The sequence below is a fragment of the Pseudomonas sp. 22082 genome (genome assembly GCF_052046055.1).
In the GTDB taxonomy this organism is placed as follows: domain Bacteria; phylum Pseudomonadota; class Gammaproteobacteria; order Pseudomonadales; family Pseudomonadaceae; genus Aquipseudomonas; species Aquipseudomonas pharyngis.
Window position 1 is genome coordinate 203,408 of the sequence record NZ_JBQEQB010000001.1, and the last position, 53,938, is coordinate 257,345.

A 53,938-nucleotide genomic window follows, 5' to 3' on the forward strand; every position below is an offset into this window, starting at 1 on the left:
CCCGCTCCCACAGGATTTTTTACGACTATGGACGAACGGCGCAGTGCACAACAGATTCACCTGAACGCATAAAAACCGTATCAGGGCGCGGCAGATGGCCGCAGGCAGCGCCTGGATCTGATCCGCATAAATGATCAATTCCTGAGCCTGTTTTGTTTCCGGTGGGGTTTCTACAGTGCAGCTCGTGCCAGACCGGGTGGCCTGGCAAGACTTTGCAACCGTGGATGAACTGACCATGAGCACAGCAACAATCGGACAGGCTTATAACTACAAGGTCGTCCGCCAATTCGTCATCGCGACTGTTTTCTGGGGTGTCGTGGGCATGGCGATGGGGGTATGGATCGCCTCGCAACTGGTATGGCCGGACATGAATCTGGACCTGCCGTGGACCACCTTCGGCCGCTTGCGACCGTTGCACACCAGCCTGGTGATTTTCGGTTTCGCCGGCAGCGCGCAATTCGCCGCCAGTTACTACGCCGTGCAGCGGACCTGCCAGGTGCGGCTGTACTCGGACAAACTCGCAGCCTTCACCTTTTGGGGCTGGCAATCGGTGATCGTGATCATGCTGGTCACCCTGCCGCTGGGCTACACCACCACCAAGGAATACGCCGAGATCGAATTCTCCGGCGCGGTGTGGATGGCGGTGGTCTGGGTCGCGTACGCCGTGGTGTTTTTCACCACCGTGGTGCAGCGCAAGACCAAGCACATCTATGTCGGCAACTGGTTCTTCGGCGCGTTCATCCTGGTGATCGCCATGTTGCACGTGGTCAATCACCTGTCGATTCCGGTGGACTGGTTCAAGTCCTATCCCGTGTACTCCGGCGCCACCGACGCCATGGTGCAGTGGTGGTACGGCCACAACGCGGTGGGCTTCTTTTTGACCACCGGCTTCCTCGGGATGATGTATTACTTTGTGCCCAAGCAAGTGAATCGGCCGGTGTATTCGTACCGGTTGTCGATCGTGCACTTCTGGGCGCTGATCACCCTGTACATCTGGGCCGGCCCGCACCATTTGCATTACACCGCGCTGCCGGACTGGGCGCAGTCGCTGGGCATGGCGATGTCGCTGATCCTGTTGGCGCCGAGCTGGGGCGGGATGATCAACGGGATGATGACCCTCTCCGGCGCGTGGCATAAATTGCGCACCGACCCGATCCTGCGCTTCCTGGTTTTGTCGCTGGCGTTCTACGGCATGTCGACCTTCGAAGGCCCGATGATGGCGATCAAGACCGTCAATGCCCTCTCCCACTACACCGACTGGACCATCGGCCACGTCCACGCCGGGGCGCTGGGCTGGGTGGCGATGATCACCTTCGGCGCAACCTATCACATGGTGCCCAAGGTGTTTGGCCGCGAGCGCATGCACAGTACGCCGCTGATCAACCTGCACTTCTGGCTGGCGACCATTGGCACGGTGTTGTACATCGCGTCGATGTGGGTCAACGGCATTACTCAGGGCCTGATGTGGCGGGCGATCAACGAGGACGGCACGCTGACCTATTCGTTCGTCGAAGCGCTGCAGGCCAGTCATCCGGGGTTCATCGTGCGCTTTGCCGGCGGGGTGTTCTTCCTCAGCGGCATGTTGCTGATGGCCTATAACGTGTGGCGCACGGTGCGGATTGCCGACGTTGCACTCGCCCATCGTGAAGCGCAGATCGCCTGATCAAGGGAGCTGGTCATGTTCGATGTTTTATTGAATGTGTTGGGCGTGGTGTTTCTGTGGCTGGCGGTTGAGTACTGCCTGCGGCACGAGACGGCCGAAAGTCTGGATGAGGCGAGTCTGACGCCGTTTGCGGATGATCCGGAGGTGGCTCGGCGGGTTGAGTTGGCTACCGGTAAAACCGTGAAAGCGGTGGCGCCGGAGATAGCCAAACCGGGCTGGATCAACCTCGAAATGTGAGCCCCCCCCTAGCTGATCGTTCCCACGTCGAACCGTCTGCGTGGGAATGCCTCAAGGGACGCTCCGCGTTCCAGCTCTGGAAGGGACGCGGAGCGTCCCGGGCTGCATTCCCACGCAGAGCGTGGGAACGATCAAGTGTGTCAACCTCGATCGCGAGGGATGAGGCTCTGCAATTGCTGCGCGAGGAAATTCGCGTCGAAGGCAAAGGTATCCGGATCCTTCAACCCATTGGTCTTGCGCCACTGCCACTCCCCGCCCGGCAGTCCCACCAACGAAACACTCCCATACCGCGCCGCCGTCAGCCCCATCACCGCCAGCGAAATCTGCCCGCCACTGCCCATCACATCCGGCACGAACTCCACCGGTTTGCCGGCAATCACGATGCTCAGTTTTTCAGTCTTGAAGGTTGAGGTCTCAACCGGAGTGCTCGGCCCAAACGCCACATAAGCCTCCCGACTCACCTCCAGAAACCCCGGTGCCTGCACCGGTTCCAGCCATTGCTGAATCTGCCCGAACAACTCGGTAATCCGTGTGGCCCAGGCCGCCGATTGCGTCTCGAACAGTTGCTTCTTGTGCGCTTCGCTGTCGGCATAGTGGCGAAGCATTTCGCCCAGTTGCTGTACGTCGTCCATTGCGGTGTTCCTTTGAGGAAGCAGTGCTGCGGACTCCGAGCATGGCAGATGCCGATGACGGCCGTGCAAGTCATTTGCCTGCACGGTCGCCTCGTCGGCCATTGACGGACAGAAGGTCAGCGTTTGCGCAGACGCGCCATGCTCAGGGTGTCGACCCATTGCCCGTCACGCACGGCGTAATCGCGGAACAGGCCCTCATTTTCGAAGCCGAACTTGCGGTAGAGGCCGATGGCTGCCTCGTTGTCGGCGTACACCGAAAGCTCGACCCGGTGCAGGTTCATCCAGTTGTCGGCGATGTCCAGCGCTGCCGACAACAGCTTCGAGCCCACACCCTTGCCCTGCCACGCCACCGCGACGCTCATGCCGAGACTGCCGGCGTGGCTGCGGCGAATTCGCGAAAAAGCCTCCAGCCCGAGATGCCCGATCACCGCACCTTGATGCAGCGCCACCAGTTTCACCATCCGTTCGTTTTCCGGCATCAGCCGCTGGCGCCAGATTTCGGCAGACTGAAACGGCATCTGCAGCACCTGCCGGGTCACGGCAGGGTCGTTGTAAAGCGCGGTGACGCCTTCGACGTGGGACTCGCTGAAGCGTTCGAGGTGAATGGCGGGGTTGTGCTCAGGCATGAAAGATCCCTCCTGGATCAGTGCGTGGCCGGTCACTTTAAACCGCTTCGTCGCGGTTTCGCCATGACCGTTTAAAACCGTTAACCGAAACGTCCGGCAAGCCACAACGCCTTGCGCCATTACCTACGCATCCGCCAGAATCCGCTGGCTTGTGCGCCTTGAGGGTGGGCTCTATCGTTTCCGGGTCGCTTATGAATAAGCGATCGGGTCTCGCAGCCCGCGATCTCTAGACGCACAACATCCTCCAGTTTATGGCGGCTGTACGTGGGAGACCCTCGAGTCTGCCGGTTCTAGAGTCCCGGTCTGCGACCCGCGTATAGCTGCCACCTCTTCGTATCGCAGCGAATCGTGGCGGCTCCATGACTCTGGAGATTCAATCATGATCAAACCAACGCCAAACCCACCCGACACCACCTCGCCCTACGAATCCCTCGACTCAAAGACCTTCCACGAAGCCGCCGAACGCGCCCTCGATCATTACTTCAATCCCCTGCTCCCCAGAAAACCGCTGCTCAAACCCAACACCCGCTACCTCATCGCTCCCGGCATCGACAGCGAAGAGCTGCTGGCCGACGCCTGCGAAACCCTGACCTCGGCCAAAACCATGGCCACCGACTTCGCCGGGCTGGTAGACGGCTCGCATCGGCATGTGCTGCTGGGCATTGCGCAACTGATCATGCTGGGTGAGCTGGCGGTGAATCGGGCGCTGGATAATCTGGAGTTGAAGGCCGAGGCGCCGCTGTAACCTGATCGTTCCCACGTCGAGGCGTCGAACCGTCCGCGTGGGAATGCAGTCCGGGACGCTCCGCGTCCCTTCCGGAGCTGGAACGCGGAGCGTCCCTTGAGGCGTTCCCACGCGGAGCGTGGGAACGATCTAAGAAAAATTACTCGAACCACTCCTGTCGCTCATTGAACGTGCGCTGAATCAACTCCACCAAGGTCTGCACCTCCCCGACCTCCTGCGATTCACTGTTCACCGCCAACCACGCCTGCAACCGCATCGCCTCGTCAAACAACCCCGGCAACGCCACCAATCCGCGATCGAACCGGCTCATGTACATCGGCAGCAAACCAATGCACGCGCTGCAACGAATCATCTCCAGCATCAGCTCATAGGACTGCATCTGCACCACGCCCGCCAACCGCTGTTCAACCAGTTCATTCCACGGCCGGAAGCTGTCGATCTGCCGGTCATGCTGCCATTGCACCAGCATGAAATCGGCGAGGTCGTCCGGGCTTTCAGGGCGCGCGGTCACGCGGGAGTAGCGTTTGGCGATGTGCGGCTGGTATTCCAGCTGCGCGAGGCGTTGCGGTTCGCTGGTGGCGAAGGTCGGGCCGGGGTGCGGGGTTTCGCCGTGGGCGAGCCACAGCACAATGTCGGCACTGACCGCGCGCAGGGCCAGTTCGCTGTCGAGGGCGATGATCTCGAGGCGCACGCTGGCGTTGCGGCGCAGCAGCGCGATGAGGTCGCGGCCAAGGATGTCATGCAGGATCGATTCGGCGACGGCCAGCCTTATCAGCGGTTGCTCGATCACCGGCAGTTTGCGTTCGTGCGCCAGGGCGATCAGTTGCGCCTGCAATTGCTGGCCTTCGCGGGTCAGGCTGAGCGCGCTGCCCTGAAAGCTGAACAGTGCGCATTGCAGTTGCTGTTCGAGCTGCGCCAGTTGTTTGCGCAGCAGGGTCGAGCGCACGTTGAGGCTGCGGGCGGCCTGCATGAAGCAGCCGCAACGGGCGCTGACCAGAAAATATTGCGCGACGTCGCCGTCGAGGGTCGCCGCTTGCGCCAGCCAGGGTTCGTCCTTGTCCCGGGGCCAGCGGAAATCGGCGCTGCTCTGTCGTGCTGCGGGTTCGGTGAATGACATCGATGACTCCCTGTCGATCTTTGTTTTGGTGTGCCGCGCTTAGGGTTTGGTCTCCAGCACCTTATTGAGCTCAGCCCCGTCGATACTCAGCGTCGCGGTGTTGAGCATACCGTCCAGATAGGCCTGGGCGATCTGTTCCTGACGCTGTGCCCGCAAGGCCTGGGTCAGTTGGTCGCGCAGCTCGTCGAGGGTCGCGGTGCGGGCCGGTTGTTGTTCGGTGAGTTTGATCACGTGGAAACCGGCGCTGCTTTGAACGGGATCGGAGACCGCGCCGACCTTGAGCCGCGCCACGGCACCACGTACCTCTGGCACCAGTTGCTGCAAGGGTTGCAGGCCGGTATCTCCACCACGTTCAGCGGTGAGGCGATCCTGAGAAAACTCCTTCGCCAGTGCTGCAAAGTCCGCCGAAGTTGCCTGGGCTTTCTTGCTCAACTCCGCCGCCTGCTTGCGCACGGCCTCAAGATTCTGCGGCTCATTCACCCCAAGGAAAATCTGGCTGACCCGATACAGCGCCGGCGTCTGCCAATTGGCCTTGCCCGCGTCATACGCCTGCTGCAACTCGGCAGCACTCGGATAATCCGCCGGCACTTTACTCACCGACTGCAAATAGTCGCGGAACACGATCTGCTCGCTGGCGGCGCGGGTTTGCCGAACCACCTCCGGCCGCTGCGCCCAGCCTTGGGCGTCGGCCTGTTCGAGCACGGCTTTCTCGGCCAGGCGTGAACGAATCCAGCGCTCCAGCGCCTCACGATTGCCACGCAGTTGCTCACGAGTCTGCGGCGGAACGGCCGCCAGCAGCGCCTGCAATTCCTCCAGCGAAACCTGCTGATTACCCAACCGTGCCACCGCAGGCCCACTGTTCGCCGCAATCACCGGCGCCGGTTGCTGGGCGGCGACCGGGTCGTTGCCCGGCCGCACCACCAGCGCCACGGCCACCACCAACAGCGCCACCGCAGCGGCGCTGATTACCATGGCAGGTTTTGTCACAGCGCGACTTCCTCTTGCTCAACTTTTGGTGCCTGGGCGGCAGCAGCGTTCTGGGTGAAATCACGCAGATACACGATGAACTCCTGCAACAGGCGATCCCACAATTCCAGGTTGCCGCGCAGGTAATCGCCGCTGACGCCAGCGGCCACCACCACGTCCATTTCCATCACCAGAAACTCGCCCTGCAGCGACAAACGGGCAAACCGGCGAGTCGCGTTCCACTGCTCGGCCACACCCGCCGGCAATTCACCCTGCACGCGCAAGGCGCAGCTGAAGGTGAAGTCGACGTAGCTGCCCTGCTCCGCCACCGCCGGGTTGCCGAAACGCACGGCATAACCGATGCCCTGGCTGGCGCTGAGCAACTGAACGATGCCGTTCTGTTCGGTCTGGTTGACGCGGTAACCGGCGGCTTGCAGCACGTCGGTCAGGGATTGCGGGGATACGTGGGAGATCAATTGAGTCATTACTTCTTCCTTGTCCATGAGTCTTTTAATCAGTGCGCGATCGCGGCTTGCGGCGCATCGAATTGAGTCTTGTACAGTTCATCGCCAAAGCCCTGAGCCAGTTCATCGAACTTGACCCGGGCGCTGCCGGCGAAGGGCTGGCGGATCTTCATCACCTCGGCCACATCGATGTTTTCGTAGGCGGTGAGAATCTGCTTGGCCACGCCATACATCTGCTGATTCTTGACCGAACATTGCTGCACTTGTGTGTCACGTTCAGTCAATTGCGCTTGAAGCTTAGACCGTTCTGCCTCTTTGGCACGGGCCATGACCAACAACTCGTCATAGGCTTTCTTGAACTTGCCGGTCTGTTCGTTGCTGGCCGCGACCTGCGCCTGGGCCTGGCTGTGCAAGGCTTGCTGCTGCCCGGCCAGTTGCTCGGCGAGGCCTTTGGCCTTGGCCAGTTCGGCGGTCAATTGCTTGATTTGCGCCTGCGCAGCCTTGGCTTCGTTCTGCGCCGCCAGTTGCGCGGCGCTGGCCTGGGCCTGCTGGCTTTGCAGGGTTTGCAACTGCTGAGTGGTGCTGCGCAACTGGGTGCGCAGGCGTTCCTCCATGCCTTCGGCGCTCGCCCCGGTGGCGATCAACATCCCGAGCCCAAGCCATAAACAGCGGTTTTTCATAACCCTCTCCCGGCGCTTAGAAGCGCGTGTTGATCTCGAGCTGCATGACGTCGATGTCGAACGGCGCGCCATACACCGCCTCCGAACTCAGCCAGCGGCCGGTGGCGTAGACGTTCTTCGCCAGACCGTAATTGCCGCCCAGGAAGTAGCCCTTGGCGTTGGTGCCGCCGAGGTGGAACGACGAATCGTTGAAGCCGTCCGGCAAGGCGTCCGGCTGGATGTACTTGTAGCCGGCGAACAGGTTCCAGTCGCCCTGCTTCTTCAGCTCCAGTGCGTTGCCGAGGGTGAACTGGACCATCCACGCATTGGCGCCGCTTTCGATGTTGCCGTTGCTGTCGAGGTTGTTGACCAGTTGCCCGGCCGAACGTTTGCGCATGTCGCCTTCGTCGTAGCCGAGGTTGTGGATGTAGTTGCCCTGGCTGCGCAGTTTGAAGTCTTCCGGCAGGTCGGCGTCCCACACCACGTTGAGGTCCAGCAGGTTGAACTCGGACGCCAGGCCAACGAACTGCGGTTGCGGCGTGGTGGTCGGGTTGAGCGGGTTCGGCGTGATGTCACGCAGCAGGAACACGCTGTTGCCCTTCTGCATGAATGCTGCGCGGGTGCCGTCGCTGTCGCAGCCCGGTGCGCCGGCCCAGGGTTCGCAAGGACTGGAGCGCTGGCCTTCGATGTCGTCGAAGCGGTAGTAGGCCAGCGCGCCTTTCAAGCGGTTGTTGCTGTTGATCGCCCATTTGGCGCCGATCTGCGCGCCGTACAGCCATTTGTTGTCGCTTTCTTCCTTGTCGAAGCCGTTGCTGGTGGTGGTGTCGTTGGTGTAGTCCACCGGGAACGCGCCGACGGTGCCGAACACGCCCCAGTCGCGGCTGAGCTTGTGGTCGAAAATCGCCGCCACACCGTCGAAGTTCAGGTCGTTGGAATACAGCATGTCGGTGGACATGAACGGGTTGGCGAAACGGCCACCGGTCAGAGTCAGCTCATCCGACGGCTTCCAGGTCAGGTAACCCTGATCGAGCCAGATGTCCTTTTTCGAGAAGCCGCCGCCGAGGTTCTGGGTGGTCGACACCGGGTTGTTGTCCGAGCCGGTGCCGATGCGGATGCCGGCGGTCCATTCCGGCGAGATCACCGCTTTCATGCCCAGCCGGGCGCGCAGGCGGAACAGGTTTTCGCGGTCTTCGCGAGTGTTGAGCAACGGTGGCAGCGCGGTGCTGCTGTTGGGGTTCACGTCGTACGGGCCATTGTTGTTGAGCTTGGCGAAGTCGACGATTTCGTTGCTGTTGCTGCCCGAGTAATAGCGCGATTCGTCACGCAGGCGAATGTCGCCGTCGAAGCTGATGCGCGACGCCCAGTCCGGGAACGTATTGGGCGCGGCCCAGTTTTCCTGCTTGGCGGTGGCCATGACTTCAGCCTTGACCTGATCGCGGATCTGGTCGCGCACCGCAGCCGGTACGTATTGCACCCGCACATCGCCCGGTGCGGCGACCGGCCCGGCTGCCACGGCGGTGGATGCGGCAGCCTGTTTGGCCTGGGCCGCCTCGTTCTGGGCCTGGGCGATCAGCGCGTCGGCCTTGTCCTGTTTCAGAATGCCCTGCTCGACCAGCAAGCGGATCAGATTGATCGTGGCGTTCTCCGAGGGCGCAGGCGCTGCCGCGGCCTGACCGACCAGGGTCGCGATGACCATGCCGACCGCCAGGGACAATCGATTCACGTTGGAAATCATCTGCACACAACTCCTTTTCATACAGCTTTATGAATTCGGTTAACCCGGACGTCGCCCTTGCAGGGACATGCGCACAGGCAAGGTGATGGAGGCCGGTGGCCGTTCGCTCAGGTGGGGCGCGTTACGCAAGGCGGCCAGCACCTGACTGTCAATCTCGGGGTTCCCGCTGGACTTGATCAGCTCGACCCGGATGATCTCGCCGACGCTGCTCAGCCACACATCGGCCTGCAGCGAAAACGCGAGGTTGCGCAGGTCGGGGTTCTCGCGCAGCAGCTTCTGGAAAGTGAACGCCAGGAACTGGCTGTAGGTGCCATTACCCAGTCGCCCGCCGCCGGAACCGGCCATGCCGCCGCCCTTGCCCGCGCCGATGTTGAAGGCGTCGCTGCCGCTCTGGGCGTCGCCGTCCATTTGCATCGGGTTGGCCAGGTCGTCCGCCGGCGATGGCGGCGCCTCTTCCTCGGGCTTGACCTCTTGCGGTTCGGGCGTTGGCTCGGGCTCGACGATTTTTTCTTCCACCGGGGTTTCCGGCTCCGGCGGTTTTTCCGGCGGCGGTGGTGGCGGTGGCGGCAACGGAATGATCGTCGGCACCTTCGGCGCTTCCCGGCGGATGCCGCTCATGTCGTTGGCCCACTGCCACAACAGAAACGCCGCAATGGCGCTCAGCAGCAGCCCGGCGCCCCACTTCGCGTAGCGCAGTGGCGACTTCTTCACCGGCAAAGGCTCGATTGGCAGTTGTGCAGTCATCACTCAGCCCTGCGTCGGTTTGCCGGTAACGAGACCGACCTGGGACAGTTCGAGCCGGCGCAGCAGGTCCAGCACTTCGATGACTTTCTGGTACTGCACCGTAGCGTCGCCGCGCACGATCACCGGGAAGTCCGGGTTCTGTGCTTTTTCGATGCGCAGGCGCTCTTCCAGCTCCGGCAAGGTCACCGGGTAGGCGTCGAGGAACACCTGGCCGCCGTCGTTGACCGAAATCGCCTTGGTCTTGGCCTCGGACAGCGACACGGCGGCGCTGGCCTTGGGCAGGTTGATCTGGATCCCGGAGACCTGCGCGGTGGCGGTGAGGATGAACATCACCAGCACCACCATCAGCACGTCCACCAGAGGCGTGATGTTGATGCTGTCCACTGCGGCATCTTCGTCATCGTCGTGGGAGGCATTTACGGACGCCATGTCTTTGCTCCTCAGGCCGGTACGGAGTGGTTGGCGTGATGACCGCGCTGATGCGCCGCTTCACTGGACTGGCCTTCGCCGTGCATCTCCGCCAGCCGGGTAATGAACTCGTCGACGAACACGCGCATGTCGGCGCTGACTTCCTTGTTGCGGGTGATCAGGCGGTTGTAGCCAAACAGCGCCGGGATCGCGACGAACAGGCCCATGGCGGTCGCCAGCAAGGCGGCGGCCATACCCGGCGCGATGGCGTTGATGTTGACGTCGCCGGCCATGGCCGTGCCGAGGAACACCACCATGATCCCCAGCACGGTGCCGAGCAGGCCGATGTACGGGCCACCGGCGATGGCGTTGGACAGGGTCGACAGTTTCGAGCTGAGCTGCTGGTTTTCCCGGGTGCGCACGCCGTCCATCGAGCAGCGGATGGCTTCGATGGTTGCAGCGGAAACCGACGAGGTATCGGCGCCCTGCTCGCGGCGGGTGCGGATCTCTTTTACCGCTACTTGATACAGACGCCACAGCGGCGAGTGCTGCAGGCGCTGGGCGAGTTGAGTGTCGTCGGCGAACATTTCCAGGCGGGTGCCGACCTTGGCGAATTGCACGCGGAAGTCTTCGTTGGCAGCAGTGACGCGGCTCAGGGTGCGGTTCTTGCGCAGCATGATGATCCACGACTGGAACATCATCAGCACCAGCACCGCGATGATCACCCAGGCATCCACCGGCACCGCGTTGAGCAGGAAGCCGAGGCTGCCGAAACCGAAACCGGACTGTTCTTCATCGACGCCGTAAGCCACCAGTTTCGACTCGGCGCCCTGGGAAGTGGCGTCGGCCAGCAGCAACGGCGCCGGGCGGGCGACTTTCGACAGGCGCAGTTCATCGATGGCGCCCACGAACGGCTGGAAAGGACCTTCGTGCAGGTCGGCACCGATGGCCATGACCGAGTTGAACGCCGGCATCGCCTGAGCCAGTGCCGCCCCCTCGCGACCGTTGATGTACAGCGTCACTTTCGCCCCTTCGGCGGTCAGCGCGACGTGCTGCCATTGGCCCGGATTCAGCGGTTGCGTGGCCACGGTGCGCTGGCCATCGATTTCCACGAACGGCACGCCCTGATTCACACCGACCAGCAGGCTGTTGGCACCTTCGCGGCGGGCCAGGATCAGTTGCTCGCCATTGGCCTGATCCAGTCGCAGCCAGGCACTGAAGGTGAACGCGCTGCCGGCGTTGTGCTGCAACGACGGACTGGCTGGCAACAGCAACGGCTGGCCGCTGAACTGCAAGGCCCGCCCGACTACGCCGTCAATGCTTGCGCCGGTCGCGCTCTGCGCGGTGTTGCCGTAAGCAGTGGTGTCTTTCGCCGGAGTGCCGGTGGCGCCGTCGAAGTGATAGAGCGCGGTGTAATTCGGATCGAACGTCAGTTGGCCGTTGCCGGTCGCCGGGGCTTTCTGATTGCCGTAATACATCCAGATGTCCTGACGCTGACCGCCCTCGACATTCGGCACATCGACCCAGATCAGCGCCATGCCCATCAGCGCGTCGAAACTTTCGATCTGGTGGTTGAGCACGGTCTTGTCATCGGCGGCAACGAAGCGCAGGTCCGAGCCGTCCTCTTTCACGCCGTCGAAGGTGAAATTGCCGGTGTGCAGGCGCACCAGCAGCGCGGTGCGGCCCAGGGCCTGATTGATCGCGGCACCTTGCGGCGTGGTGTCGACGGCGATCTGTTTGCGGTAATGCCAGTCGTCCTGCCACCAGGCCTGAGCCGTGGCCGGGAGCACGAAGCCCAGGCAGATCAACAACGAAAGGAAAAGGCGCTGCATGGAGGTGCTCCTTGTTAGAAAGTGGCCTGAAGGTTGAAGTGCAGGCGCGATTCCTGTTTCGAGGTGTTCGGCCCTTCGAGTAGCGGGTAGCCCCAGTCGAGGCTGCCGGACAGCCATTTGCTCAGGCTGGCACGGGTGCCGAGGCCGACGCTGGCCAGGGCGTAATTGGCGTCCTGATCCGGCAGTTCGTCGCGCAGGTAGAGTTGCGCGCCCTCGGCGAAGGCGTAGAAGCGCCAGTCCTGCATCCAGCCGCCGACGTACTTGGCCAGCGACGGCGTGCGCAGCTCTTCGCTGAGCAGGAAGCCGTCATCGGCGGTGCGTTCGGCGGCCAGATAACCGCGCACCGAAGTCGCGCCGCCGGCGGAGAATTGCTCGTTGGAAACCAGCGGCCCCGACGCCAATTGGAACGCGGCTTTACTCGCGCTCTGCCAGTCGCTGTCAAAGGTCCAGGTGAAGTTGGTATCGCCCTTGAGCACGGCGAAACTCGGGTTGGCGCGGTAGCGTTTGTAGTCGAAGTCTTCGTCGGAGCTGCCGTAGCCGAAGAGGCTGCGGGTGGCGGCGACCAGGCTCAGACCCAGGCCGAGCTGGCTCTTTTCGCTGTAGCGATAGCCGTTGTAGGCGAAAGTGAACGGTGCGTATTTGAGCGGCACCTTGTCGCTCTCGCCGGACAGGGTCAGGCGTTCGTCGAAGTCCTTGAAGTCGATGCCGGCCGACAGCGAGTTCGACCAGTTGCCGCTGGACGGGATCGTGTAGATCGCCGCTACGCCGTAGGAATGGCCCTTGCCGAGCACGTTGCTGCCGCCGATGGTGGCGACGTTGCTGTCGGACTGGTAACCGGAGAACTGCACGCTCCAGCGCTCGGTCAGCGGCGCGGTGTAGGAGCCCGACCAGACCTTGGCGTTGTCAGTCTCCTGCGGCGCGGTGAAGAACGTCAGGTTGACGCTGTGCCCCAACTGCCAAAGGTTGTTGTAACCGAGACTGGTGACGGTGCGCAGTTTTTCGGTGTCGGCGCTGTAGTCGTTGTTCAGCCCCACGCTGGCGGTCCACGGGTTCTGGTCTTCGACCTGCAAGTCCACGTCCATGGTGCCGGGGCGCTGGCCTTCGCGCACCAGCGGCATCACCTGCCGACCCGGGGTCTTGTTGAGCTGCGCCAGTTCACCCTGAACCTTGGCGAAGTCCGGCACCTCGCCTTCCTTCAGCGCCGGGACATTGTCGCGAATATCCAGCGGCGAATAGTGTTTGGCGCCGACCACCCGCACCCGGCCGACCTTGGTTTCGCTGACTTGCAGGTAGACGATGCCGTCGGCCACCGCCTGCTCCGGCAGTTCGACGAACACCGATTGATAACCGCGCTCCTGATAGGCCTTTTGCAGGGCATCCCGCGCGCCTTCGATGTCGCTCAAGGCTTTTTGCGGGCCGAGGAACGGGTACACCGCTTCTTCGATCGCCCGCGCATCGAGCACGGTGTTGCCGCGCACGAAGTATTCGTTGACGTCCACCAGACGCTGCGCCGCTGCGTTCTCGGCCTCTTCGGCGAACGCCGGCTGCGCGCCGGCCGTCACCAGCAGCCAGCCCCACAGCGCCAGCCGTGACGTGAAAATCTGCTCCACACTACCCCCTGAAATTCGCGATGACCTGTTGGCGCTTTTGCGCCTTGCGTGTGCGTCAATGACTGGCGTTGTTAATTGCTGACGTGCGGGACCGCGGCGTGCTTGCCCAGCCAGGTGTGCAGCAGCGCGAAGTTCAGCGAGAACTCGGGCATTTGCAGCAGCGCGCCGCAGAACACTTCACCGATGATTTTCTGGATGAGCTGCACCGCACGCGGCTCGTTGAGCAGCGTGGCGATGTCGCGACTGAGGACGTTGAAGCTCCAGACTTTCTGGTTCAGGCCCAGGCCGACGAACCAGCGGAACAGCAGGTTGTAATTGAGCTGTTCGTAGAGCTGCTGCTCGCTGGGCACCGAATACAGCAGTTGCAGGAGCAGGATGTGCATGACCGTCTGCGGGGCGATCAGCATGCCGGGCTGGGCATTGAGGTCGTGCAGGAGGTCGCGGTGAGCGTCGAGCAAATCGTCGATCTGCGGGCGCAGCAGCACCAGCGAATGACCCGGCGGAATGTAGCTGGAAACCTCTTTCAAGGCGCCCTGCCAGTCATCCTGCGACACGATCCAGACCCACGGCGCGCCGTAGCGATACACCGAAACCGGCTTCTTGCGCGCGGCCTCGACGATCTTCGACAGGCGTTGATCGAGTTCCTGCATGCCCACTTTCGAGTAGCGTTCCATAGTCCCCATTGCCTCACTCCCGGCGTCCCGCCTCGGCTTGTGAAAAGCGCCCCTCAGGGCCCCTCAAGCGCGTTACATAGGCATGACCGGACTGGCGATGTGCTACCGAACTTTTGTCATAAAAGCTTCATTACGAAAATCGAGTGGGTCTTCGGATCATGGCCGCAACACTCCGAAACAGGAAATTTCCGCGCATCTTTTAGGAAAGGTCCTAACGCCAGGTAGGGGGCGTCCCAGTTAGGTTGCGGGCTTCTTCCGTTACTGACAGATAAACAACCATGGCGCGGGACAAGGACATTCCCCAGGTCTGGGAATACCGGGGCGGCAATGGCGGCGCCGGACACGGCAGGCTTGTCCCACGGGACATGACATCGACCGAGTTCGCCGAATTCAAAGCCCGCGAAGCGACCTACGAGGCAATCATCGCTCGCCAGCAGGCACATGAAGAGCGGTGCTTGCGCCAGATCGAGCAGCGTCCGCAAGCGCCCGGTCGGGGTTGTGTGTTCGCCAAAAGCTGCAACCTTTCGGACGGCGTGATCGATCACAACAATCCGGCCGGTTTCATCCCGACCGAACGGTTGGCCGAGTATGGTCAGTGGGCCGTCCTCGGCAGCCAGGTGCCAATCAGCGCTGAAGGCGTTCCGTTGAAGTGGGTGGCGGGCTCCGGCACCGGTCGGGCGCTGGGGCAAAGGCTCGGTGGTTCGCTCGGGCTCAGCCTGCTGAGCGGCGCCAGTGCCGCCGGCACCCTGGCATTGTTGATCCCCAACACCGATATCTCGTCCGACAGCGCTTTCTACACCAACGAACAATACGCGCAGCTCACCAGCGGCCGTACCCGCGTGCGCTTTAATGCCAAGACACTGCCCGACGGCTCCATCAGTGCCTACGGCTTCTACACGGGTGGCAAGAAGGACTGGGAGTTCGTCCCGGTCATCAAAGCCCGGCAAGAAGGCAAACACTTCGTCGCCGACCTCGGCCACGGCATCGGGCTGACCTGGACACCCGCCGCCAACCCCGATGACGCCCCCTCCATCCCGGCCCTCGAAGGCGCCCCGCCGCTGCCGACGATCTGGGTGTATCCGCCGGGCGAGAAGACTGACCGCATCCTCGTTAATCCGCAGCATCCGCCGGATTATCACGACGCAATCGTCTGGTTTCCGGCGAATGCGGGGCTGGCACCGATTTATGTGGTGCTCAGCACGCGGTATGAGCCGGGGGTTGTGACGGGGGTGGGTGAGGATGTGGAGGGACGATGGCTCGACACTGCCCGTTCCGGACTCGGAGCGCCAATTCCAACCAATATGGCCAGTCAATTAAGAGGACGTCGTTTCTCCAGCTTCGATACATTCCGACGAGCGTTCTGGACCGCCGTATCGAAAAGGCCGGAATTGAGTTCCCAGTTTTCGCGCAGGGATCTGGATCGTATGCGAGCAGGAAAAGCCCCGCGTGTCGATATTTCGGATGTGGCAGGCTCAAGGATCTCGCATGAGATACATCACGTGGAGCTGATTTCAGAGGGTGGTCCGGTTTACGACGTCGATAACATGCGAGTTAACACACCTCGAAACCACATTGACGTACATCAGAATTAAGGAAAGAAAATGAAGGATCCCTTTATCAAAAACAACATTTCTGAATACACGGAGCGCGAGTTCGTTAGTTTTCTGGAAGAAATATTCAAAGAGGACCAGGCGCCTTCTGATACCCGCGCCGACTTGCTGGTTCGCCACTTCAACAAGATCGTCGGGCATCCGGAGAAGATGAACCTGATCTATCGTCCGCTGCCCGAGGCCGATGACTCAGCGGAAGGAATAACCCGAACCATAAAAGAATGGCGTTCATCGCAAGGCTTGCCAGGGTTCAAACCCGAATAACCTTCAGGTATACACAGGCCAGGTATCGACAATCTTGCCGCCGCGCACCGCCAGTAAATCACCAAACAGCAGCAACACTGCCTCAGTCTGAGTCGGCCGCAGAAAAACCTGATCCTCCACCGTCAGCCCCACGGTATTCGAACCATTGACCATCTCCTGATTCGAGCTACGGCCGTAAACACCATTGCTCTGCAATCCGGGCGGTGATTCGAACTCGGCCATCCAGTTGCCGCCGTAGATGAAAAAGGTCTGCCGCTGGTTGGTGTCCCACCACGAAAACAGTTTCGACTTGTCATCCAGCGCCGGAATATTCACCGCCCCCGTGCTTTTCAGCACCGGCGTGGCGATGTACGCGGCAGGTTCATGTTCAACCAGCGACGGCAGATCGTAATGCGTCGGCTTGAGCATCGCCGTCCCCACCGACACTTCACTGCTCAGGTGTTCGTTTTCATGCATGCGATAACTCGGGCTGCCGGCGGTGTTCAGGCACAAGCCGTCATGCCACAGCGCCGGATATTGCTGCCGGGTGAAGTCGACGCAGCGCTGATAAATCACCATCACCTTGGCAAACAGTTCCTCGGGCGAACCGAGAATCCCCGGCACGCCCATGCCCACGAACGGGTCGTAGCCCATGAACCCGGCGAACTCCAGGTGCTGCGGGTTGGCGGCGATCAGCGTGAGCATCTGCCCGAGCACGTTCACGTCACTGACGCCGCCCCGGTGCAGGCCGACGTCGAGCTCGATATTGATCCGCATCCGCGTGCCCAATCCCTGGGCCAGCGCGAGGTATTGCTGCAAGCGTTCGGGGTTGTCGATCAGCCATTGCAGTTGCTTCGTCGGGTCGAACGGACCTTTGTGGGTTTGATAGAACAGCTCAGCCGAGCGTACCGGTAAGGGCTTGCCGAGCAGGATGTCCGACTGCGGGAACGTCACCGCATCGTGATTGAGAAATGGCTGATGAAACGACATCAGCCGTTGCGTCCCCGCCCGTTGGCCGATGTAGCTGAGCAGTCCCGGCGACGGCAGCGACTTCTCCACCAGCCGCAACTGCTTGCCCGTGCGTTTGACCGAGCGCATCACCACGTCGATGTTGTGATCGAGGCGATCCAGATCGATCAGCAACACCGGGCGCATCGGGCCGTTGGCCTTGAGTTCGTTGTTCAGCGCTCGGAAATAGTCGCTGTAAGGCCCGCCGCGATCCCCCGGCCGCAGCCACGCACCCACGCCCACCAGCAAGGCACCGACACCCAACGTACCCAGCACGAAATCACGTCGATTGACCGCCATCAGCTCACCCCCAGAATCGACGAAAGATGCCCGTTGAGAAACTTGCCGTTCGGGTCCAGCGCCTGGCGTACCTGAATGAATTCCTGCCAGCGCGGATAGAGCGTTTGCAGTGTGCGGGCATTGAGCGTGTGCAACTTGCCCCAGTGCGGGCGGCCGTTGTACTTCCAGAAGATCGGCTCGACGGCGGCGAAAAAGTTGTGATGGTCCATCTGGTAATGCTGGTGGACCGAGATCGAACAGCTGTCGCGGCCTTCGAACATGCTCAGTGGAATGTCGTCAGCCTTCACGTAGCGGTACTCGATGGGAAACCAGGTGCGCAGGTCTTTGTCGCGGATCAATTTGAGAATCTCGCGCAGGCAGGCCGGGCCGTGTTCGGCGGGCACCGAATATTCCATCTCGTTGAAACGCACGGTGCGCACGTTGGCGTAGATGTCGAACGAGTCGCCGACCCGGTCGTCGAAACTCGCCAGATGCCGCAGGCTGTTGAGCAGCGAACTGCGCAGGCCCGGGAAATCGCTGCCGTACTTGTCGATCTTCTCGATCAACGTCACGAACTCGTTGCCGCCCTCCTCTTCGGGCGGAATCGGCGGCGTGGGCGGGTCAGTGCTTTCGTTGAGGGCGATCGACAAGGCGTAATCGGAATGGGTGACGACGAGCATTTCCCAGTGCTGGTTTTCGCGGGTGTTCTTGTCCAGGTCTTCGAGCAGTTCTTCGGTCTTGGCGATCCACTGGGTTTCCCGCAGGCGATAGGCCGGGCGGTTTTGCAGGCGGACTTTGGTGGCCACGCCCAACGCGCCGAGGGATACCCGGGCGGCGTTGAACACTTCGGGATGACGCTGGCTGTCGCAATCCAGCACCTCGCCACTGGCGGTCACCAGTTGCAGTCCGCAGACGTGGGCCGAGTAGGACTGGAAGGTTTTGCCGGTGCCGTGGGTCGAGGTGGAAATCGCCCCGGCGAGGGTCTGGTAATCGATGTCGGCCATGTTTTGCAGGGCCTGGCCGATGTCCTTGAGCGGCACGCCCATGCGCGACATCGGAGTGCCCGCGGCGAATTCGGCTTGCAGGGTTTTCGGGTCGTGATCGAGCAGACCATTGAAATAGCTCAACGACAGCAACGTGCCATCGGTGGGCACCAGCGCACTGAAGGAATGCGCCGAACCGACCGGACGAATCTTGCCCGGTGCCTGCTGAATGACCGTCGTCAGCTCATCGAGATTCTTCGGCGCCACCCGCGCCGCCGGCAGGCAACTCTGCCCGCCCGACCAGTTGCGCCAGGGAATCAGCCGAGGTGCGCGCATCAACTGGCCCAGCGCCGGATTGGAAGCCAGCGCGCTGAACGCGCCGACGATGCTTGCCCGTTGCAACAACTGCCGGCGTGTCAGATCTATCGGCATGCCAGGGTCCTTATTGTGGGAGCGGCTGGTCGGCCATGAAGCCGATCAACTGAAGGAATTGGTCTTCCGAGCACTCGACGCACTGGCCCATCGGCGGCATGCCGTTGTAGCCGTTGATGGCGTGGTCGAGCAGCGTGTCGGCGCCCTGCTGGATGCGCGGTTCCCAGGCCTTGCGGTCACCGGTCAGCGGCGCATTGGCGGCGGGGTTGGCGTGGCAGAGCTGGCAGCTGTTGGCGTAGATCTGCGCCAGCGCCGGGTCGGAGGGCATGGCCCCAGGGGCAATGCCGGATGAGGTCGGGGGTTTGGCGTCTTCGCCGCAACCGGCCAGTGCAACGGCCAGCATCAGCAGCCAGGTGAATCGGGATGCCCGCATAAAGATCCTCGCGTGAGGTGCCGCTTATTGTTGTGATCACACCTTAAGGCAGCGACGGCGGCGGGTTGAGGGCATTGCGGGACAGTGAGGGGGCATACGGGGCCAGTCAGGGCTTACGCCTTGCGTGACATTCCCGTGACATTTGCGGGTTTAAATTTCAGTGAATTCAGGCGTATAACCTGTAGAGCCTTTTCCAATCGGCCCGCCGACATCTTCTACGGGGTAGCGACATGACCACAGCAAACATCCTTGGCAACCTGTTCCCTTCTGTCAGCGACATCCCGGAAAAATACCGCCTCGACGGTCAGGTCGAGCAACGCGAATACCTGGTCGATGGCCAGTTGCGCCGCTGGGACGGCCCGCTCGCCACCGTGCGCAGCCCGGTCTATCTGCACGGCGACAATGGCGATGAACAAGTGATCCTCGGCAGCACGCCGCTGCTGGACGCCGACACCGCCCTCACCGCCCTCGACGCCGCCGTGCGCGCGTACGACCGGGGCCAGGGCCTGTGGCCGACCATGCGCGTGGCCGAACGCATCCAGCACGTCGAAGCCTTCCTCGGGCGCATGCGCCAGCAGCGTGACGCCGTGGTGAAACTGCTGATGTGGGAAATCGGCAAGAACCTCAAGGACTCGGAAAAAGAGTTCGACCGCACCTGCGACTACATCGTCGACACCATCAATGCGCTGAAAGAACTCGACCGCCGGTCAAGCCGTTTTGAGCTGGAGCAGGATACCCTCGGCCAGATCCGCCGCGTCCCGCTCGGCGTGGCGCTGTGCATGGGCCCTTACAACTATCCCCTGAACGAGACGTTCACCACGTTGATTCCGGCGCTGATCATGGGTAACACCGTGGTGTTCAAACCGGCCAAGCTCGGAGTGCTGCTGATCCGCCCGTTGCTTGAAGCCTTCCGCGACAGCTTCCCGACCGGCGTGATCAACGTGATCTACGGCAGCGGCCGCGAGACCGTCAGCGCGCTGATGGCCAGCGGCAAGATCGACATCTTCGCCTTCATCGGCACCAACAAGGCCGCCAGCGACCTGAAAAAACTGCACCCGAAACCGCACCGCTTGCGTGCCGCGCTGGGCCTGGATGCGAAGAACCCCGGGATCGTCCTGCCCGAGGTGGATCTGGACAACGCGGTCAGCGAAGCGGTCACCGGTTCGCTGTCGTTCAACGGCCAGCGCTGCACCGCGCTGAAAATCCTGTTTGTGCATGAGGTTGTGGTCGACAGCTTCATCGAGAAATTCAACGCCAAACTGGCCAGCCTCAAACCAGGCATGCCATGGGACAGCGGGGTTTCGCTGACGCCGCTGCCAGAGTCAGGCAAGGTCGATTACCTGCATGGGCTGGTGGCTGATGCGCAGAGCAAAGGCGCCCAGGTGGTCAACCCGAATGGCGGCGAAGCGCGGGCCTCTTTCTTCTACCCGGCGGTCCTGTACCCGGTGACGCCGCAGATGCGTGTCTATCAGGAAGAGCAGTTCGGCCCGGTGGTGCCGATCGTGCCGTACCGTCACCTCGATACCGTGATCGACTACGTGCTGGAATCGGACTTCGGCCAGCAACTGAGCATCTTCGGCACCAACCCGGTGGCGGTTGGCCGACTGGTCGACACCTTCGCCAACCAGGTCGGGCGGATCAACCTCAACGCCCAATGCCAGCGCGGCCCGGACACCTACCCGTTCAACGGGCGCAAGAACTCCGCCGAAGGCACGCTGTCGGTACACGATGCGCTGCGGGTGTTTTCGATCCGTACGCTGGTGGCCACCAAGTTCCAGGAACCCAATAAAGATCTGATCAGCGAAATCATTCGCGGACGAGATTCGAACTTCATCGCCACCGACTACATCTTCTGAGGAGGAAACACCGCTGAGCACTTTCAGCCCCCACCGTTGGCCGCCGCTGTTGCGGCGGATCCTGCGGCCATTGCTCGACCCGTATCGACGTTATCGCCATGCACGAACGATTCACGCGGTGCGGGTCGCGCTGGGATTGCTGGCGACGATCCTGCTGACCACCGGCATCAACCTGCCCCACGGCGAGTGGGCGTCGGTGACCATGCTGGTGGTGATCGGCGGCTTGCAGCACCACGGCAACATCGGCAAGAAAGCCGCCGAACGCGCCACCGGGACCTTGATCGGTGCCGGCGTCGGTTTGTTGATAGTGGCGCAGCAGGCGTGGCTGGGCATGCCGTGGCTGACCTATTTTGCGATGGCGGTGGTGTGCGGATTCTTCTCGTATCACGCCATCGGCAAGGGCGGCTACACCGCCCTGCTCTCGGCCATCACCGTGTTCATCGTCGCCGGGCATGGCGACAACCCGATCACCGACGGGCTGTGGCGTGGGGTCGATATCCTGATCGGCATCGCCCTGGCCCTGGCCTTTTCCTTCGCCCTGCCGCTGTACGCGGTGTACTCGTGGCGCTACAACCTGGCCGACGCGCTGCGCGATTGCGCGACGGTGTACGGACGGATCATCGGCGGCCAACCGGTGACCGCCGACGAACACTTGAAGTTGATGAACCGGCTGAACGCGGTGATGGTGCAACTGCGTTCGCTGATGCCTTCTGTGTCCAAGGAAGTCAAAGTGTCGATGACCGAGCTGGACGCTATCCAGCGCAACCTGCGCATGTGCATCAGCACTCTGGAAATCCTCGGCAACATCCGCCCGGACGCCAACGACCCCGACGCCATGACGCACCTGCAAGCGGCGCTCAAGGCCGAACACCGGCACATTCGCGTGCAATTGATCGGCATGGCCCGAGCGTTGAAATCCGGTGCGGTCCAGCGACTGGGACGTCCGGTGGAATTGCCGGACGCCAGCCTCGACACGCCGATTTACAGCCCGCTGGATGGCTACCGTCTGCTGACCCGACAACTGGCAGCCAACATCGGCGAGATGCGCCAGCGTCTGGCGAAGACTGCGCCGCGCTGGAATATCTGAGACTTTTCCGATGTAACAAACTCTACATACTCTCTACAATGCGCCCCCACAACGGACGTGGATGGATGCTTCAATGCAATTCAGGACGAATATCAATGCCTTGCGGGCGCTTGCCGTGCTGTCGGTGGTGCTCTATCACTTCGCGGTTCCAGGATTCGGTGGCGGTTTTGCAGGCGTAGACGTGTTCTTCGTCATTTCCGGCTTCCTGATGACCGGCATCATCTTCACGGGCCTGGAACAGCAGCGCTTTTCGTTACTGGGGTTTTACGCCTCGAGAGCCCGACGCATCATCCCGGCATTGCTGGTGGTGTGTCTCGCCCTGCTGCTGTTCGGTTTCGTCTTTCTGCCGCTGGATGACTTTCGCGACGTCATCAGAACGATCAAAAGCAGCCTGCTGTTCAGTTCCAACTTCATGTTCGCCAAGGGTGGCAGCTACTTCGACGCACCGCTGCACGAGAACTGGTTGCTGCACACCTGGTCGCTGTCAGTCGAATGGCAGTTCTACATGCTGTATCCCTTGCTGCTGATGGCGCTTTACAAGTGCCTGGGCGCACAAAAGACCCGCTACAGCTTGTTGATACTGGCTGCTGCGTCTTTTGCCGCCTCGACTGTCATCACACGCTCGGATCCGGTGTTTGCCTTCTACATGCTGCCGACCCGAGCCTGGGAATTGATTGCCGGTGGCCTCGTATTTCTCTTTCCCTTGCAACTGAGCAAGCGCAACGGCTCCATCTGTGAAGGCCTTGGGCTTCTGGCAATTTTGGGTAGTGTGTTGTGTTTTTCGGAACAGGACCTTTGGCCGGGTTACCTGGCACTCTTGCCGGTTCTGGGCACGGTACTGGTGATCTACGGTAATACCCGATCGGTTTTCAGCACGTTCAAGCCACTGCAATTGACCGGCACCATTTCCTACTCGGTTTATCTGTGGCACTGGCCACTGGTGGTTCTTCTCTACACTTGTGGCCTGCTCAATAGCTGGCCACACGTCTGGGGCGCGGTGGCGTTGTCATTTGTTCTGGGTGCCGGGTCGTATTACCTGGTGGAATCCAGGATCAAGCCGATAAAGTCGGTACGCGGTACGCTCTTCAGGTATGCATCGTGGGTGACCGGAATGGTTGTCGTGTCTGCCGCGACGGCGTCGCTGGTCAAGAATCACCCATCACTTCGCTTTGCCTTTGTCGACCTCGGGCAACCCGAGTACACCAGCAAACTCTATACCCAGGAATGCCGCCCGAATGCCCATGGCGCCGCCGATTGCAAACTGGGCAACGGCGAGGTGTCAGTCATTCTGTTTGGCGACAGTCATGCGCAATCCACCGCCGCTGCCGTGCAGATGGATAATCCGCAAGCAGCTTTGTCGTGGTCCCTGGGTGGTTGTCCGACATTGCAGAACTTCCAGATGCACGACAAAACACTCGAGCGTCAATGTCAGGCGTTCAATCACGAAAAACTGCAAATATTGAAGAATTCATACACGGGAATTCCAGTGGTGCTGTTCAGCAGAGCGGCGCTGTATGCCGATCCGAGTCGTAACAACAGCTATCGGATTCGCTTTCCCGATCAGCAGCCAATGTCTTTCAGCGAGGCCTACGTCGCTGAATACGCGAACACCGTGTGCGCCATCGCCGAAAACCATCCGGTTTACATCGTCAAACCAATCCCGGAGATGCCGTTCAGCGTCTATAAAGGCCTGAATCTGCATCAACGCATTTTTGGTGACACTGCCGATATTTCCATCCCGTTGCAGGATTACGAGCAACGCAACCGAATCGCCAACGATGCCATTGAAACTGTGGCGAAACGGTGCAATGCACAGGTGCTGGACCCGACCCCGCTGCTTTGTCCGGACGGTAACTGCATGGGGTCAAAGCAAGGTGTGCCGTTGTATTTCGACGATAACCATCTGGTCGATGCCGGCAATCAACAACTAAGAGGACTGTTCAAAGCCGCGGTCAAGGAGATCTGAATTCACTGAGCGAGCAGACGACGTGACTTCAATCCCCAACCCTGTTGCATGCCGGCTGCTGCCAGCAGGATTGCCGCCACGCCGACCCATTGCAGAGTTTGCAGTTGGTGGCCGAAGGCAAACCAGTCGACGAAAATCGCCGCGATCGGGTAGATGAACGACAGCGCGCCGGTCAATGCGGTCGGCAGTTTCTGAATCGCGCCGTAAAGCAGCACATACATCAGACCGGTGTGGACGATGCCCAGCGTCACCAGACTGGCCCAGGCACTTGGCGCCTCGGGCATTGCTGAAAAATGCGCGAACGGCGCGAGCAGCAACACACCGCTGCAGACCTGGATCAACGCAATCAGATGCGGCGGTGTGCCGGTCAGGCGCTTGATGATCAACGCGGCGATGGCGTACAGAAACGCCGCACCCAGCGCCAGCGCGATCCCCGTCAGGTAATCACTGCCGCCCTCGCCTTGCCCCCCATGGGCACTGACAATGGCCAGCATTCCCATAAATGAAATCGCCAGCCAGAACAGCTTCTGCAGGGTGATCTTCTCGCCCAGAAACAATGCCGCCAAACCCACCAGCATGAACGGCTGCACGTTGTACACCGCCGTGCCGATGGCAATCGATGCCCGTGAATACGAGGCGAACAGCAGCACCCAGTTGCCGACGATTGCCATTCCGCTGAGCACCGCCAGCAGGAAAATGGTGCGGGTCAGGATGCCTGGGCGCAGAAAGCCGAATGCGGCGCAGATCAGCAGCAAGGTCCCGGAGCCGAATACGCAGCGCCAGAACACCACGTCCAGCACCGGTTGCCCCGACACCAGCACGAACCAGCCGATTGTCCCGGATATCAGCATGGCGGCGGTCATTTCGAATGAGCCGCGACGGAGTGTGTTGTCCATCATCAATCTCCTTAATGTGTGGCAAAAGTATGCCAAGCGAGACCGAAACTTCTCCAGCGCAAAAAGCAGGCTAAACTCGGTTTCTGCCTTTTTTATCAAGGGTGGTTTGTGCCATTCGCCTAATGCGGGAGTTTCTTGTATGACCGACGATATCGACCAGATCCTGATCGGAGCTCTGATGGAGGATTCGCGCCGCTCGCTCAAGGCCCTTGCGCAAATCAGCGGGTTGTCCTCGCCCAGCGTGGCCGAGCGCCTGCGGCGTCTGGAGGAGCGTGGTGTGCTTAAGGGTTACACCGTAGAGATTGACCCGAAATGCTTCGGTTATCAGTTACAGGCGATTGTCCGGGTGCGGCCATTGCCGGGGCAGTTGCAGGAAGTGGAGCGGCAGATCCTTTCGATTCCCGAGTTCACCGAGTGTGACAAGGTCACCGGAGAAGATTGTTTTATCGCGCGCCTGCATGTGCGCTCGATGGAGCAGCTGGACACCCTGCTTGACCGGTTGAATACGCTGGCGGAAACCAATACCGCGATCGTCAAGAAGACCCCGGTGAAACGTCGATTGCCGCCGATGGCGTGAGCGGCGTAGATTGTGTTTTTTCCGGCGAAGGATTGGCGGTATGAAAATTCAGGCAATGATGCTGGCGATGTTGATGCTGGCCGGGTGCGGGACGGTGCAGACCGTGGCGTTCAGCGATAAGTCTTCCACCGACCAGTTGAAGACTAAAAAATCCTACTGCGGCGCTGTACCGCGCATCTACAGCGGCGTGACGTACGATTTCTGCATGCTGCACGCCGAAAAGCCGGATGACGTCGATGCGTTCAACTACAAGAACGCGACGCCGGGTCTGCTGGTCGATGCAGCCGTGTCGGGAGTGCTCGATACGTTGCTGCTGCCTTACACGATCTACAAACAACAGGCCGATGGCAGCATCGTGATCAATTGAACGTCTGCTTTCTTCTTCGCAGGCAACAAAAAACCCGCTTTCGCGGGTTTTCTGTTTATAGCGGTGCAGCGATCAGTCGTCGCGGCTCATGATGCCGAAGATCTGCAACAGGCTGACGAACAGGTTGTAGATCGATACATACAGGCTGATGGTCGCCATGATGTAGTTGCGCTCGCCGCCGTGGATGATGGCGCTGGTCTGGAACAGGATGCAAACCGAGGAGAACAGTACGAAACCTGCGCTGATCGCCAGTTGCAGGCCGCTGATCTGGAAGAACATGCTTGCCAGCGTCGCACCCAGCAGAACGAAGAAACCGGCGGTGATGAAGCCACCGAGGAAGCTCATGTCCTTGCGGGTGATCAGCACGTAGGCCGACAGACCACCGAACACCAGTGCGGTCATCGCGAACGCGGAGCTGACCACTTCAGCGCCGCCCTGCATGCCCAGGTAACGGTTGAGGATCGGGCCGAGCAGGAAACCCATGAAACCGGTCAGGGCAAACGCCGACACCAGGCCCCAGGCGGAATCACGAAGCTTGTTGGTGAGGAAGAACAGCCCGTAGAAACCGATCAGCACCACGAAAATATTCGGGTAGCCGACCCGCATCTGCTGGGCCACGAACGCCATCACACCGCTGAATGCGAGGGTGAGCGCCAGTAGACCGTAAGTGTTGCGCAGGACGCGGCTAACCTCTAGCTGCTCAGCCTGCACGCTGTTGTGAACTGCGTAATCCTGTTCGCGCATGGCGACACTCCTGTTGGTTTGAAACGTTCAGTCGCAAAGATCATAACAGACGCTCTGTAACAAGCCATGCACAGAGTTTGACAGTGTGTTTCATTCAGGTATTATGGCGCCCGCAACGCAACGGAGGTGTGGCCGAGTGGTTTAAGGCAACGGTCTTGAAAACCGTCGACTGTAACAGGTCCATGAGTTCGAATCCCATCGCCTCCGCCATATTTAGTACTTCAAAGCCCTGATTATTCAGGGCTTTGTCGTTTCTGGCGTTCTGAAAAATCTTCGCACCTCAGGATGCGTTCCATAACTATTCTGGACGCGTTCCATAACTAACAGCTTTTCACTCCCCTCTCCGGCGTCCTGCCGAACTTAAAACACTCTTCATGTAACACGGTGCTACGCTAGGTTCTTCCACGGAGGAAACCGCAATGTCCAACTCTGATCTGCTCCCTTCCCTGCTCTTCAAAATCAACGAGAACCAACTCGCCCTTGAGGCTGCCATCATGGAGCTCACCCTCTGGGTTGAGAAACGTGGAGCTACGGAGGTCGGCGAAAACGTTCGCAGCTCCCTCACGGCGATCGACAGGAATGAAGAATTCATCAAGATGACGCTGGCCGTGCTGATGACTCCCGAATGACCGGATCACTCCGGCCAAAAGCTGTCGTAATCTCATGCAACTCTCGCCACGGATTTATTCTCGCCTGGTAGAGCTTGCAGGTCGGGTTGTGTTCAAACAGTTCTAATTTCGCGTCTTCATGTTGCAAGGCGCCGCAGTGTCTGCACTCGACTGTGGAACTCGAGACCCGCCAATCCGAGTGCCAGTTCAGAAGTTTATCCAGAGGTGTCATTCCGTTTAACTCCAAAAAAAGCTGTACAACTTAAATTTAGCTGTACAACTTTTTGTCATCAAGTCAGCGACGTCATTTCGAAGATGACCGGTTACAGCTCGTCGCTTCACCCTCGCCCACCTGGCGGGACTCGATTACTGTACATGCATACAGCATTTGTACAGTGAATCCGTTCCCATGAATTTCGACCAGGCGAAAGCCCTCCGACTCCAGCGATGGCGCTCAACTCTCGATGATCAAGATTTCCGCATGCAAAACCCAGAGGGGCACCGCGAAACCCTTCATGAGATGTCGGCGGCGCTGCAAACAGAGGGACTGATCGACCAGCTTGAACAGTTCGACATGAACGAGATGGCAGACGCTGCTTACTGGCACGCCGTCGAGGAGCTGCAGAATTCGCCTGGCCATTACCGTGGTGCGTCGACCTACAAAGTCGTGCAGATCGACAACGGAAAGCTGCTGGGCACCATCAGCAGATCCATATTCAACTTCGCATCTGCCGCGCCGCGAGGCGCGTCATCCGCGTACGACGGGAAGGTTTACTCTGGTCAAGAAGGCATACATCTCAACCTGGGGCTCTCCAGGAACATTGGCAAAATTTCCGGACTGATCCTGGCCATATATGGGCAGCAATACCAGTTGGTCGAAACTGAGCGAGTAATCGGTGGCGTCGACTACAGCCCCATCGACGACCCAGACACTTACCGCGCGCTGGTTGATGCTGGCCAAGTCGCAAAGGAAGAGCGCGATCTGCGTACTTTTGAAAAGGTGCGACCACACATTGAATCAGCGGCGTTCTGCACCTGCCCTGTGTGCCTTGACCGATTTGGCACGTGCGATGACTGCCAGACCTGCGCCGGAAAAGGTTTTGTGACAAAGCCGGCACCAGCAGGTCTACGCTGAAAGCTCATGCGAGGATCTGGCAATGTGCGGACGACTCTCCCAATACAGCGGAATTCACGACTTCGTGGCAGCGCTCAGCATGCCGAACGCCCTGATCAACTCAACCGGCGAAAAGCCTCTCGGGCGGTACAACGCCGCGCCGACTGCCCAGCTTGCCCTCTTCCACCAGGAAGGCGAGTTTCTGCACGCAGACATGGTGCGCTGGGGATGGCGCCCGCACTGGGCCAAGGATCGCGCCGCACCGATCAACGCCAGGGTCGAGAAAGTCGCCCACGGTCCATTCTTCCGCGCCATCTGGCCGCACCGGGCAATCATCGCGATCAACAACTGGTTCGAGTGGGTTGACGAGGGTGGCCCGAAGAAGCAGCCGTACCTGATCCGGCATCGGGATCAGTCTCCAATTCTCTGTGCGGCGATCGGCCAGTATCCGAACGAAGAACATGGCCCGGGCGAGCATGACGGCTTTGTCATCATCACCGCCGACAGTGCCGGCGGCATGGTCGACATTCATGACCGGAGGCCGGTCGCCCTATCGCCAGATCTGTCCAGAGAATGGCTGGACCCGGCCACACCGAAAGAGCGCGCTGAGCAAATGGTGCTGCACCAGGGCGAGCCGACTGAGGTGTTTGAGTGGTTTAAAGTTGACCGGGCCGTGGGAAATGTCCGAAACCAAGGCCCGGACCTGATCGAACCGGTCGAATGATTCAGCCGCGCGACAATATTTTCAAGCGCTCCACCAGAGCCGCTTCAAAAATGATGTAAAGCCTTTCAGCGTCGCCGGCGCGCAGAGCTCCGCCGGTTTCCAATCCCAGCACGAAGCCATCCGCACGTGCCCCCGCCTTCACCGCGATAATCATCGAATCGGCCCGGACAATTTCCGCCAGCAGCCGGTCCGCCTCTCGCTGCATCTTCTCGCCCAGCACCACGCCTTCTATATCGCTCACCATTACATTCAGCTCGACATCCAATACATCACAGCGATTACCGCTGATACCCAGATGATCGTCAGTACTATTGAGTATGCAGCCAGCTGCTTGTCCATGGCACCGCTTCATCAAAAGGAATCTAAATCATGGGTCAAGGTCGATCAGGTCGCAACTGTGGCTCTGAGCCACCGGTCAGCGCGCGGATATAGGCCTGACACGCCTGCAGCGCAATCAGTCCACGGTCGCCTTCGTCGGTGATGGCGACAATTCGTTGAGCATGCGCTGGGTCAAGTCTGGCGCGTACGGCTGCATGATCCACGCCGCCGGCGCCGGCGGAGGCAGGCACTGGGCAGCCACCGGTTGAACCCGCGTCGAGGAGGACTGACAGCCGCAGATCAGAAGTGGCAAGACGATCGCGCAAGAGAGCCTGGGCTTTTTGAGCATTGGTCATTTTCTCGGAGTGGGTTTTGTCACTGGCCGCCAGCCGCTGCTCGAGCGCCAGCCGATTGTCCTGCTCGGCCTGCTGCGCGGTGGCGGCGGCCATGGTCAGCTGATTAAGGGTTTCGGTGTGCAGCCTGGACTGCTCGGCCAGCTGTTTGCCGAATCGCCAGTCCTGAACCTGCCAAGCCAAGGCAGCGCCGGCGAGCGCCAGCACTACCGCGCCGACAACTCGCCACGGCACGACCATCACGGCACATCCCGGAAGAAGACGTGGCCACCGAGCAACAGCGTCTGCTTCGCCTTGGCCGCCCAGGCTGGCGGAGTCTTCATGCTGAGCGCGTAGTAATGCGTGGCACCGCCAGTAGGATCCGACACCTTGCCGTCGATTACCTGGTCAGCAGCAATCCGGCACTGCGCCAGTTCGCGGAAAGGGATCTCCCGCGCGCCACTCAGGAATGGATAGTTCGGGTCCCCCTTGTTCCAGCAGCTGAACTGGTAGGGCTTCTGGCACACGCCGGCGTAGCCCTCCCCCCACCATGAATTGGTCTTGCCGTCGAACACGCGATTGCGAATCGTCCAGGCCACGGCAATCTTGCCGGCCAGACTCTCGCCGCGCGCCTCGCCCCACAGCGTGCGAGCAAGGACGTCGCGGTCTTTTTCAGTGACGGTCATTCTTTTCTCCAGGCAAAAAAATACCCGCTCGACGGCGGGCTGGTCATTTGTTGGGTTCGGCGCGCTTTACGCCCGAGCTACAGTGGTTTCGTCGTTATAGAGCGCCGGTTGTTCTGGCCATGCCGGTGCAGTTGGCCAGATAGGCTGACCCGTGACTCGCCCGAGAAACACGCGGTACTTTTTCCATTCGGCCAACATCGCCACGCGAAGCGGCTTTTCTTCGACCTCCTCCGGCAAGGCGTAATCGCCGTCGATGGCGTCGTTGATTGCATCGACCCGGCCTTGCAGTGCTGTTACCTGGGCAGTTGCCAGCCGGGTTCGCGCGTTGAGGTCCGCCGTCGTTTCTCGAAGCAACTCTTGCTCAGCGATTGCATCGATCAGTGACTGGGGAATTTCATCGACAAGGCTTTCGCCTTCGGCCAGATCGGCTTCAGTAAAGTCGTCGCCTACAGCCCGCCAGCCGTAGCCTGTGATTGCGTAAGGCATCATCTGTCCATCCCATAGCCGGTAATATCGATTGAAAGCGATCCGCCGGTACCAGAGTTGAAGTACCAGAGGTTCCCCGATTCATCCAGGGTCGTGTCACAGGACACTTTCCCGCCTGGTTCTGACCCGACCGTGGTTACGTTGAAGTTGCCGGGGGCGAGGCTTGCCACAGGGGTGCCGTTGTTGTTCATGTTCAAGCGAACGGTTTTCGTCACGTTGATCGGTACGATTGCCGAAGTGACGATCGTGGTCGGGGTAGTGGCCGCTCCGTTTGAAAGAACCCGGTATGGTGCTGCGATCAGGTTGTCTCGATAGTTGAGAACTCCGTCGCTGCCCATGGCGAAGCCCAAAACGCCGCCGTTTGTACCAGACCGGAATGCGCCGATGAATCGCCGCGATGTGTCACCCGTTTTCGTTCTGGCGGTACCCATGTAAGGCGCGGATGGCGCGGTCGTGACCAGCTCGACAGCGGCGGCACCTGCGTTCTCGTACAGGTAGGCGTAATGCCAAACAGACGCGGGCAGCGCCAAGCCACTCAAGGTGATGTCAGAGCTCACCGTGACTCGACGACCGAGCCCCGGGATGTAGGCGGTCCCAGTCGAAATGGTCAGAGAGGTTGGCGCCGGCCTGGAGGGAATCAGTCCGGAAATCAAAGCTGTGTCTATCACGCTGTTAAGGCTTGATGCATCAGCCTTTGCCGCCTGAAGTTTACCGATGGCCGCCAGTATCGTATCGGTCGCGACGACAGCCGTCTTCACCGTGAGATCGAGGCCGGTCAAGGTGGTGCCGCGAACCCCGGCGGCGGTCATGTACTTGTTGGTCGATCCCTCCGGAAGTCCATCAGTATTGGTCAAGTTCAAAGCCGTGCGCACGCCGGCCTGCGTTGGAGTCTGCCCCAGCACAGCCATCACACCGCCGAATTGGTTGACCAGCGCACGCAGAGCATCGGCAGAATCTTTGACGTACCCCTGCATTGGGGCCAGCGCGTAGACCCCGGATGAATTGGTCGCTCCCTGATATACCGGTGCGATTGAAAGCGCGGTGTCGCTGGCGATGTTGGTCACTTCGTACCAGCCACCATCTGGGCCGCGAAATGCATCACCGACTCTGGCGTTGGCAATGAACGCAGTGCCCGCGCCAATCACCGCATTGGTATTTTGGACGACAGAAACCGTCCCGGACTTGTACCAGGGCATTGAATATCTCCAGAAAAGGTTGAAGCTCAGGCCAGCAGTTTGGCGCAGAGGAATGGCCGATGGCCCTGATCAGTCCAAGCTGTGGTTGCCAGGCTGTACATCATGATCCGGCCGCCGGCGTAATCGACGCCAAGCGCACAGCCGCCGCCCGTTGCATCGTTGTGGCAATTCATTGAGAAGGGATTGAGCGAAACATACTCACCGGCGCCAAGGGCCTTTGAAATGCCCCAGATGTACCGGCGCCCTGTTGTCAAAACCTCGCTGCCGAGGTATGTCCAGTTTCCGGCAGCAAAGGTAACGACAACCGCCGGAGCACCGCTGTCGTAGACAAGGGCCCCATTACCATCCCATAGACGCATTCCATAAGCCGCAGTCCCCATTGATGCCCATGCGGCAACAAAATACTGGCCGCTCAAGGTGCCCAGCACGTTCGAGGCCTTCATGGCGAAACCGGTCCAGTTTCCTGGGCCGCCAGTGAACCAAACCGAAATGGGTACCTGAATCGAACCGGTCTGGTCTGGTCGAATAAAAACAAGCGGCGGATCCTGACTCGTCACCGCTCGAGCGAATGTTGCAAAAGCATCGGTCACGCCTGCGTATGAGCCCTTCGTAAGCACGCAAAGCCTTGGAGCTTCGGAGTCAATTTGTACGAAGGCGTTGTCATTGATGCTCTGAAAGCCATAACTCATGTGGAGTACCTGATGGCGTAGGCCTTGGCGACAATCCTCGATTGACCTGTCGAAGCGCTCGCTGAAGGATTCTTCGGCCTCACAATCACTTGGCCGACGGCGGTCGTGACATAGGGGTAGGATTTTGCGTTGCCGCTACCGTCTGTTTCAGAGGATTGCACGTCCTGTGCCCTCGTCGGGATGATCATGAACACGCAATTAGCAGGGTTGAAGCCCGGAATGTTCAGCGTGTAGCTGGGCGTGGTACCGCTGAAGTCGATCACGCCCTGCCACAACACCTGATACGTGAAGCTGTTGGTATCCATGGCGAGAAATCCATTCTCGTCAAAGACACGAAGCCCGAATAAAGCCATTGATTACCCCAGATAGCCGAGCCGAACGCGCAATACATTGTTGGCGTCGTAGACAGAGACGTTCAGCGAGTTGATCACCAGCCGGCCCTGACCGGGCACGATGCCGTTGATTTCCAGCGTTCCGTCTTTATTGAGAATCCAGCCTTGCTGGCCGGCAATGTAGTTGGTCGAGCTGATGTAACTGCCGATCTTGGCGTTGGTGATTGTTCCGTCAGCGATGAACGCCGAGTTCATGAACACCTGGCCGCCCTGAACCGCAAACGGCACCGAAATGGCTCCGCCGGCGATGGTGTTGACGATGGCGAACCTGTCAGCTGCAACCAGGAATTGGCTTTGGAAAACCCCGTTCACGTTCTCGATGCCCAGACCAATCCCAGCGGCGATGTACTGCCCGTTCGCCGAGACCTGCATCTTCACGGACCACATGGTTTTCAGATTGCCGTTTACGTCAGCAAAGGCGGTGGCTGTTTCCTGAATGGCGGCGGTGTTCTCGCCGACCTTGACGCTTACCTGCGTGATCGCCTGCGCTGTGGCTTCCTTGTCCGTGGCGACCGTCTGACGTAGGTCAGTTACATTCGCCTCGTTTTCACCAACCCTGGAATCAAGAGTGGTGAGCTTTTGTGCGCTGGCCAGGTTCTCGGATGACCTGACTCGGTCTTCGTTGGCAATGGCGGCCGTGCTACCCCACTCCTTGATGGCGCCGTCCAGATCCCCCTGCCCATCTTCGTCGCGCCACGAAGCGCGCAACGCCTGAAAGGCCGTTGCCTGCGCTGTGACCACGCCATCGAGTTCCGTGATCTCGGCGGTGTTGGTCGCAACCTGCTGGGCAAGTCCGTTTGCCGTCTCCACGGTCTGGCCCACGTCGAGCCAGTACAGCGGGTTAGGCGGCGGCGTGTTCAACGGCACGTCACCAGTGGCCTGATAGATCCGCTTACCAACGACTACAAGGTCGTATTCCTCGTAGGTTTCGTCAGGGTTGTAAGTCTTCAGGCCGTCCAGTGCATCGATCTGCGCCTGCAACCCCGGGATCTTGTCGATCTCGTCTAGAATGTCCTGCCCCAGCTCGGTGCGGCCGATCTCGCCGGCAATCATTTCCAGAATCGCCGCAGCGTCGGCGCTCGATTGCCCCTGCACGCCTGTGCCGATGGGGAACCACGGCCCAATGTTGCCGATCTTGTCGACGATCCGGCCCCAGAAGTAGAACGTCACGCCGGCGCGCAGACCGAGCATTGAGAAATCACTCTGCGGGTACGCGAGATCAGTCAACTTGGTGGCGGCGTCCAGTTCCGTGGTCGGGCCATACCAGATCTCCGTCCGCTGGCTGTCCTCGGCGCCGGCCGGGAATCCCCACTTGAGGTAGATACCGAACAGTAGCGGCGTGGCCGTCAGATAGCTCAGCGCCGGCGGAAGCCCCTGCTTACCGCTGAGGTTGGTCAGGATCGAGTTGCGCCAGATCGACGTGATGTCGTACGCACTCACCGCGCGAACGCGGGCCACGTAGGCACCGGCGTAAATGCCGACCACATCGACGTTGGTCATGCCGGTGCGCTGCAGCTTGATCCAGTTGCCGCTGTCCTTGCGCCACTCCACGTCATAGCCGACTGCGCCGTCCACGGCCGGCCAGCTGATGGTCATGGTGGCCACGGCCAGTCCCTGCACCACCGACGACGTCGACGCCAGGGTGACGCTGGCCGGCGCCGGAACCACGGTGATCGGAATCACGCTGATTGGCCGTTCTTCCAGCCGCGCGCCGGTGTCGATGTGCGCGAACTTGCTTGGTTCGAACTGCAGGGCACTGATTTCGAAGTCACCCTCGGTGGTGCGCTTGGTGCGAAGCACCCGGTAGAGCGGGATTGCCAGGTCATCCGCATCGAGCGCCCATTGCAGCTGCGCCACCGGCGGCTCGCTGTAGTTGGTCGTGACCGTTACGGCGCGTCCGTTGACGCTCTGCACGGTGCGCCCTTCGGCCCGACCGCCGGGCAGGTTGATGATCAGCCGATCACCTGCCTTGGCCTGGGTGTCACGGTCGAGCGTCACCACGCGGCCGGATACCGTAGAGATGCGGCCGCCGACTTCCTGGCCGGCCAGCAACGAATCCGCCACCGGGATGATGTGGCCCGGCAGCGGGATCACGCCCTCCATGCCGGTCTTGAACGACACGGTGCGGTCCTGATTGTTGCTGAGGATCGCCCACTTGCCACGGCGCTGCGCTTCGGATGCGCGGGTACAGCCAATCGCGCTGAGCTCGGTCGGCCGGTCGCCATAGCGACGCTGCAGATCCAAGTCAGCGAACGGAATGACGTCGGTGTCGTAGTTGTTGGCCGGGTTGTCGTAGCTGACCAAGGCCCGGGTGTATCGGGTTTTCGCCGAGGCGCTGCCGTACGAGAATTTCCCGTCGATGACGTTGGCCCGGGTAAACACGTAGTCGAAGTCCTGCGCGCGCGGCATGTCGGCCTGCATCACCAGCTGGCCCTGTGCCCAGTACGTCATGCCCCGGTAAATCGCCGAGATGTCGCGCAGCAGCGACCAGGCATCCGCCTTGCCCTGCAGGTTCATGTCACAGAGAAAGCGCGGTTCCTGACCGCCGAGCCCATTCGGTACCAGCTGGTCGCAGTACTGGGCAATCCGGTACAGCTCCCACTTGTCGACCATGAACGGCTTGATGCGCTTGCCCAGGCCGAACATTTCGTTCGTGCAGATGCCGTAGGTGATCCACGCCGGGTTGTTGGTCCAGGCCGACTTCATCGAGCCATCCCACGTGCCGGTATAGGTGCGCAGGATCGGGTCGTAATTGCTCGGCACCATCCAGCGCCTGGCCTTGCACTTCACGGTCACGGCCGGGATGTTGGTGAACTGCTCGGCGTCGAATTCGATGTAGAGCAGCGCGGTGTTCGGATAGCGAAGCTTGGCGTCGATCACCTCGGTATAACCAGCCACCAGCATGGTGTCGGCGATCTTGTTGCTGTTCTGGTTCGGCGTCAGCCGGCGCACGCGGATCTGCCAGCCAGTAGTAGCGTCAGGCAGATCGATACGGCGCGAACGCTCGTAGCGCGTGGTGGTTTTGCCGTCGACCGCGTCCACCAGCACCTGCTGATAGGCGCCGCCATCAGTGGCCACATCAATGGCGTATTCGATGCGGTAGCCGCCGACGTTGCCTTCGTCGTCAGCCCGTTGCAAAGCAGGCCATGCCAGCCGCATGCGCACGGCAGACAACTGGGTGTTGGTAATCGAGCGCACCCACGGCGAATCACTGCGCAACTCGATGTTCAGCGACGTCTCGTTTTCCACGGACGGAATGCCCGGAATGTAGGTTTGATCCACGGAGCCCGGGCGCCAGTCCCACTTCACGCCTGGGAAGTTGTAGTTGCCGCTGGCATCGCGGATCGGCGTGTTGTCCAGGTAGATGTCGTACTCGGTCGGAACGCCGTCAAACTCGCCCTCGCCCACGGCGATCAGCAACTTTGCCAGGTTGGTCGAGCGCAGGCTGTCGCTGGCTTCGACCGGCGATTTCGGCTTGCTGCTTCCGCCCTTCTCGCCGTGGATTTCCGTTTGTGCCGCTGCGCCCATGCTTTCCTCCAGGCATAAAAAACCCGCCGTAGCGGGTTATGTAGAACTAATTACTTCTTATGAGAATTTCGACCTGTCTTGACTCGACACGATAGTAATTTGCAATCGCCTCTCGAGCGTCAGAAAGGTTCAGCGCTAGAGCACTTTTGATGTCGGCCTCCTCGACGAGACTGTGACTGGAGCTGAAGTAGCCATCGATTTTATTAAAGTCGCTAGCGGTCAGAGATCGATGACACAGATTGAGTAGGTCTGTCGCATGGCTCCCGAAACCTCTCCCTCTGCCGAACTCAAAAACCCAACGCTGCGAGCGTTTTTTATTTTTGATCTGCCTAACATCACTCCAGCGACTGACCTCTCCCAGCCAAAAGCCAGACTTATCGGAAAAAAGTAGGTAAGCAATCGAATCTATGGACAGATTGGGAAGTGGCTCGCATTCATAGGACCAGGTTTCCTCAAATTTATTTTCTACTTCAACGAAATGAACGAATTGATCCATCACCTAGCGATACCTTAGCTAAATCACGATGATGTCATATGGCCGCTAGAAATTCAGATTTTGTCTTCCGCCAAAATAGATGCGGAGATGATCATCCCGCCCCACCGGCGTTCTCCGATACAGATCGGCACCGGGTTCCCGCTGGCCGTAGTGTTCTTGGCGCTGCCGAAGGCGTAGGACGGGGCGTTTTCGGGGGACGCGCTCTGCTTTAGGCCCGAGGCCTGCGGACTGAGCATTTGGATGACACCGCCGGCAACGAGTGCAATGCCCACCGGGGCCAAAGCCTGAAACCCCGGAATGAACGATGCAGCAATCAGGACTGCGCCGATGATCGTTTGAAGCAGGCCAGCACGCTTGCTGCCGCCAACCACCGGCACGATGCGGATTTCCTGAGCGCCGCCCAGCGCGAAATCCTTCTCAGGTACGTTCTTTCTGTTCCGGAAAATGGCGAAGCGCAGACCGCGCCGCTCCAAATCTTTGATCGCTGCGTCGAACCCCTCCAGCGTGCACTTCAGCGCCTTGAACGCCTCCCCTACGGAACGACTGCCCAGTTCGCGGTAGTGAACTCGGCCGAACAGTTTAATCAGCGGACCCGATAGAAGAATGCTCGTCATCATTGGGCGACAATGTGCAGTTGCTGTCACGGTTTTCTCCAGACATAAAAAAACCGCCTTTCGGCGGCTGTTTTTTGGGTGTTCAAAGGCAATCTTTTATCGCCTGCTTCATGTCTCCTCGGCCATAGCCCGGCGACCATGCCATGCGCTGATACAGCGTTACGGTACTGCCCTTCGGTGCTTTGCGTATATCCAGCAGCTCGTCGGTCATATTGTTGCTCGCGACCAGCAATCTGTATCCGTTTTCTGTCTCGGACATTGAGGCATCGCTTCTGGCGTCCTGCCATTTCGGGAAAACACACAGCGCATAACGCTTGGGGTCTTTCGCGGTTGTTGCCTTGAAGCTCGGGTCATTTTTCTGAAGATCCCCAGGGGATACACACCCAGCCAACAGCACTACCGCCAGCGCTCCTACGATCAACTTCATGCAGGTCACTCCTGTGGAAAAGGGTGAACGATATCACTGGGCTGGGCGGAAATGAAAAAGCCCGGCGCTGGGGTCGGGATTTCAATCAGAGCTCAAGCTCGCTATCTCGATGCTTCAATGCGTCTCTCAGCAAATACACAACGCTACCAGCGCCCCCGTCAAAAATTAGATCGTCGTACAGCATTGTCGACTCACGATAGTGCCCATTCAAAACCTCCATCACTACAGAGATGGCATCCAAACCAGCCTTGATTTTTTGACGACTTGCTGGGGGTAGCGGGTTTGCGATCTGGTTCTGAATACGCACTAAATCGTTGTGCGCGATCCGCTTATTGCGGTGTGCCCTTGTGAACTCCGCCTCGATTAACGCTAAGTTGATAGCGCTTTCTACTTTGGCTTTAACAGCCAGGTCAGTCACAAGATCCGGAATAGCTCTGATCGAGAGTGTTTTCTTCCCGGCGCTAACTGGTGGGTCGGTTAGCCTCGAAATGCCCAGCATTACGCCGTCCCAGAGCTGCGCCTGCACAACGCTGAAGAATGTCGGGGCGGCGTCGTTAAGAACACGAACAGTATCTTGATCTACGCCAAAAAGCGCCTCGTATTGCTTCCATAGCAGCAGGATATCTATCAGGTGGTCGTTGAGGTCGCAATACATGATGCCCAAGTCCGCTCCCATGGCCGCCACGCACTGCGCTCTAACTTCTTCATGACTCAACATCTCCAGCTCCAATGGCCACTCCAAAGCCGAGAGGATGTCACGGCGCTTATAGCACCTCAATGCCTGTCCACCCATCCAGCGTGGATGAAAGTCCAGTAGAAGGATTGGATCCAATCGTAGTAGCGTTCCGCCAACGTCAATTGAGAAATGAGGTATCAGCGTGGCTAATAGTGGTATGAATTTGGATGAGGCTGTATTCCAATATTTGCTGATCAAAAATCAGACTGGTAAGGCGGGTTTTTACACTGATGTAGAGGTTCTACGACAGGACCTCGAGAAGCAATTGGATCAATCGATCACAGCAACCCAGATAAAAACCGCCATAGAAGGTACCCGATACACACAGCGTGATTTCATGGGCAATGTCACTGGCATTTCGCCCTACCAAACTGTGTATAGAGACAAGGAATTGTTCCAGGTTCTAATGCCGAAGTTTGTGTCTGACTCCACTTCTACTTGGGGCTGGTGAAGGACTCCCCAGTCCTTTGCCTGCAAGCCCAAGGACTGGGATAGCGCCAATTTCGGCGCGTTAACGCAAGGAAAGTGAAATGAGCAAAACGCAACTGTCATCATTCGAAGCCGGGGTGATGTCCGCTCTCGGTGCAATCTCGCTCTATCTCCGCTCACGCCCGGATTACGACCAAGCGGAGCTGACGAAGTACATCGACTTCTTCAAAAACACCCGTCAGCCGGATGCAGAATCGGGCGCGTTTAACCTGCCTCTCGACGCAGTTGGCGGCGACCTGAGCAATGTTCAGGATGCGATTAAGAAAGGTGTGGGAGCTAAGCCGCTGTAGCTTTGATTGGCGCATTGTCGCGGATGACAGCTTCGACAATGCGCACTTTACCGTCTTGTGTTACTTCAAATGGCTGACTCATAAATCTATCTCCCGCGGACTGGCCGCGTTATTTGGTTGGTTGTGCATTTTTGTGCCTGAGAATCAGGCGTGTTCGGTCGAGCCACGGCCCACCGAAAACGATAACCTCGGATGGCCTGCCGTACAGGTGGTGCAGCAGAAAAGGCCCGGGGCCGAACGTCGCGGCATCCTCGCCAGGCAGTGCCGGATCCACGCCGAGAAAGATCCCGGCATGGTTCGGATAAACCGTCCGCCCCACTTCCATCACGATCATGTCGCCGCGTTGCGGCTGGTCGACTCGGTAGAAGCCGGCGGCCTCATAGTTCGCCTCGTACAGGCTGGTGTTGTCCTTGCTCTCCCACCAGCCGTCGGCGCGCTTGAAGGCTTCGAACTCCAGCCCCCATTCGCGCTTGTACCAGTCGGCGCAGACCTGCCAGCAGTCCCAGGCACCGTGCACGAATGGCCGCTTGAGCAGCGGCACCTCGCCGGAAGGCATCACGGTGCGCAGGTCGCCCTCGGGCCAGCTCAGGATGTGCCACGGCATGGCCGTTGCCTCACACATGGCCAGGTCGCGCGGTGACGGCCGGCTGGTGGCGTCCGGATGCGAGTGCACCACGCCGATCACTTCACCGATGTCTTCGGCCGCTGCGTATTCCTCGGGATCGATCCGGAATTCCTCGTTTGGCTCGGTAGAGACGTTGCGGCACGGGTAGTACTGCTGCTTGCGGCCCACGGCGATCAATAGCCCGCAGCACTCCTTCGGGTACTCGGCCGCCGCGTGAGCCTGCATGGCGTTCAAAATGTGTTTGCGCATATCAGCTCCGTGCGATCAGCGAAACAGCGGGCATCCCACCGAATGACAGCGGGTTTCCCTCGCCGAAGCGTGGGATGCATCCCTTGCCCAGCGTGGCATCGCACTCGTCCAGTTCAGGGTTGTCCGTAACGACGCCGTCCTTGGTCACGTACGGGCCGGTGTAGCCACAGTTCGGCCCCCGGTAGCCGCCGGTGAGGCACCAATGACACAGCGTCGTAGCCTGTCGGCCAATGGACTCGTTACCCACGTCGCCCGGGCTGGCCAACTCCCAACTGACCGTCTCTCCGTCCTCGTTCGTTTTCTGGTCGATGTACCAGACCTCGATCGTCTCCTGCGTCGGATCTGCCATTGGGTTGCCGGCGGGGAAGTTCGCCGCGTCCAGGTAGGTGCCAAGCGTGTGGCGCATCGTCAGCTTGAACTCGAGCAAATCCTCGAACGCCAGACAGAGCGCGGTGATGCGCCCGTTGACGTTGCCGACCGAAAGCGTAGGCCGCACCGCAGTGCCGTCGCCGTTCGCCTCGATCCCGTCAATCTGCATCGGCCAGGCGCTGTACTCGTTGCCTTGCCAGTAAATCGCCTTCGCCGGCAGCTGGTCCGCGTTGTCGCCGGCGGCGATCAGCTCGGCCGCTGTGTGCGGTATCGCGTGCCCGTGGAAGCGCAGCACGTCCGCGCCGTAGTCCGTGCCGTCCAATTCAAAGAGCAGCACTTCGCTGCCAGGCTCAAGCACCTGGATGTCACTGATCAGCGGCATGATTGCCCCTTATGGTTGGAATGCCCGCTCGAAAGTGGCGGTGAGTTTGAAAACGCCGCCGCCCACCGGAGTTGGAGCGGGATTTTTGCAGGTGAACAGACCGAGCTCGCCGAGCGGTGTTGTCCAGAGAAACGCCCTCGCACCAGCGTGCCGGTCGAGGAACTTCATGATCTCCAACACCTTGGCCTTTTGACCTACGCAGGTAACCGGGTACGAGTCCTCCTTGTTGTTCGGTCCGTCTCCGACGTTTTGCGCGTAGCCATTGCCGAACTTCGAGGTGCGCACCCGATAGCTGATATCGGGTGTTTCCCCGCGCTCGGTTGGCCAGGTAAATTTCTCGATGGCCATCAGCCCCTCCCATTTGTCAGGCGCCAGATCGAACCGCCCGGCTGTAACGCTCTGGCGATCGCGGTTTCCGCTTCGGTTTTGGCTGCCTGCTGGATGCTTTTGCCAAGCTGGTTGGTTGTCTCTTGCGAAACACCCACCCCATCGCTCCCGGATGTCTGCACCGAGACCGCCACCGGAAAGTTGTACGTGTTGCCCCCACCACCAGACATTGCGGCCAGTGCAGGCCCACCACCGGTGGTCAGTGGCGTGACGCTACCGCCGTTGGCACCAGTCATCAGAAACGACCGGCCACCCTCGTTATAGAGCTCTGGCCCCAGTTCGTTGACTTCGTACAGAGAGTTCGGCGCAACAGGTCCGCCAGCAGCCCGGTATCCAGAAAAATCGATACCGGTATAGCCAACCTGCGATGCACCGAGATCTGAAGACACGGCACCGGCAGAACCAGCCGCGAGCCCATTCCCGCCACCACCACCGAAGTACGACCCCGCCGCTGATGCGGCAATACCGAACAGAGCGCTGAGCCCTTGTGACGTTGCCTGTCGGGTAGCGATCCTCGCCATATCCGCCAACACCGACTTGGTGAAGTCAGAAAACGAGAATTTGCCGTTGATGGCGAAACTCGCTACAGCGTCCTCTGCCGAGCTGAACGCATTGGTGAGCAGGCTTTTCGTCTGCCCCGCGGCGTTCTGTGCGGATTCCAGATAGTTCTGCCATGCTGACGAGGCTCCGGCACTCCAGTCGCCCTGGGATGCTGTCATCTCGTCGTAGTTGGCTTGAACCGTGTCGTGCAGGTCCTGCTGGGTTGCCTTCAGCGCCGCCAGCTTCTGCGTGTACTCGTCAAGGCTCATGCCGCGCGAGCCATCGCCGTACTGGTTCGCCAGATCCAGCTTCTGCTGATTGAAGCGATCGTCGATGCCGTTCTGCTGGCTCATCAGATCGCGCTGACGATCTCCCAGACCGATTCCCGCCGCCGCACGCTGGCCCTGCTCACGCAGAGTTTTGACTTGTTGCTGCAGCGCGCTGCTATAGGTGTTGACGGCCTCGGTCTGTTTCTTCAGCCGGCCCTCTTCGTTCTTCGCCAGCACGCTCAGTTCGGTGTCAGCATCCTGCTGCACCTTGACCATGGCGGCCCGGGCGTCGGCGATTTTCTGGTCAAGCTGGATGCGCTGTGCGGCCGATGTGCCGGCTTTGCTCTTCGCCGCTTCCAGCGCGGCGATCTCAGCCTCATACGCAGCAGTAACTTCGTCGCGCTCGTTGCCGATCATGGCTTCGCGCGCTTGCAAATAATCAGCCTGCGAGATCAGGCCGGCCTTTTGCGACGCCTCCAAGTCCTTTTGAGCGTTTTTGTACTCGGCAAGCACGATATTGAGTGCGTTTTTCGAGTCATTGAAGCCGGATAGATCGACGCTACCCGCGGCTGCTTTTGGGTCCTTTTTCTGCTCGTCGATTGCCTTGCGCAGCTTGTCGTAGGCGCCACCAGAGAACTTTTGGCCGTCGAAGAACACACCGTCGAGCAATGGGGATTTCTGACCGGTCTTTTCGGCATCCTGATAAAGCGTCGTGAACTGATCGTTGAGCTTCTTGTAGGCCTCTTCACGCTTTGCGAGTGGGTTCAGGTTGTCCATCTGCTTGTCCAGTTCCTTCTGGACAGCGATCAATTCCTTGTTCGCCCGAGTCGCTTCGCCAGTCGCGGCAGTGTTGCTTTCGCTCGCTGATAAGCGTGCCTTCAGTCCTGCAAGCTTGGCCTCCAATGCAGGTGTCGAGTCGTCGTTCTCACCGTCATCCAGCCCCAGCGAAGAGTTCAGCCAGCTGAGCCCGTTGGATAGCGCACCAGCTACACCACCACCCTTCCGGGTATCCAGCACGCGCTGGGTGATCTCAATCTGCTTTGCCAGATCAGGGAAAATCTCTGACCGGACTTCAGCATAGGCACCCTTGATGGCCACTTTCACCCGATCCCAGTCACGCTCGATGTCGGACAGGGATTCGCGGTAGTTCTTCAGACGCTCCAAGGCCGACTGATTGAGATCTTCACTGAGGACGTCCAGTGCTCGCTGATGGTCTCCCTGATCATCAATCGCCTTGATCGTTTGGTACTGCTCGTAGGTAAGCAGCCCATACTGGTCGCTGATCTTCTCGGCGGCTTCTGTAGCGGTGTCACCGGCATTTGCGAGCGATTTGGCGATGTCTCCAGCGCCCTTCCCTGTCACTTCACCTATTGCTGCGGCGGCCTGAGCCAGGTTCTGCATTTGGACGCCGCTGGTGGCGGCACCGGAAGCCAGCGCAATCACCGCCTCGCGAGCGCCAGCAAAGTTCTCAGTGATCGCCCCGGCGGATTCAGCCATAACCTTGAGGCTGGCAATGCTCTGACCGGCATCGTTCGATCCGCCGTTGATAGCGACGTTGAACTCGCGGGCCTGCTTCTGCGCGTCGAAGTAGGCATACCCCAGCGCGCCGAGGACACCGGCCAGCAAGCCGGCGGGAATCAGTGCTGCAGCCAGGCTCTTGGCAGACGCACCCGCACCGGCACCCAACTGAGCGACAGCCCGCGCACCACTCCCCCAATCCCCAGACTGCAGGGCATTGGTCAGCTGCATCACGTTCTCTTGCGCCTGGCGGGTGCCGAGCTTCAGCTTGTCGAATGCAGTTTCTGTCGCGGTCAGGCCGTCACGGTCTTTGCCGATCTTCGCCAGCGCCTCACCGTAACGAGTCGCGTCGATCTGGCCGGCCTTGTACAGATCGTTGAGCGCTTTCTCCTGCGCCTCCAGCTTTGCCAGCTTCGCAGTGACCGGGTCGATGCCGTTGACCGTGCGCTTCAACGCCTCGATCTGACGGTTTTCAGCGTCGATCAGCCGCTGCTTCTGCGCCATTTCCTTGGCTTCAGCTTTCTCGATCCGCTCATACGCCTTGCCAAGCCGATCCTGATAGGACTCCTGCTGCTCGATGGTGACGAGACCGCCCTTCCTGGCTCGCTCCAGCAAGCCTTCTGCCTGGATCAGTTGTTCCATGCTGCCGATGTTGCCGGACATCGCCTTGTCGAGCTGGCTGATGATCGCGATTTCACTGGCCGCGCTGGCACCCGCCTTGCGGCTGGCATCGACCTGGCGCTCTTTGGCGCCCGTGGCCTTGTCGATGCCCTGAGCAGCCTCATTCTCGGCCTGGCTGATCTTCTTGCCGGTGTTGGCCAGGCCCTCGCCCGACTTGCCGAGATCATCAATCGCCTTTTCGGCATCAACTGCCGAGTCGACCAGCTTGTCGAGATCGTCAGCCGCCTTGGATGCCGACGAGGAGTTCACCTCGATACCGAGGGACGCGAAGGTGGTGCTCATTTACTGTCCCTCTGTTCCGCCATCACCCGCAGGGCTTCAGCTTCCATGACACGAATGTCTGGAAAGACGTCGGCGACCTCCAAGCGGGTAAGGCCGAGAAAGCTGGCGACATGGCGAATTGACGTGTAATCGAGTCCGGTAGCGCCGCACGCGCCTGTACGCCACTGAGTGCCCATGGCCTCGAAGACCTTGAAGGCTTGCCATACATCAGGCCAGACCTCACAGATCTCATCGGGCATGTCACGAAGAGAAAGGCCGAAGGCCGCCAGCGATTCGGCTGACGGCCCCGGCTCGTACAGCTTGCGGGAGACGCTTAGGAGTTTCCCAGACGTGCGTTGCTGAAGGCATCGGAATAAGCGGCCAGTACCGCGCCCGGCGTGGCGGCGATTGATTTGACCAGGATGCGCAGGTTTTCGTCGGTGAACTCTTCGGCGATATCCCAGCCGGCGACAATCGCCTTCAACTGCTCGACCTGCAGATCAATCAGCAAAGCCGTGAACTGCTCAATGCCGGCCTCTTCCGCTTTCTCCTTGAGCGCCTTGTGACGCTCACCCCACTCCGCGTAGAGCCCAGCGAGTTCGGTGCGATCGCGATATTTGAACTCGAACTCGACGCTGACCGGGTCACCACCTACCGTTGGCAGCATGACGACGTGGTTGAAGGTTGGATTCCGGGCGAGTGTGAACTTTGCCATGTGCCTTCCTTACGCCGAGGCGCTGTAACGGGTTGGGCGGCCGGTCAGCGCGATGCTGATAACGCGGGTCATCAGGTTGTTGCGCGACATGGTCGGGGTCGAAGTGATCGAGACGTAGCCGTTGTAGATGATGCGGCTGCCGCCGGGCAGGTTCAGGCGCAGAACGCGGGCCTGTTTGTCGTCGTCCGCGGCCTCGCAGACATCGACATAGGGCTGCGACGGATCGTCGGCGACCGTGATGGTCAGTGTGATCGGGTTTTTGGTGGTCGGCATCTGGCGGTCGTCATCGTCAGCCAAGAAGCCGAACGTCAGAAACTGCTGATCGCCGCCGCTCGATCCGAGCTCGGTGATTTTCGAGATCTCGGTGAAGGTCGTCACTTCGCGCGCGGTACCGACGCCGGAGCCAGCCGGATACTGCTGAATATTCGCGGTGTTCACGCCATCGAGCGCAAAGGTGCCGCTGGCAATCTCGCCGACTTGTACGGCGCGGCCGTCCAGGCGGGTCCAGCCAGAGCTTAGAGCGATAATGTCGCCCTCGGCCAGTCCGTGCGCTGCCGCGGTCGCCACTGCCGGGTTGGCATTGGTCAGGGCGGTGAATGGGATTGCAGCGCCATAGGCGGAAGCAATTTCGAACGTTGCGCCGTTGGGCATTTGAATGCCGGCCATGGGGTTTTCCTCTCTTCAGAAATGACAAAACCCGCTCAACGGCGGGTTCTGGGTTTGCCCAATGGGCGGATTAGTTGGTGTCTGCGCGGTATGCGAACGAGATCGGTACGGTGTAGGTCGTGTCGTCGGGAATGCCGGGGCCCTGATCAACTGGCGTCATGGTCACCACGGTCAACGAACTCTTCGTGTTGCGCTCGTACAGAGGGAACAGCGCCGCTATCTGGTCAGCCAGCGCGCCGGCCGCGCCGCGATACTTGCCCGCCGGCGTCACGATGCTGACTTGAAACACACCGGTGAACAGCTTGTGATCACCGCCGAGCGTGCCGCTTGCGGTATCGCCCGGCAGAGTGAAAGCTCGAAGGTAGGTGACGCCAGTTACGGGCTCATAGGTCTCGTTCTCGACGACAACCTTGATGGGCACCGGCAGCGCTTTCGCCCAGGCAATCAGTCTGGCTTCGTAGATCGAAGCGATGATGTTGTGGCTCATACCTGGTTGTTCCTGATGGCTTCGTCGACGATCTGCTGGAACCGCGCGAGCGTTATGCGCACCATGCCGCCCGGTGCCTGTTTGGAATGGCCGTACTCGAGCGGCACCGCATATGGCAGGTTGTTCACTATGTACGCCGTTTGCCCAATGGTCAGTTGCTCGACCTGAAGTCTGAGCTTCGCCAGCGTGACGCCGCCGGCCGGATCGACCTGATCAAGCTCACCTTCAGCCGGCGTACCAATCGAGAATTGCCAGTTACCGCGGAATCGGCCGCCGACGTAATCCTTGCCGGCAACCAGTCCATTCACGTTGAAGTTTTGGTCGCGCTCGGTTTTTGTCAGCGGCTTCGCATACTTCACGCCTCGCCTCAGTTTGCCGGCTTTGGTGAAATTGCTCTCATCGAGATTGATGAGGGTGTTGCGCACGGCGACCTTGAAATCGTAGTCATCGGCGGCGCGGGTGTTGGTTGCGCGATGCGCCACGTTCGCGGCCCAGATCTCGGGGTTACCCACCGGTGACATGCGGATGACGCTGCTACCGATCTCGATCACGATTTCGCGGAAGGTGGCGTCGAGCCCTGCCTGGGCCTGTTCGGCAAACTGACGGATGTTCTCGGCGAAACTGCCGTTGAGGCCTGTGTATTTACTCACGTCAGACCCTCAACTGAATGGTCCAAGTGGCACCTACAGGATCCTCAGCAACGTTGAGCGCGCGCTTGCCGCCAATGATGTCGCCAATTTTTGGAGTGGCAGCCTCTGCTGTTGGCTCGCCCATCACGGTGATGAATAGCTCGTTTTGCAGTACCAGCAGCTTTTCGTCGGTCGTCTGGATCAAGGACCCGTCGATTTCTTTGGCCAGGTAACTGCCAAATACTCCACGACCGCCGTAGGTGGTGGTCACTTCGGGGGCGCCACCCAAGTCAGGGTCATAATCGCCCACAACCTTGCGCACACCTGTCACTGGCTTCACCGCGTCGGCAAGGCCATCAGGATCATCGAATGCCTCAGCCATTTCGGCCTGGATCTCTTCCCGCATGCCCATGATCAGGTCCTCTTGAGCATCATTACACCGGAGCGCTTGATCCACGGATCGAGCAGCGCCACGGCGAAATTCACGCCCGCTGACTGATCGGTAGAGCCCGCCACGTAGGTTTTGCTCACCGACGTGCCGGACTGAGCCGATACGGTCTTGCTCTGCACTTCCTTTTGCGTGGACGTGTACAGCTTGCCCGCCGCCGCCTCTTTGGCGACCTGAGCACCGGCTGTTTTGATCTCGGCCGGAACCGGATCTGGGACAGCCCGCTTAATCTTGGTCGTGAGCCAGGCATTGGCCATGGTCACGGCAAGGACCGGATCACCGGTGCCGGCCCAACCAGGACCGAGCTGGGCGTCAACATCGGCGACGGTGATGAAGTCAGTCATGTGCTTTTCCTTATTCCGCCGGCACCAAGGCCTGCAGGTCTTCTTTCTTGGCGGTCGGATCGAAGGTGATGCCCTTCTCGGTCAGCCATTCTCTTAGCTGGGGAACCTTCATTTTCAGAGGGTCGGTTTCCGGGGCTTCCTGTTCGTTACCGTCGGATACCTTGATGCCGGCCGCTTGGTAGGCATCGACGATATCCGGGGCATCGCCATCGACGACCACCTCGGTAGCGGAGCCGATGACACCGAAGAATTCGCTCAGCAGGCGGTAGCACACGCCGCGCTCTTTGCCTGGCTTGTGCGTGTAGATCACTTTCATAAGTCACCTCAAAAGCATCCCGGCGCCATACGGGCGCCAGGTTGTGTGGGCCGAGTTACGGCGTGGTGGTACCGCTGATCACCGCTGCGAATGGAACCTGCTTACGGCTGAACACGCGCTGCCAGTTGGCTGCGGCGGCGTATTGGGTCGCGGTCGGGCTGGCGTTCTGTGCTTCAGAACCCTTCCAGCTGAAACCAGCAGGCTGGAGGATGTAGGTCTTCCGCTCCCACAGCACTTCCGCACCGCCACCGTTGCCCCCGCCCGGCTTACGCTCCAGCTCGACCGGCACCTTCGGGGCACCTTCGCCGTAGCCGAATGCGCCCTGGCCGAAGAACACAGACAGGTATTTGCCAGCGCCATAGACCAGACCGTCATCCATAAACACCGGTTTGCCCAGGTAGGTGGCCAAGATGATTTTGCCGTCGGAGTCGCGCAGGTACTCGATCAGGTCTTGCTTGACCATCTGGTTCATCACGACCGAGTGCACGCCGATCGCGCCGAACTGATCAGCAGCATCGCCGGCGGTAAACGCGGCATCCTGAAAGGCATTGGCGTTGATGGTCGCGCCCGCGTCGATGACCATGTCACCGCCGTTATTGGCGATGTTCGAGGCGATGATGCCGCGAGCAGCACCCAAGGTGTAGCGCTGCCACTGACGAGTCCAGTAGGTACCGAAGCGGTTCCGAATCTGCTGCTGTGGCTCGGTGTTGGCCAGTTCCGCGGTCAAATCGGTTACGCCGTAACCTTTGTTGAGGTACAGGACGCGGGCACGCATGCTGTCCTGCTCAACCTTGCCGACTTCGCCCTGGTCGTTCGGGTCATCGTTGCTGATGTTCGGGGCTTCATCAGCGTTGAGATCCTGCCAGTAGCTGATCTCAGCAGTGCCTTGACTGCCGGAGGCGATCGCATCCAGCACAGGCGAGCGAGTCACGATGCCCGACTCGTAAACAGCGGTCTTTTCCGGGCTGTTAACCGGCGCCAGGGAGGCGTAGTAGTCGCCGACGAAGATGTCGGTCAGTTGGGTAGTTGCCATGGATTAGGTTCCTTTGGTGGCCTGGAGTTTTTTGAATGCGTCGGGGTTGTCCCGGGCCAGCGCGGCGCGCTCCTGCTCGGTGTACTCGCCCCATTTCTTCGGGGCCTTGCCACCGTTGTCGCCGATCTGCCCGGCGCCCTGAGCCCTTGGCCACAGGTGTGTTGCTGTTTCACGCAGTGATTCCGCCCATTCGAGCGGCGAAAGCGGGGTTTTCCCGTCCTTCCCGTAAACGACCTCGCCGTCACGGTCGGTGGCAATTGCCTCGCCGTCTTCACTGAGTTTGAAAGTGCCCCGGGCGCGCAGGATGATGTCCTCGGCAGCCTCTGGGAGCGCGCCGGCCTTGATGGCAGCAGCGCGGATGGAGTCGGCCAGCACCTTGTCGCTGTACTTGGCAGCGAATGCTTCAGCCTTGTCGGCGCGCTCGTTGGCGGCCTTGATTTGCTTCTCGGAGTCGGTGCGCAGGCGCTCAGTGCGGCGGTTGATAACCTCGTCGAGCTTGCCCTCGGCGATCAGTTTCGTTTCTTCGTCCTGGCCCACCTTCGCGAGCAAGCCTTTCACCGCGTCGATATCCAAGCCTTCGAATTGACCTTTCAGCTTGTCCAGTTCGGTCTTGATGGTACGGTTGGACCCGAGCAATTCCTGATTCTTGGACTTGAGCCCGTTTACTTCTTTGTCCAGATACTCCTGAACCTTTCCGCCAAGCGCCTCCTGGAGGGCTGCGGTTTGGGTTGCGTCGAGGGTGAGGCCAGCGGCGGCCGGGTCGAATTCAAATGGCATGGTTATCCCCTGGGGATTGGTTGGCCCGCCTGACGGGCATAAAAAAACCCGCCATTGGCGGGTTCATTGTTTCGGTAGCAGTTAGGTATTTAGAGTGAGAAAGTTTTTATCAACGTTGGCGGTGAAAGAATTAAGGTTTGTTGAAATCACAGCTTTCAATCCTGCTGAGTTGCCCTTGCAGTGTTGATTAACAAAATTTCTTAGCATTTCCTCAGTACCGTATTCGAGATGAAAATCAGCTTTTTCACCGTAGCTGAGCTGTATAGGCAACTGGTCCCCGAAAGGCATGAACCCAGTGATGTGGGCAGCATGTTTTGCGTGGGGCGACGTAAATGTAAGCGCCCTTAATGTGGCCGGACGCTTTCCATCCGCGACAGCTTGGATGGAAATAAACCAAGGATCACTGTGCCCTGCTAGCGCCATATTCACAGTAACTTTTACGTGCTCGACATCTTCCCTTCGCTGCTTATCTGCGAGCCAGAGAGTTGTGAGGACGGCTGCTAGCGCGCCAATGCCTGAGACCCATCCGCCAAGCATAGAAAGGACAGGTACGGTTTCGGCGATGAACTTTTCGTGATTATTGCCGAGGCCATATGACAGTCCCAGCAAAAAGGCCAACCCGATCATAGTGATCAGCACAACAAGCAAAAACACCCAACGCAGAAATCTGAACATCAGCTATCCCTTAGCCAGAAATAATCCGCGCATTTTAAGGTAGTCCGCGAACTGAGTCCTGCTCGGTGCATACGGCGGTGGGCGCATGCGAAAACCCGGTGTATCGCGATTGAGCCGCGTTCGTCGCCCGTTTGGCTCCGTGCAATGCGTTGGCTCTACGATCTCGAAGCCTTGCTCGGCAGCATACAGCTCGACAGCCAGCCGCACCTGCCCCCATTCAAGCTCAAAAGGCACGAATGTCTCGGAGAGCGTCTGGTATTCGATTTTGCAGTCACGCCGTGGCCAAGCCATAGTCTGATCAGAATTGGCTTTTCGACCCTTCCACTGTCGACAGTTGATGTCGGCCGCAGCGCGCAGCAGCAGTTCCACCTGCTCGGCCTCTGCTTCAGGTATCCGGAACCCGTAGTAGTCGCGATAGAAGGTCAGCTTCTCCAGCGGTACGAAGCTATTCGCGTCCGGCCTACCCTTCCCGTCCTCAACAATGATCTGCATGTGCTATCTCAGCCTGGTTGAGCGCCGAGTGTAACGCCTGCTCGGATGAACATGTCAGGCTCAGCCGCCTTCAGTTGCACCAGTGTCAACGGCTTGAACGACTTGTCGAGCTGCAGCTTGGCGAACTTCTCCGGCGTCAGCCCGCCATCGCGGAACAACTTGGCCCGCACCGGGCCGAGCGCATGATCTTGGAAACTCGCCGGCTGTGTTGCCAGCCACTCGTAATAGTTCAGGCTGGCATCGACTTGCACCCCGCCATTGTCGCCCACCGAAGCGCGCGTGGCGTCCTTGGCAAACGTCTCCGAAAGCCTGGTGGTCGGCACCGTGGTCGACCGGCAGTTGATGTGCGCCGGCGGCAAAGGCCCTTTACCCAGATCGAAGCGTATGCCGTCCAGGCCCTTGCACTGCTGCGAGGTCTTGCGGTCGAGCGTCGACACCCAGCGATAACCCAGCACCACATCGCTGTTCGCTTTCAACGTTTCCATCCGGGCCGTGGTGGCAACATGTTGGATCGCAGTCTGTACCACAGATGCGGCGTTGCGGTTGCTCACCGCCAATGCGCCGTCCGTAAAGTTCTGCGCCGCAGTGCCGCGAAGGGCCTGGATGATTTGGGCGTTGGTCTGGCCTTGGCCGAAGCCGAGGCGGATGGTGTTCGTGATCCGCATCGTCTCGGTGCGCGTCCAGCCACTGACGAAGCTCTTCAGCAACTTGCCGCCGTCGATGCCCTTCACCTGCAGCGGATAGGAGAACACCGCAGCGCGGATCACCGTGTTGGTCGGCACAACCGCATCGATAGAGAGCGCATTGCTCAGGCTCTTGGCCTCAAAACTCGATTCGTACAGCGCGATATCGACCAAATCGGCTTGAACCAGATCACCGTAGGACTTGTAGATCTCCAGCAGCTTGCCATCCACTCGGGCCAGAAACTGCTCAAGGCGGTCCCGGCTGTAGGTGGTCAGCTCCTTGCGGGTCAACTGCTCGCGCGCCAACTTGTCGATCTGGCGCAGGTACTTCTCGAACTTTTTAACCTCGCCAGCCTTAAGCCGCTCCAGCATTACCGAGTGACGGGTCGTCTGCTCCAGCAGTTGGCTGTCCGCCTGAGCCTGGCTTGTCGTTGGCATCTTCTTTGTCCAGGTTAATGCCGGCCGACTCGCGCTCATCGCTGATCAGATCGGCTTCGTCTTCGTATGGGCGTTCCGGCAACTTGCCGGTGGTGAGGTACTGCCAGTAGGTGTCGGCGCTGATCGTGCCGGCCATCACGCCCTTGAGCAGCTCAGCAAGCACCTGGGCATCGACCACAGGGGTCACAAATTCAGGGCTCACCTTGAACTTGACCTGCTTGGGGTCGTATCCCTTCCACTCAGCGGCGTAGCGCAGCGCCTGCTCCACTGCCTCTGCCACCGTGACGACAATGCTGTGTAGCGTGGCGTGCTGGTCGTTCTGACGTGTCTTGCGCGCTTCGCCCGACTCGGTTCCGCCGACATCCATGACCTTGGCACCCGCTTCAAGCGCGGCGTTCTTCTGGTTATCCATGGCCTTGCGAACAGCCTCGACGCCGGCACCCTGGAACTCCAGATAGCCGCACTGTCCGCTGGGCCCAAGATCCCACGCCGCCGATGGCCCCGTCACACTGAGCTCTACGGAGTCATCAAGGCCAGACACCCACGGTTGCGGATGACTGGTTTGGTGCAATGCGGTGAAGTAGTCGGCACTCAGCTGGTACGACTTCAACGCGGCTCGCGCCATGGTCAGCAACGGCACCTCGTCAACGTCTGGCGAGTTGTCGGTAGAGCCGCAGTAGATCACCGGAAGGTAGGCCAGGCCTCTGAGCAGCCGGTTGTCCGTGCCGGTGGTGCCCAACGGTTTCTCATCCTCGACGAGCTCGCCACCCTCGTTACGCACCGATGTATAGCAGGTATCGCCTTGCATAAAGAACTCACGGTAAACCGTGTCGCAGTCGTGGCTGTAGCGATCGCCGCCCTTCTTGCGAAACTCGCGGAACACCGAAAGGACCAGATCCTGCCGGCCGCCCTGATCAGCAGTGTCCCAGTTGATGGCGTTGCGCGTGGCATACGTCGAGAAATACGGTTCGCCGCGATCATCGATGTTCACTACCAGCGGCACCCGACCATGCGAGATAGCCTGACGCACCATGCGGAAGAACAGTTGCTTCAGACCGAAGCCGTCCGCCGTGGCGTTGTCCTCCAGTCCTTTCAGGCCGGCGGGCAGTTCGATCTCCGGGATCAACCGAGAAACCAGGCCCATCATCGAACGCAGCGAGTCGCGTACCCAGTGCTCGTACTGAGCGCGGGCCGTGTAGTTCTCGTAGAGGTACTTGTTGCCCGCACCGTCGAGCTTTTCTGCTTCAACCATTCCGCTCGGCTTGGGCAGGTTGCGCTCGTTACGCTTCACGGCAC

General features: G+C 60.0%; 62 protein-coding genes and 1 tRNA gene (1 of these 63 only partly in view). 16 read left to right on the forward strand and 47 right to left on the reverse strand.

Annotated features, from left to right (window positions below; all coding sequences use genetic code 11):
* Positions 1-235 precede the first annotated feature (235 nt).
* Positions 236-1,663, forward strand: a complete 1,428-nt coding sequence (gene ccoN, locus ACTJK9_RS00845; RefSeq protein WP_221399586.1) for a cytochrome-c oxidase, cbb3-type subunit I — start codon at positions 236-238, stop codon at positions 1,661-1,663.
* 15 nt (positions 1,664-1,678) lie between these two features.
* On the forward strand, positions 1,679-1,900 hold the full coding sequence (locus ACTJK9_RS00850) for a CcoQ/FixQ family Cbb3-type cytochrome c oxidase assembly chaperone (protein WP_085611740.1): 222 nt from the start codon (positions 1,679-1,681) through the stop codon (positions 1,898-1,900).
* Between the two features lie 140 nt (positions 1,901-2,040).
* Here the strand turns inward: ACTJK9_RS00850 and ACTJK9_RS00855 are convergent, their stop codons facing one another.
* A complete protein-coding gene (locus tag ACTJK9_RS00855; RefSeq protein WP_440811331.1) occupies positions 2,041-2,532 on the reverse strand; it encodes a hypothetical protein in 492 nt (163 codons plus the stop codon).
* 116 nt (positions 2,533-2,648) lie between these two features.
* Positions 2,649-3,158 carry a GNAT family N-acetyltransferase gene (locus tag ACTJK9_RS00860; protein WP_085611742.1) on the reverse strand — a complete coding sequence of 170 codons (510 nt, stop codon included), beginning with the start codon at positions 3,156-3,158 and terminating at the stop codon, positions 2,649-2,651.
* Between the two features lie 379 nt (positions 3,159-3,537).
* Here ACTJK9_RS00860 and ACTJK9_RS00865 point away from each other — a divergent pair, with 379 nt between their 5' ends.
* A complete protein-coding gene (locus ACTJK9_RS00865; protein WP_085611743.1) occupies positions 3,538-3,903 on the forward strand; it encodes a DUF6124 family protein in 366 nt (121 codons plus the stop codon).
* Positions 3,904-4,042: 139 nt separating this feature from the next.
* Here ACTJK9_RS00865 and ACTJK9_RS00870 read toward each other — a convergent pair whose 3' ends face one another.
* The 10 genes from ACTJK9_RS00870 to ACTJK9_RS00915 form a co-directional block, all read right to left on the reverse strand.
* Positions 4,043-5,020, reverse strand: a complete 978-nt coding sequence (locus ACTJK9_RS00870; protein ID WP_440811334.1) for a LysR family transcriptional regulator — start codon at positions 5,018-5,020, stop codon at positions 4,043-4,045.
* 39 nt (positions 5,021-5,059) lie between these two features.
* Entirely contained in the window at positions 5,060-6,007 is a 948-nt protein-coding gene (locus ACTJK9_RS00875; RefSeq protein WP_440811336.1) for a peptidylprolyl isomerase, read from the reverse strand.
* Complete coding sequence (locus ACTJK9_RS00880) at positions 6,004-6,471, reverse strand: YbjN domain-containing protein (protein WP_039772356.1); 468 nt, start codon at positions 6,469-6,471, stop codon at positions 6,004-6,006. Before ACTJK9_RS00880 ends, ACTJK9_RS00875 begins: the two co-directional genes overlap by 4 nt.
* Positions 6,472-6,500: 29 nt before the next feature.
* Positions 6,501-7,130, reverse strand: a complete 630-nt coding sequence (locus tag ACTJK9_RS00885; protein WP_221399582.1) for a DNA repair protein — start codon at positions 7,128-7,130, stop codon at positions 6,501-6,503.
* 16 nt (positions 7,131-7,146) lie between these two features.
* Positions 7,147-8,844, reverse strand: coding sequence for a putative porin (locus ACTJK9_RS00890; protein ID WP_007955107.1), 1,698 nt, complete (start codon positions 8,842-8,844; stop codon positions 7,147-7,149).
* Positions 8,845-8,883: 39 nt separating this feature from the next.
* Positions 8,884-9,588 carry an energy transducer TonB family protein gene (locus ACTJK9_RS00895; RefSeq protein WP_085611748.1) on the reverse strand — a complete coding sequence of 235 codons (705 nt, stop codon included), beginning with the start codon at positions 9,586-9,588 and terminating at the stop codon, positions 8,884-8,886.
* A gap of 3 nt (positions 9,589-9,591) precedes the next feature.
* Positions 9,592-10,017 carry an ExbD/TolR family protein gene (locus tag ACTJK9_RS00900; protein WP_007955109.1) on the reverse strand — a complete coding sequence of 142 codons (426 nt, stop codon included), beginning with the start codon at positions 10,015-10,017 and terminating at the stop codon, positions 9,592-9,594.
* Positions 10,018-10,028: 11 nt separating this feature from the next.
* Positions 10,029-11,828 (reverse strand): DUF2341 domain-containing protein, encoded by a 1,800-nt coding sequence (locus tag ACTJK9_RS00905; RefSeq protein ID WP_440811340.1) that lies wholly within the window; start codon positions 11,826-11,828, stop codon positions 10,029-10,031.
* A gap of 14 nt (positions 11,829-11,842) precedes the next feature.
* On the reverse strand, positions 11,843-13,438 hold the full coding sequence (locus ACTJK9_RS00910) for a ShlB/FhaC/HecB family hemolysin secretion/activation protein (RefSeq protein ID WP_440811342.1): 1,596 nt from the start codon (positions 13,436-13,438) through the stop codon (positions 11,843-11,845).
* A gap of 71 nt (positions 13,439-13,509) precedes the next feature.
* Complete coding sequence (locus ACTJK9_RS00915) at positions 13,510-14,121, reverse strand: transposase (protein ID WP_082934408.1); 612 nt, start codon at positions 14,119-14,121, stop codon at positions 13,510-13,512.
* A gap of 269 nt (positions 14,122-14,390) precedes the next feature.
* On the opposite strand from ACTJK9_RS00915, the gene ACTJK9_RS00920 reads away from it, so the two are divergent.
* The gene (locus ACTJK9_RS00920) at positions 14,391-15,704 is read left to right on the forward strand and encodes an S-type pyocin domain-containing protein (RefSeq protein ID WP_440811345.1); all 1,314 of its coding nucleotides are present in this window, start codon (positions 14,391-14,393) and stop codon (positions 15,702-15,704) included.
* 9 nt (positions 15,705-15,713) lie between these two features.
* Positions 15,714-15,986, forward strand: a complete 273-nt coding sequence (locus ACTJK9_RS00925; protein WP_064596229.1) for a bacteriocin immunity protein — start codon at positions 15,714-15,716, stop codon at positions 15,984-15,986.
* A gap of 3 nt (positions 15,987-15,989) precedes the next feature.
* On the opposite strand, the gene ACTJK9_RS00930 is transcribed toward ACTJK9_RS00925, so the two are convergent.
* From ACTJK9_RS00930 to ACTJK9_RS00940, 3 genes are all read right to left on the reverse strand, one after another.
* Entirely contained in the window at positions 15,990-17,198 is a 1,209-nt protein-coding gene (locus tag ACTJK9_RS00930) for a DSD1 family PLP-dependent enzyme (protein WP_440811838.1), read from the reverse strand.
* A gap of 74 nt (positions 17,199-17,272) precedes the next feature.
* Positions 17,273-18,601, reverse strand: coding sequence for a D-arabinono-1,4-lactone oxidase (locus ACTJK9_RS00935; protein WP_440811839.1), 1,329 nt, complete (start codon positions 18,599-18,601; stop codon positions 17,273-17,275).
* 76 nt (positions 18,602-18,677) lie between these two features.
* The gene (locus ACTJK9_RS00940; protein ID WP_440811347.1) at positions 18,678-19,040 is read right to left on the reverse strand and encodes a c-type cytochrome; all 363 of its coding nucleotides are present in this window, start codon (positions 19,038-19,040) and stop codon (positions 18,678-18,680) included.
* A gap of 230 nt (positions 19,041-19,270) precedes the next feature.
* Here ACTJK9_RS00940 and ACTJK9_RS00945 point away from each other — a divergent pair, with 230 nt between their 5' ends.
* The 3 genes from ACTJK9_RS00945 to ACTJK9_RS00955 all read left to right on the forward strand — a co-directional run bounded on the left by ACTJK9_RS00945 (position 19,271) and on the right by ACTJK9_RS00955 (position 23,949).
* Positions 19,271-20,896: an NADP-dependent glyceraldehyde-3-phosphate dehydrogenase gene (locus tag ACTJK9_RS00945; protein ID WP_440811350.1), complete on the forward strand. Its 1,626-nt coding sequence runs from the start codon at positions 19,271-19,273 to the stop codon at positions 20,894-20,896.
* A gap of 46 nt (positions 20,897-20,942) precedes the next feature.
* Positions 20,943-21,983, forward strand: a complete 1,041-nt coding sequence (locus ACTJK9_RS00950) for an FUSC family protein (protein ID WP_178076469.1) — start codon at positions 20,943-20,945, stop codon at positions 21,981-21,983.
* 73 nt (positions 21,984-22,056) lie between these two features.
* On the forward strand, positions 22,057-23,949 hold the full coding sequence (locus ACTJK9_RS00955) for an acyltransferase family protein (protein ID WP_085611757.1): 1,893 nt from the start codon (positions 22,057-22,059) through the stop codon (positions 23,947-23,949).
* 2 nt (positions 23,950-23,951) lie between these two features.
* Here the strand turns inward: ACTJK9_RS00955 and ACTJK9_RS00960 are convergent, their stop codons facing one another.
* The gene (locus tag ACTJK9_RS00960) at positions 23,952-24,845 is read right to left on the reverse strand and encodes a DMT family transporter (RefSeq protein ID WP_440811352.1); all 894 of its coding nucleotides are present in this window, start codon (positions 24,843-24,845) and stop codon (positions 23,952-23,954) included.
* A gap of 139 nt (positions 24,846-24,984) precedes the next feature.
* On the opposite strand from ACTJK9_RS00960, the gene ACTJK9_RS00965 reads away from it, so the two are divergent.
* Both ACTJK9_RS00965 and ACTJK9_RS00970 read left to right on the forward strand, forming a co-directional pair.
* The gene (locus ACTJK9_RS00965; protein ID WP_064381847.1) at positions 24,985-25,422 is read left to right on the forward strand and encodes an Lrp/AsnC family transcriptional regulator; all 438 of its coding nucleotides are present in this window, start codon (positions 24,985-24,987) and stop codon (positions 25,420-25,422) included.
* Between the two features lie 40 nt (positions 25,423-25,462).
* A complete protein-coding gene (locus ACTJK9_RS00970) occupies positions 25,463-25,789 on the forward strand; it encodes a YceK/YidQ family lipoprotein (RefSeq protein WP_085611759.1) in 327 nt (108 codons plus the stop codon).
* A gap of 72 nt (positions 25,790-25,861) precedes the next feature.
* On the opposite strand, the gene ACTJK9_RS00975 is transcribed toward ACTJK9_RS00970, so the two are convergent.
* Positions 25,862-26,533 carry a Bax inhibitor-1/YccA family protein gene (locus tag ACTJK9_RS00975; RefSeq protein WP_007955123.1) on the reverse strand — a complete coding sequence of 224 codons (672 nt, stop codon included), beginning with the start codon at positions 26,531-26,533 and terminating at the stop codon, positions 25,862-25,864.
* A 122-nt stretch (positions 26,534-26,655) separates the two neighbouring features.
* Between ACTJK9_RS00975 and ACTJK9_RS00980 the strand changes: the two genes are divergently transcribed.
* The 4 genes from ACTJK9_RS00980 (at position 26,656) to ACTJK9_RS00995 (ending at position 28,979) form a co-directional block, all read left to right on the forward strand.
* Positions 26,656-26,743 (forward strand) — tRNA-Ser (locus ACTJK9_RS00980).
* A gap of 209 nt (positions 26,744-26,952) precedes the next feature.
* Positions 26,953-27,162, forward strand: coding sequence for a hypothetical protein (locus tag ACTJK9_RS00985; protein WP_039772340.1), 210 nt, complete (start codon positions 26,953-26,955; stop codon positions 27,160-27,162).
* A 388-nt stretch (positions 27,163-27,550) separates the two neighbouring features.
* Positions 27,551-28,276: a hypothetical protein gene (locus ACTJK9_RS00990; RefSeq protein WP_440811354.1), complete on the forward strand. Its 726-nt coding sequence runs from the start codon at positions 27,551-27,553 to the stop codon at positions 28,274-28,276.
* A gap of 22 nt (positions 28,277-28,298) precedes the next feature.
* Positions 28,299-28,979, forward strand: a complete 681-nt coding sequence (locus ACTJK9_RS00995) for an SOS response-associated peptidase family protein (protein ID WP_440811356.1) — start codon at positions 28,299-28,301, stop codon at positions 28,977-28,979.
* A gap of 1 nt (position 28,980) precedes the next feature.
* On the opposite strand, the gene ACTJK9_RS01000 is transcribed toward ACTJK9_RS00995, so the two are convergent.
* From ACTJK9_RS01000 to ACTJK9_RS01055, 12 genes are all read right to left on the reverse strand, one after another.
* Entirely contained in the window at positions 28,981-29,331 is a 351-nt protein-coding gene (locus tag ACTJK9_RS01000; RefSeq protein ID WP_440811359.1) for a hypothetical protein, read from the reverse strand.
* 22 nt (positions 29,332-29,353) lie between these two features.
* Positions 29,354-29,890 carry a lysis system i-spanin subunit Rz gene (locus tag ACTJK9_RS01005; protein WP_440811361.1) on the reverse strand — a complete coding sequence of 179 codons (537 nt, stop codon included), beginning with the start codon at positions 29,888-29,890 and terminating at the stop codon, positions 29,354-29,356.
* Positions 29,890-30,315, reverse strand: coding sequence for a cell wall hydrolase (locus ACTJK9_RS01010; protein WP_440811362.1), 426 nt, complete (start codon positions 30,313-30,315; stop codon positions 29,890-29,892). Before ACTJK9_RS01010 ends, ACTJK9_RS01005 begins: the two co-directional genes overlap by 1 nt.
* A 66-nt stretch (positions 30,316-30,381) precedes the next feature.
* Entirely contained in the window at positions 30,382-30,801 is a 420-nt protein-coding gene (locus ACTJK9_RS01015; RefSeq protein ID WP_440811364.1) for a hypothetical protein, read from the reverse strand.
* Positions 30,801-31,997 (reverse strand): hypothetical protein, encoded by a 1,197-nt coding sequence (locus ACTJK9_RS01020; RefSeq protein ID WP_440811366.1) that lies wholly within the window; start codon positions 31,995-31,997, stop codon positions 30,801-30,803. The genes ACTJK9_RS01015 and ACTJK9_RS01020 overlap by 1 nt, the downstream gene beginning before the upstream one ends.
* 26 nt (positions 31,998-32,023) lie before the next feature.
* The gene (locus tag ACTJK9_RS01025; protein WP_440811367.1) at positions 32,024-32,686 is read right to left on the reverse strand and encodes a hypothetical protein; all 663 of its coding nucleotides are present in this window, start codon (positions 32,684-32,686) and stop codon (positions 32,024-32,026) included.
* Positions 32,683-32,991, reverse strand: a complete 309-nt coding sequence (locus ACTJK9_RS01030) for a hypothetical protein (RefSeq protein ID WP_440811368.1) — start codon at positions 32,989-32,991, stop codon at positions 32,683-32,685. Before ACTJK9_RS01030 ends, ACTJK9_RS01025 begins: the two co-directional genes overlap by 4 nt.
* Positions 32,992-33,042: 51 nt before the next feature.
* Positions 33,043-36,606 (reverse strand): host specificity protein J, encoded by a 3,564-nt coding sequence (locus ACTJK9_RS01035; protein WP_440811370.1) that lies wholly within the window; start codon positions 36,604-36,606, stop codon positions 33,043-33,045.
* 46 nt (positions 36,607-36,652) lie between these two features.
* A complete protein-coding gene (locus ACTJK9_RS01040; RefSeq protein WP_440811371.1) occupies positions 36,653-37,102 on the reverse strand; it encodes a hypothetical protein in 450 nt (149 codons plus the stop codon).
* Between the two features lie 53 nt (positions 37,103-37,155).
* Positions 37,156-37,719 carry a tail assembly protein gene (locus ACTJK9_RS01045; protein WP_440811843.1) on the reverse strand — a complete coding sequence of 188 codons (564 nt, stop codon included), beginning with the start codon at positions 37,717-37,719 and terminating at the stop codon, positions 37,156-37,158.
* A gap of 79 nt (positions 37,720-37,798) precedes the next feature.
* Entirely contained in the window at positions 37,799-38,143 is a 345-nt protein-coding gene (locus tag ACTJK9_RS01050) for a hypothetical protein (protein WP_440811372.1), read from the reverse strand.
* Between the two features lie 85 nt (positions 38,144-38,228).
* The gene (locus ACTJK9_RS01055) at positions 38,229-38,861 is read right to left on the reverse strand and encodes an AbiU2 domain-containing protein (protein WP_440811374.1); all 633 of its coding nucleotides are present in this window, start codon (positions 38,859-38,861) and stop codon (positions 38,229-38,231) included.
* Positions 38,862-39,021: 160 nt separating this feature from the next.
* Here ACTJK9_RS01055 and ACTJK9_RS01060 point away from each other — a divergent pair, with 160 nt between their 5' ends.
* Positions 39,022-39,330 carry a hypothetical protein gene (locus tag ACTJK9_RS01060; RefSeq protein WP_440811375.1) on the forward strand — a complete coding sequence of 103 codons (309 nt, stop codon included), beginning with the start codon at positions 39,022-39,024 and terminating at the stop codon, positions 39,328-39,330.
* 79 nt (positions 39,331-39,409) lie between these two features.
* On the forward strand, positions 39,410-39,658 hold the full coding sequence (locus ACTJK9_RS01065) for a hypothetical protein (RefSeq protein ID WP_280074971.1): 249 nt from the start codon (positions 39,410-39,412) through the stop codon (positions 39,656-39,658).
* 109 nt (positions 39,659-39,767) lie between these two features.
* On the opposite strand, the gene ACTJK9_RS01070 is transcribed toward ACTJK9_RS01065, so the two are convergent.
* The 18 genes from ACTJK9_RS01070 to ACTJK9_RS01155 form a co-directional block, all read right to left on the reverse strand.
* Positions 39,768-40,532 carry a C40 family peptidase gene (locus ACTJK9_RS01070; protein ID WP_440811377.1) on the reverse strand — a complete coding sequence of 255 codons (765 nt, stop codon included), beginning with the start codon at positions 40,530-40,532 and terminating at the stop codon, positions 39,768-39,770.
* A gap of 1 nt (position 40,533) precedes the next feature.
* The gene (locus ACTJK9_RS01075; protein ID WP_440811378.1) at positions 40,534-41,283 is read right to left on the reverse strand and encodes a phage minor tail protein L; all 750 of its coding nucleotides are present in this window, start codon (positions 41,281-41,283) and stop codon (positions 40,534-40,536) included.
* A gap of 9 nt (positions 41,284-41,292) precedes the next feature.
* Entirely contained in the window at positions 41,293-41,631 is a 339-nt protein-coding gene (locus tag ACTJK9_RS01080) for a phage tail protein (RefSeq protein ID WP_440811380.1), read from the reverse strand.
* The gene (locus tag ACTJK9_RS01085; protein ID WP_440811382.1) at positions 41,631-44,960 is read right to left on the reverse strand and encodes a phage tail tape measure protein; all 3,330 of its coding nucleotides are present in this window, start codon (positions 44,958-44,960) and stop codon (positions 41,631-41,633) included. Before ACTJK9_RS01085 ends, ACTJK9_RS01080 begins: the two co-directional genes overlap by 1 nt.
* Positions 44,957-45,259 carry a DUF1799 domain-containing protein gene (locus ACTJK9_RS01090; RefSeq protein ID WP_440811846.1) on the reverse strand — a complete coding sequence of 101 codons (303 nt, stop codon included), beginning with the start codon at positions 45,257-45,259 and terminating at the stop codon, positions 44,957-44,959. The genes ACTJK9_RS01085 and ACTJK9_RS01090 overlap by 4 nt, the downstream gene beginning before the upstream one ends.
* Positions 45,260-45,273: 14 nt before the next feature.
* Positions 45,274-45,654, reverse strand: coding sequence for a phage tail assembly chaperone (locus ACTJK9_RS01095; protein ID WP_234205109.1), 381 nt, complete (start codon positions 45,652-45,654; stop codon positions 45,274-45,276).
* 9 nt (positions 45,655-45,663) lie between these two features.
* Positions 45,664-46,320: a phage tail protein gene (locus ACTJK9_RS01100; RefSeq protein WP_440811384.1), complete on the reverse strand. Its 657-nt coding sequence runs from the start codon at positions 46,318-46,320 to the stop codon at positions 45,664-45,666.
* Positions 46,321-46,390: 70 nt separating this feature from the next.
* A complete protein-coding gene (locus ACTJK9_RS01105; protein WP_440811386.1) occupies positions 46,391-46,807 on the reverse strand; it encodes a phage tail terminator-like protein in 417 nt (138 codons plus the stop codon).
* Positions 46,804-47,457, reverse strand: a complete 654-nt coding sequence (locus ACTJK9_RS01110) for a hypothetical protein (protein WP_440811389.1) — start codon at positions 47,455-47,457, stop codon at positions 46,804-46,806. The genes ACTJK9_RS01105 and ACTJK9_RS01110 overlap by 4 nt, the downstream gene beginning before the upstream one ends.
* 1 nt (position 47,458) lies before the next feature.
* Positions 47,459-47,848: a hypothetical protein gene (locus tag ACTJK9_RS01115; protein ID WP_440811392.1), complete on the reverse strand. Its 390-nt coding sequence runs from the start codon at positions 47,846-47,848 to the stop codon at positions 47,459-47,461.
* A gap of 2 nt (positions 47,849-47,850) precedes the next feature.
* Complete coding sequence (locus ACTJK9_RS01120; protein WP_440811394.1) at positions 47,851-48,228, reverse strand: hypothetical protein; 378 nt, start codon at positions 48,226-48,228, stop codon at positions 47,851-47,853.
* Positions 48,229-48,238: 10 nt separating this feature from the next.
* Positions 48,239-48,544: a HeH/LEM domain-containing protein gene (locus ACTJK9_RS01125; RefSeq protein ID WP_440811396.1), complete on the reverse strand. Its 306-nt coding sequence runs from the start codon at positions 48,542-48,544 to the stop codon at positions 48,239-48,241.
* A gap of 55 nt (positions 48,545-48,599) precedes the next feature.
* Positions 48,600-49,577: a major capsid protein gene (locus ACTJK9_RS01130; protein ID WP_103485001.1), complete on the reverse strand. Its 978-nt coding sequence runs from the start codon at positions 49,575-49,577 to the stop codon at positions 48,600-48,602.
* A gap of 3 nt (positions 49,578-49,580) precedes the next feature.
* A complete protein-coding gene (locus ACTJK9_RS01135; RefSeq protein WP_440811398.1) occupies positions 49,581-50,354 on the reverse strand; it encodes a hypothetical protein in 774 nt (257 codons plus the stop codon).
* Positions 50,355-50,435: 81 nt separating this feature from the next.
* Positions 50,436-51,029 carry a hypothetical protein gene (locus tag ACTJK9_RS01140; RefSeq protein WP_440811400.1) on the reverse strand — a complete coding sequence of 198 codons (594 nt, stop codon included), beginning with the start codon at positions 51,027-51,029 and terminating at the stop codon, positions 50,436-50,438.
* A 3-nt stretch (positions 51,030-51,032) separates the two neighbouring features.
* Positions 51,033-51,521, reverse strand: coding sequence for a DnaT-like ssDNA-binding protein (locus tag ACTJK9_RS01145; protein WP_440811403.1), 489 nt, complete (start codon positions 51,519-51,521; stop codon positions 51,033-51,035).
* Positions 51,522-51,529: 8 nt separating this feature from the next.
* A complete protein-coding gene (locus tag ACTJK9_RS01150) occupies positions 51,530-52,642 on the reverse strand; it encodes a minor capsid protein (protein ID WP_440811405.1) in 1,113 nt (370 codons plus the stop codon).
* Positions 52,560-53,938 carry the 3' portion of a DUF4055 domain-containing protein gene (locus tag ACTJK9_RS01155; RefSeq protein WP_440811408.1) on the reverse strand. 82 nt of this gene lie beyond the right edge of the window, so 1,379 of the gene's 1,461 nt are visible here — the last part of the coding sequence; its start codon lies beyond the right edge, outside the window — the gene reads right to left on this strand; its stop codon occupies positions 52,560-52,562. The genes ACTJK9_RS01150 and ACTJK9_RS01155 overlap by 83 nt, the downstream gene beginning before the upstream one ends.

Bases quoted from the DNA above. Each gene is read 5' to 3' on its own strand.
- ccoN (WP_221399586.1), top strand. From the start codon at position 236: ATGAGCACAGCAACAATCGGACAGGCTTATAACTACAAGGTCGTCCGC.
- ACTJK9_RS00850 (WP_085611740.1), top strand. From the start codon at position 1,679: ATGTTCGATGTTTTATTGAATGTGTTGGGCGTGGTGTTTCTGTGGCTG.
- ACTJK9_RS00855 (WP_440811331.1), bottom strand. From the start codon at position 2,532: ATGGACGACGTACAGCAACTGGGCGAAATGCTTCGCCACTATGCCGAC.
- ACTJK9_RS00860 (WP_085611742.1), bottom strand. From the start codon at position 3,158: ATGCCTGAGCACAACCCCGCCATTCACCTCGAACGCTTCAGCGAGTCC.
- ACTJK9_RS00865 (WP_085611743.1), top strand. From the start codon at position 3,538: ATGATCAAACCAACGCCAAACCCACCCGACACCACCTCGCCCTACGAA.
- ACTJK9_RS00870 (WP_440811334.1), bottom strand. From the start codon at position 5,020: ATGTCATTCACCGAACCCGCAGCACGACAGAGCAGCGCCGATTTCCGC.
- ACTJK9_RS00880 (WP_039772356.1), bottom strand. From the start codon at position 6,471: ATGACTCAATTGATCTCCCACGTATCCCCGCAATCCCTGACCGACGTG.
- ACTJK9_RS00885 (WP_221399582.1), bottom strand. From the start codon at position 7,130: ATGAAAAACCGCTGTTTATGGCTTGGGCTCGGGATGTTGATCGCCACC.
- ACTJK9_RS00890 (WP_007955107.1), bottom strand. From the start codon at position 8,844: ATGATTTCCAACGTGAATCGATTGTCCCTGGCGGTCGGCATGGTCATC.
- ACTJK9_RS00895 (WP_085611748.1), bottom strand. From the start codon at position 9,588: ATGACTGCACAACTGCCAATCGAGCCTTTGCCGGTGAAGAAGTCGCCA.
- ACTJK9_RS00900 (WP_007955109.1), bottom strand. From the start codon at position 10,017: ATGGCGTCCGTAAATGCCTCCCACGACGATGACGAAGATGCCGCAGTG.
- ACTJK9_RS00905 (WP_440811340.1), bottom strand. From the start codon at position 11,828: ATGCAGCGCCTTTTCCTTTCGTTGTTGATCTGCCTGGGCTTCGTGCTC.
- ACTJK9_RS00915 (WP_082934408.1), bottom strand. From the start codon at position 14,121: ATGGGGACTATGGAACGCTACTCGAAAGTGGGCATGCAGGAACTCGAT.
- ACTJK9_RS00920 (WP_440811345.1), top strand. From the start codon at position 14,391: ATGGCGCGGGACAAGGACATTCCCCAGGTCTGGGAATACCGGGGCGGC.
- ACTJK9_RS00925 (WP_064596229.1), top strand. From the start codon at position 15,714: ATGAAGGATCCCTTTATCAAAAACAACATTTCTGAATACACGGAGCGC.
- ACTJK9_RS00940 (WP_440811347.1), bottom strand. From the start codon at position 19,040: ATGCGGGCATCCCGATTCACCTGGCTGCTGATGCTGGCCGTTGCACTG.
- ACTJK9_RS00945 (WP_440811350.1), top strand. From the start codon at position 19,271: ATGACCACAGCAAACATCCTTGGCAACCTGTTCCCTTCTGTCAGCGAC.
- ACTJK9_RS00955 (WP_085611757.1), top strand. From the start codon at position 22,057: ATGCAATTCAGGACGAATATCAATGCCTTGCGGGCGCTTGCCGTGCTG.
- ACTJK9_RS00960 (WP_440811352.1), bottom strand. From the start codon at position 24,845: ATGGACAACACACTCCGTCGCGGCTCATTCGAAATGACCGCCGCCATG.
- ACTJK9_RS00965 (WP_064381847.1), top strand. From the start codon at position 24,985: ATGACCGACGATATCGACCAGATCCTGATCGGAGCTCTGATGGAGGAT.
- ACTJK9_RS00970 (WP_085611759.1), top strand. From the start codon at position 25,463: ATGAAAATTCAGGCAATGATGCTGGCGATGTTGATGCTGGCCGGGTGC.
- ACTJK9_RS00975 (WP_007955123.1), bottom strand. From the start codon at position 26,533: ATGCGCGAACAGGATTACGCAGTTCACAACAGCGTGCAGGCTGAGCAG.
- ACTJK9_RS00985 (WP_039772340.1), top strand. From the start codon at position 26,953: ATGTCCAACTCTGATCTGCTCCCTTCCCTGCTCTTCAAAATCAACGAG.
- ACTJK9_RS00990 (WP_440811354.1), top strand. From the start codon at position 27,551: ATGAATTTCGACCAGGCGAAAGCCCTCCGACTCCAGCGATGGCGCTCA.
- ACTJK9_RS00995 (WP_440811356.1), top strand. From the start codon at position 28,299: ATGTGCGGACGACTCTCCCAATACAGCGGAATTCACGACTTCGTGGCA.
- ACTJK9_RS01000 (WP_440811359.1), bottom strand. From the start codon at position 29,331: ATGAAGCGGTGCCATGGACAAGCAGCTGGCTGCATACTCAATAGTACT.
- ACTJK9_RS01005 (WP_440811361.1), bottom strand. From the start codon at position 29,890: ATGGTCGTGCCGTGGCGAGTTGTCGGCGCGGTAGTGCTGGCGCTCGCC.
- ACTJK9_RS01010 (WP_440811362.1), bottom strand. From the start codon at position 30,315: ATGACCGTCACTGAAAAAGACCGCGACGTCCTTGCTCGCACGCTGTGG.
- ACTJK9_RS01015 (WP_440811364.1), bottom strand. From the start codon at position 30,801: ATGCCTTACGCAATCACAGGCTACGGCTGGCGGGCTGTAGGCGACGAC.
- ACTJK9_RS01020 (WP_440811366.1), bottom strand. From the start codon at position 31,997: ATGCCCTGGTACAAGTCCGGGACGGTTTCTGTCGTCCAAAATACCAAT.
- ACTJK9_RS01025 (WP_440811367.1), bottom strand. From the start codon at position 32,686: ATGAGTTATGGCTTTCAGAGCATCAATGACAACGCCTTCGTACAAATT.
- ACTJK9_RS01030 (WP_440811368.1), bottom strand. From the start codon at position 32,991: ATGGATACCAACAGCTTCACGTATCAGGTGTTGTGGCAGGGCGTGATC.
- ACTJK9_RS01035 (WP_440811370.1), bottom strand. From the start codon at position 36,606: ATGGGCGCAGCGGCACAAACGGAAATCCACGGCGAGAAGGGCGGAAGC.
- ACTJK9_RS01040 (WP_440811371.1), bottom strand. From the start codon at position 37,102: ATGGATCAATTCGTTCATTTCGTTGAAGTAGAAAATAAATTTGAGGAA.
- ACTJK9_RS01045 (WP_440811843.1), bottom strand. From the start codon at position 37,719: ATGATGACGAGCATTCTTCTATCGGGTCCGCTGATTAAACTGTTCGGC.
- ACTJK9_RS01050 (WP_440811372.1), bottom strand. From the start codon at position 38,143: ATGAAGTTGATCGTAGGAGCGCTGGCGGTAGTGCTGTTGGCTGGGTGT.
- ACTJK9_RS01055 (WP_440811374.1), bottom strand. From the start codon at position 38,861: ATGTTGAGTCATGAAGAAGTTAGAGCGCAGTGCGTGGCGGCCATGGGA.
- ACTJK9_RS01065 (WP_280074971.1), top strand. From the start codon at position 39,410: ATGAGCAAAACGCAACTGTCATCATTCGAAGCCGGGGTGATGTCCGCT.
- ACTJK9_RS01070 (WP_440811377.1), bottom strand. From the start codon at position 40,532: ATGCGCAAACACATTTTGAACGCCATGCAGGCTCACGCGGCGGCCGAG.
- ACTJK9_RS01075 (WP_440811378.1), bottom strand. From the start codon at position 41,283: ATGCCGCTGATCAGTGACATCCAGGTGCTTGAGCCTGGCAGCGAAGTG.
- ACTJK9_RS01080 (WP_440811380.1), bottom strand. From the start codon at position 41,631: ATGGCCATCGAGAAATTTACCTGGCCAACCGAGCGCGGGGAAACACCC.
- ACTJK9_RS01085 (WP_440811382.1), bottom strand. From the start codon at position 44,960: ATGAGCACCACCTTCGCGTCCCTCGGTATCGAGGTGAACTCCTCGTCG.
- ACTJK9_RS01095 (WP_234205109.1), bottom strand. From the start codon at position 45,654: ATGGCAAAGTTCACACTCGCCCGGAATCCAACCTTCAACCACGTCGTC.
- ACTJK9_RS01100 (WP_440811384.1), bottom strand. From the start codon at position 46,320: ATGGCCGGCATTCAAATGCCCAACGGCGCAACGTTCGAAATTGCTTCC.
- ACTJK9_RS01105 (WP_440811386.1), bottom strand. From the start codon at position 46,807: ATGAGCCACAACATCATCGCTTCGATCTACGAAGCCAGACTGATTGCC.
- ACTJK9_RS01115 (WP_440811392.1), bottom strand. From the start codon at position 47,848: ATGGGCATGCGGGAAGAGATCCAGGCCGAAATGGCTGAGGCATTCGAT.
- ACTJK9_RS01120 (WP_440811394.1), bottom strand. From the start codon at position 48,228: ATGACTGACTTCATCACCGTCGCCGATGTTGACGCCCAGCTCGGTCCT.
- ACTJK9_RS01125 (WP_440811396.1), bottom strand. From the start codon at position 48,544: ATGAAAGTGATCTACACGCACAAGCCAGGCAAAGAGCGCGGCGTGTGC.
- ACTJK9_RS01130 (WP_103485001.1), bottom strand. From the start codon at position 49,577: ATGGCAACTACCCAACTGACCGACATCTTCGTCGGCGACTACTACGCC.
- ACTJK9_RS01135 (WP_440811398.1), bottom strand. From the start codon at position 50,354: ATGCCATTTGAATTCGACCCGGCCGCCGCTGGCCTCACCCTCGACGCA.
- ACTJK9_RS01140 (WP_440811400.1), bottom strand. From the start codon at position 51,029: ATGTTCAGATTTCTGCGTTGGGTGTTTTTGCTTGTTGTGCTGATCACT.
- ACTJK9_RS01145 (WP_440811403.1), bottom strand. From the start codon at position 51,521: ATGCAGATCATTGTTGAGGACGGGAAGGGTAGGCCGGACGCGAATAGC.
- ACTJK9_RS01150 (WP_440811405.1), bottom strand. From the start codon at position 52,642: ATGCCAACGACAAGCCAGGCTCAGGCGGACAGCCAACTGCTGGAGCAG.